At 73.7% G+C, this 41,304-nt stretch carries 48 protein-coding genes and 1 tRNA gene; 22 read left to right on the forward strand and 27 right to left on the reverse strand.

The window, feature by feature from the left end:
- Nucleotides 1-54: 54 nt before the first annotated feature.
- The gene (locus AC6EXY_RS28030) at nt 55-960 is read right to left on the reverse strand and encodes a carbohydrate ABC transporter permease (RefSeq protein ID WP_101833383.1); all 906 of its coding nucleotides are present in this window, start codon (nt 958-960) and stop codon (nt 55-57) included.
- 386 nt (nt 961-1,346) lie between these two features.
- Here AC6EXY_RS28030 and AC6EXY_RS28035 point away from each other — a divergent pair, with 386 nt between their 5' ends.
- The 4 genes from AC6EXY_RS28035 (at nt 1,347) to AC6EXY_RS28050 (ending at nt 5,559) form a co-directional block, all read left to right on the forward strand.
- Nucleotides 1,347-2,561 (forward strand): DUF349 domain-containing protein, encoded by a 1,215-nt coding sequence (locus AC6EXY_RS28035; RefSeq protein WP_243407843.1) that lies wholly within the window; start codon nt 1,347-1,349, stop codon nt 2,559-2,561.
- 225 nt (nt 2,562-2,786) lie between these two features.
- A complete protein-coding gene (locus tag AC6EXY_RS28040; RefSeq protein ID WP_101833412.1) occupies nt 2,787-3,578 on the forward strand; it encodes a helix-turn-helix domain-containing protein in 792 nt (263 codons plus the stop codon).
- Nucleotides 3,579-3,932: 354 nt separating this feature from the next.
- Nucleotides 3,933-4,484, forward strand: a complete 552-nt coding sequence (locus tag AC6EXY_RS28045; protein WP_101833382.1) for a hypothetical protein — start codon at nt 3,933-3,935, stop codon at nt 4,482-4,484.
- A gap of 118 nt (nt 4,485-4,602) precedes the next feature.
- The gene (locus tag AC6EXY_RS28050) at nt 4,603-5,559 is read left to right on the forward strand and encodes an aldo/keto reductase (RefSeq protein ID WP_101833411.1); all 957 of its coding nucleotides are present in this window, start codon (nt 4,603-4,605) and stop codon (nt 5,557-5,559) included.
- A 67-nt stretch (nt 5,560-5,626) separates the two neighbouring features.
- On the opposite strand, the gene AC6EXY_RS28055 is transcribed toward AC6EXY_RS28050, so the two are convergent.
- Complete coding sequence (locus AC6EXY_RS28055; protein ID WP_499818487.1) at nt 5,627-6,124, reverse strand: DUF1269 domain-containing protein; 498 nt, start codon at nt 6,122-6,124, stop codon at nt 5,627-5,629.
- Nucleotides 6,125-6,302: 178 nt separating this feature from the next.
- On the opposite strand from AC6EXY_RS28055, the gene AC6EXY_RS28060 reads away from it, so the two are divergent.
- Nucleotides 6,303-6,827 carry an O-acetyl-ADP-ribose deacetylase gene (locus AC6EXY_RS28060; protein WP_499818486.1) on the forward strand — a complete coding sequence of 175 codons (525 nt, stop codon included), beginning with the start codon at nt 6,303-6,305 and terminating at the stop codon, nt 6,825-6,827.
- On the opposite strand, the gene AC6EXY_RS28065 is transcribed toward AC6EXY_RS28060, so the two are convergent.
- Nucleotides 6,793-7,656, reverse strand: coding sequence for an SAM-dependent methyltransferase (locus tag AC6EXY_RS28065; RefSeq protein WP_101833410.1), 864 nt, complete (start codon nt 7,654-7,656; stop codon nt 6,793-6,795). The two genes, AC6EXY_RS28060 and AC6EXY_RS28065, sit on opposite strands and share 35 nt — an antisense overlap.
- 294 nt (nt 7,657-7,950) lie before the next feature.
- Between AC6EXY_RS28065 and mshA the strand changes: the two genes are divergently transcribed.
- Together mshA and AC6EXY_RS28075 are read left to right on the forward strand one after the other, a co-directional pair.
- The gene (gene mshA, locus AC6EXY_RS28070) at nt 7,951-9,258 is read left to right on the forward strand and encodes a D-inositol-3-phosphate glycosyltransferase (RefSeq protein ID WP_101833379.1); all 1,308 of its coding nucleotides are present in this window, start codon (nt 7,951-7,953) and stop codon (nt 9,256-9,258) included.
- A gap of 152 nt (nt 9,259-9,410) precedes the next feature.
- Nucleotides 9,411-9,905 (forward strand): type III secretion system chaperone family protein, encoded by a 495-nt coding sequence (locus AC6EXY_RS28075; RefSeq protein WP_499818485.1) that lies wholly within the window; start codon nt 9,411-9,413, stop codon nt 9,903-9,905.
- 4 nt (nt 9,906-9,909) lie between these two features.
- Here AC6EXY_RS28075 and AC6EXY_RS28080 read toward each other — a convergent pair whose 3' ends face one another.
- Together AC6EXY_RS28080 and AC6EXY_RS28085 are read right to left on the reverse strand one after the other, a co-directional pair.
- Nucleotides 9,910-10,476 carry a nitrobindin family protein gene (locus AC6EXY_RS28080; protein WP_499818484.1) on the reverse strand — a complete coding sequence of 189 codons (567 nt, stop codon included), beginning with the start codon at nt 10,474-10,476 and terminating at the stop codon, nt 9,910-9,912.
- Nucleotides 10,473-10,598 carry a hypothetical protein gene (locus AC6EXY_RS28085; protein WP_279354687.1) on the reverse strand — a complete coding sequence of 42 codons (126 nt, stop codon included), beginning with the start codon at nt 10,596-10,598 and terminating at the stop codon, nt 10,473-10,475. Before AC6EXY_RS28085 ends, AC6EXY_RS28080 begins: the two co-directional genes overlap by 4 nt.
- 40 nt (nt 10,599-10,638) lie before the next feature.
- Between AC6EXY_RS28085 and AC6EXY_RS28090 the strand changes: the two genes are divergently transcribed.
- Nucleotides 10,639-11,001 carry a DsrE family protein gene (locus AC6EXY_RS28090; RefSeq protein WP_101833377.1) on the forward strand — a complete coding sequence of 121 codons (363 nt, stop codon included), beginning with the start codon at nt 10,639-10,641 and terminating at the stop codon, nt 10,999-11,001.
- 138 nt (nt 11,002-11,139) lie between these two features.
- Complete coding sequence (locus AC6EXY_RS28095) at nt 11,140-11,391, forward strand: hypothetical protein (RefSeq protein ID WP_101833376.1); 252 nt, start codon at nt 11,140-11,142, stop codon at nt 11,389-11,391.
- Nucleotides 11,392-11,516: 125 nt separating this feature from the next.
- Here AC6EXY_RS28095 and AC6EXY_RS28100 read toward each other — a convergent pair whose 3' ends face one another.
- The 9 genes from AC6EXY_RS28100 to AC6EXY_RS28140 all read right to left on the reverse strand — a co-directional run bounded on the left by AC6EXY_RS28100 (nt 11,517) and on the right by AC6EXY_RS28140 (nt 16,765).
- Complete coding sequence (locus tag AC6EXY_RS28100) at nt 11,517-11,816, reverse strand: DUF1416 domain-containing protein (RefSeq protein WP_101833375.1); 300 nt, start codon at nt 11,814-11,816, stop codon at nt 11,517-11,519.
- A 3-nt stretch (nt 11,817-11,819) separates the two neighbouring features.
- Nucleotides 11,820-12,653: a sulfurtransferase gene (locus AC6EXY_RS28105; protein ID WP_101833374.1), complete on the reverse strand. Its 834-nt coding sequence runs from the start codon at nt 12,651-12,653 to the stop codon at nt 11,820-11,822.
- Nucleotides 12,650-13,069 carry a DUF4395 domain-containing protein gene (locus AC6EXY_RS28110; protein ID WP_101833373.1) on the reverse strand — a complete coding sequence of 140 codons (420 nt, stop codon included), beginning with the start codon at nt 13,067-13,069 and terminating at the stop codon, nt 12,650-12,652. Before AC6EXY_RS28110 ends, AC6EXY_RS28105 begins: the two co-directional genes overlap by 4 nt.
- Nucleotides 13,070-13,157: 88 nt before the next feature.
- Nucleotides 13,158-13,235 carry a putative leader peptide gene (locus AC6EXY_RS28115; protein WP_499818489.1) on the reverse strand — a complete coding sequence of 26 codons (78 nt, stop codon included), beginning with the start codon at nt 13,233-13,235 and terminating at the stop codon, nt 13,158-13,160.
- A gap of 65 nt (nt 13,236-13,300) precedes the next feature.
- Nucleotides 13,301-13,861 (reverse strand): thioredoxin family protein, encoded by a 561-nt coding sequence (locus tag AC6EXY_RS28120; protein WP_243407840.1) that lies wholly within the window; start codon nt 13,859-13,861, stop codon nt 13,301-13,303.
- 129 nt (nt 13,862-13,990) lie between these two features.
- The gene (locus AC6EXY_RS28125; RefSeq protein WP_101833372.1) at nt 13,991-14,749 is read right to left on the reverse strand and encodes an LmeA family phospholipid-binding protein; all 759 of its coding nucleotides are present in this window, start codon (nt 14,747-14,749) and stop codon (nt 13,991-13,993) included.
- Nucleotides 14,746-15,741, reverse strand: a complete 996-nt coding sequence (locus tag AC6EXY_RS28130; protein ID WP_101833371.1) for a hypothetical protein — start codon at nt 15,739-15,741, stop codon at nt 14,746-14,748. Before AC6EXY_RS28130 ends, AC6EXY_RS28125 begins: the two co-directional genes overlap by 4 nt.
- Before the next feature lie 59 nt (nt 15,742-15,800).
- Nucleotides 15,801-16,079, reverse strand: a complete 279-nt coding sequence (locus tag AC6EXY_RS28135) for a ubiquitin family protein (RefSeq protein ID WP_101833370.1) — start codon at nt 16,077-16,079, stop codon at nt 15,801-15,803.
- A complete protein-coding gene (locus AC6EXY_RS28140; RefSeq protein ID WP_499818488.1) occupies nt 16,076-16,765 on the reverse strand; it encodes an alpha/beta hydrolase in 690 nt (229 codons plus the stop codon). The genes AC6EXY_RS28135 and AC6EXY_RS28140 overlap by 4 nt, the downstream gene beginning before the upstream one ends.
- A 339-nt stretch (nt 16,766-17,104) precedes the next feature.
- Between AC6EXY_RS28140 and AC6EXY_RS28145 the strand changes: the two genes are divergently transcribed.
- Together AC6EXY_RS28145 and mshD are read left to right on the forward strand one after the other, a co-directional pair.
- A complete protein-coding gene (locus tag AC6EXY_RS28145) occupies nt 17,105-17,857 on the forward strand; it encodes a response regulator transcription factor (RefSeq protein ID WP_101833369.1) in 753 nt (250 codons plus the stop codon).
- A 72-nt stretch (nt 17,858-17,929) separates the two neighbouring features.
- On the forward strand, nt 17,930-18,931 hold the full coding sequence (gene mshD, locus AC6EXY_RS28150) for a mycothiol synthase (protein WP_499818483.1): 1,002 nt from the start codon (nt 17,930-17,932) through the stop codon (nt 18,929-18,931).
- Between the two features lie 118 nt (nt 18,932-19,049).
- Here the strand turns inward: mshD and AC6EXY_RS28155 are convergent, their stop codons facing one another.
- On the reverse strand, nt 19,050-19,409 hold the full coding sequence (locus tag AC6EXY_RS28155; protein WP_101833367.1) for an STAS domain-containing protein: 360 nt from the start codon (nt 19,407-19,409) through the stop codon (nt 19,050-19,052).
- A gap of 299 nt (nt 19,410-19,708) precedes the next feature.
- On the opposite strand from AC6EXY_RS28155, the gene AC6EXY_RS28160 reads away from it, so the two are divergent.
- Nucleotides 19,709-20,215 (forward strand): hypothetical protein, encoded by a 507-nt coding sequence (locus tag AC6EXY_RS28160; RefSeq protein WP_101833366.1) that lies wholly within the window; start codon nt 19,709-19,711, stop codon nt 20,213-20,215.
- Nucleotides 20,216-20,236: 21 nt separating this feature from the next.
- On the opposite strand, the gene AC6EXY_RS28165 is transcribed toward AC6EXY_RS28160, so the two are convergent.
- Nucleotides 20,237-20,884 carry a TMEM165/GDT1 family protein gene (locus AC6EXY_RS28165; RefSeq protein ID WP_207770444.1) on the reverse strand — a complete coding sequence of 216 codons (648 nt, stop codon included), beginning with the start codon at nt 20,882-20,884 and terminating at the stop codon, nt 20,237-20,239.
- Nucleotides 20,885-21,300: 416 nt separating this feature from the next.
- On the opposite strand from AC6EXY_RS28165, the gene selA reads away from it, so the two are divergent.
- Nucleotides 21,301-23,067: an L-seryl-tRNA(Sec) selenium transferase gene (gene selA, locus AC6EXY_RS28170; protein WP_499818482.1), complete on the forward strand. Its 1,767-nt coding sequence runs from the start codon at nt 21,301-21,303 to the stop codon at nt 23,065-23,067.
- Nucleotides 23,064-23,558 carry a hypothetical protein gene (locus AC6EXY_RS28175; protein WP_101833365.1) on the forward strand — a complete coding sequence of 165 codons (495 nt, stop codon included), beginning with the start codon at nt 23,064-23,066 and terminating at the stop codon, nt 23,556-23,558. Before selA ends, AC6EXY_RS28175 begins: the two co-directional genes overlap by 4 nt.
- Before the next feature lie 18 nt (nt 23,559-23,576).
- Here the strand turns inward: AC6EXY_RS28175 and AC6EXY_RS28180 are convergent, their stop codons facing one another.
- The gene (locus AC6EXY_RS28180; protein WP_101833364.1) at nt 23,577-24,272 is read right to left on the reverse strand and encodes an HD domain-containing protein; all 696 of its coding nucleotides are present in this window, start codon (nt 24,270-24,272) and stop codon (nt 23,577-23,579) included.
- Between the two features lie 121 nt (nt 24,273-24,393).
- On the opposite strand from AC6EXY_RS28180, the gene AC6EXY_RS28185 reads away from it, so the two are divergent.
- Entirely contained in the window at nt 24,394-24,681 is a 288-nt protein-coding gene (locus tag AC6EXY_RS28185; RefSeq protein WP_133150793.1) for a hypothetical protein, read from the forward strand.
- A gap of 217 nt (nt 24,682-24,898) precedes the next feature.
- Nucleotides 24,899-26,548, forward strand: a complete 1,650-nt coding sequence (locus AC6EXY_RS28190) for an NAD(P)/FAD-dependent oxidoreductase (protein WP_101833362.1) — start codon at nt 24,899-24,901, stop codon at nt 26,546-26,548.
- A 156-nt stretch (nt 26,549-26,704) separates the two neighbouring features.
- On the opposite strand, the gene AC6EXY_RS28195 is transcribed toward AC6EXY_RS28190, so the two are convergent.
- On the reverse strand, nt 26,705-27,661 hold the full coding sequence (locus tag AC6EXY_RS28195) for a pirin family protein (RefSeq protein ID WP_499818481.1): 957 nt from the start codon (nt 27,659-27,661) through the stop codon (nt 26,705-26,707).
- A gap of 73 nt (nt 27,662-27,734) precedes the next feature.
- A complete protein-coding gene (locus AC6EXY_RS28200) occupies nt 27,735-28,097 on the reverse strand; it encodes a cupin domain-containing protein (protein ID WP_101833360.1) in 363 nt (120 codons plus the stop codon).
- A gap of 193 nt (nt 28,098-28,290) precedes the next feature.
- Between AC6EXY_RS28200 and AC6EXY_RS28205 the strand changes: the two genes are divergently transcribed.
- Complete coding sequence (locus tag AC6EXY_RS28205) at nt 28,291-28,866, forward strand: VOC family protein (protein ID WP_243407837.1); 576 nt, start codon at nt 28,291-28,293, stop codon at nt 28,864-28,866.
- Nucleotides 28,867-29,059: 193 nt separating this feature from the next.
- Here AC6EXY_RS28205 and AC6EXY_RS28210 read toward each other — a convergent pair whose 3' ends face one another.
- Nucleotides 29,060-29,521 (reverse strand): hypothetical protein, encoded by a 462-nt coding sequence (locus AC6EXY_RS28210; protein WP_101833358.1) that lies wholly within the window; start codon nt 29,519-29,521, stop codon nt 29,060-29,062.
- A gap of 428 nt (nt 29,522-29,949) precedes the next feature.
- On the opposite strand from AC6EXY_RS28210, the gene AC6EXY_RS28215 reads away from it, so the two are divergent.
- Genes AC6EXY_RS28215 through AC6EXY_RS28225 form a run of 3 tightly spaced genes read left to right on the forward strand, consistent with a single transcriptional unit; the run spans nt 29,950 to nt 32,911 of the window.
- The gene (locus AC6EXY_RS28215; RefSeq protein WP_499818480.1) at nt 29,950-31,023 is read left to right on the forward strand and encodes a 3-dehydroquinate synthase family protein; all 1,074 of its coding nucleotides are present in this window, start codon (nt 29,950-29,952) and stop codon (nt 31,021-31,023) included.
- The gene (locus tag AC6EXY_RS28220; RefSeq protein ID WP_165818543.1) at nt 31,020-31,853 is read left to right on the forward strand and encodes a shikimate dehydrogenase family protein; all 834 of its coding nucleotides are present in this window, start codon (nt 31,020-31,022) and stop codon (nt 31,851-31,853) included. The genes AC6EXY_RS28215 and AC6EXY_RS28220 overlap by 4 nt, the downstream gene beginning before the upstream one ends.
- A gap of 23 nt (nt 31,854-31,876) precedes the next feature.
- Nucleotides 31,877-32,911, forward strand: a complete 1,035-nt coding sequence (locus AC6EXY_RS28225) for an ROK family protein (RefSeq protein WP_499818479.1) — start codon at nt 31,877-31,879, stop codon at nt 32,909-32,911.
- Between the two features lie 136 nt (nt 32,912-33,047).
- On the opposite strand, the gene AC6EXY_RS28230 is transcribed toward AC6EXY_RS28225, so the two are convergent.
- The 3 genes from AC6EXY_RS28230 to AC6EXY_RS28240 are packed head-to-tail and all read right to left on the reverse strand — an operon-like array spanning nt 33,048 to nt 36,346.
- Entirely contained in the window at nt 33,048-33,956 is a 909-nt protein-coding gene (locus AC6EXY_RS28230; RefSeq protein ID WP_341477253.1) for an HAD-IA family hydrolase, read from the reverse strand.
- Between the two features lie 51 nt (nt 33,957-34,007).
- A complete protein-coding gene (locus AC6EXY_RS28235) occupies nt 34,008-35,165 on the reverse strand; it encodes a Gfo/Idh/MocA family protein (RefSeq protein WP_243407835.1) in 1,158 nt (385 codons plus the stop codon).
- Between the two features lie 14 nt (nt 35,166-35,179).
- Entirely contained in the window at nt 35,180-36,346 is a 1,167-nt protein-coding gene (locus AC6EXY_RS28240; RefSeq protein WP_101833356.1) for a DegT/DnrJ/EryC1/StrS family aminotransferase, read from the reverse strand.
- A gap of 330 nt (nt 36,347-36,676) precedes the next feature.
- On the opposite strand from AC6EXY_RS28240, the gene AC6EXY_RS28245 reads away from it, so the two are divergent.
- The gene (locus AC6EXY_RS28245; RefSeq protein ID WP_101833355.1) at nt 36,677-37,120 is read left to right on the forward strand and encodes a type II 3-dehydroquinate dehydratase; all 444 of its coding nucleotides are present in this window, start codon (nt 36,677-36,679) and stop codon (nt 37,118-37,120) included.
- 558 nt (nt 37,121-37,678) lie between these two features.
- Here the strand turns inward: AC6EXY_RS28245 and AC6EXY_RS28250 are convergent.
- The 3 genes from AC6EXY_RS28250 to AC6EXY_RS28260 form a co-directional block, all read right to left on the reverse strand.
- Entirely contained in the window at nt 37,679-38,884 is a 1,206-nt protein-coding gene (locus AC6EXY_RS28250; RefSeq protein ID WP_243407834.1) for a malic enzyme-like protein, read from the reverse strand.
- Nucleotides 38,885-39,333: 449 nt separating this feature from the next.
- A tRNA-Arg gene (locus AC6EXY_RS28255) sits at nt 39,334-39,406 on the reverse strand.
- Between the two features lie 199 nt (nt 39,407-39,605).
- On the reverse strand, nt 39,606-39,830 hold the full coding sequence (locus tag AC6EXY_RS28260) for a DUF3039 domain-containing protein (protein ID WP_101833401.1): 225 nt from the start codon (nt 39,828-39,830) through the stop codon (nt 39,606-39,608).
- Between the two features lie 199 nt (nt 39,831-40,029).
- Between AC6EXY_RS28260 and AC6EXY_RS28265 the strand changes: the two genes are divergently transcribed.
- Complete coding sequence (locus AC6EXY_RS28265; RefSeq protein WP_101833354.1) at nt 40,030-40,719, forward strand: metal-dependent transcriptional regulator; 690 nt, start codon at nt 40,030-40,032, stop codon at nt 40,717-40,719.
- A gap of 99 nt (nt 40,720-40,818) precedes the next feature.
- On the opposite strand, the gene AC6EXY_RS28270 is transcribed toward AC6EXY_RS28265, so the two are convergent.
- Nucleotides 40,819-41,304, reverse strand: a 486-nt coding sequence (locus AC6EXY_RS28270; protein WP_499842435.1) for a C40 family peptidase, incomplete at its 5' end; no start/stop codon positions are given.

Raw genomic sequence — 41,304 nt, forward strand, 5'->3', positions numbered from 1 at the left:
CCCCGCCCCGGGGAGCCCGGGCGGCGTCCGGCCGGGCGGCGTCGGTGCCGGCGCTCACGCGGCGGCCGCCCGGATCCGGCGCAGCCGCCGGCCCAGCACCGCACCGCCCGCGCCCAGCGCCACCGTCGCCGCGAGGAGCAGCAGGGCGATCATCGACGCGTACCCGATGCGGAACGATCCGGTGAAGCCCACCTGGTACATGTAGTAGATGATCGTGGTGCTCGAGTTCAGCGGGCCACCCTTCGTCAGGACGGCGACGGTCTCGAACGTCTGCACCGTGAGGATCGTCACGAACACCCCGAGGAAGACGCTGGTCGGCGCGAGCAGCGGCAGGGTGATGTGCCGCAGCCGGGCCAGGCCTCGAATGCCGTCGACGTCCGCCGCCTCGTACACCGAGCGCGGGATCGCCGTCAGGCCAGCCAGGTAGACGATGAACACCAGGCTGGTCAGCCGCCAGCCGCCGACGAGCGCGACCACCGGCAGCGCGGTCGAGGTGTCGCCGAGCCAGTCGACCGGCGCGATCCCGACCAGGCCGACGACCGTGTTCGCCAGGCCGTCCGGGCTGCTGTCGAAGATGTAGGCGAACACCACCGCCATCGCCACGATGTTCGCGCTCACCGGCAGGAACAGCGCGAGGCGCACCAGGCTCCGGCCGCGGGTCACCCGCTCGGCGGCCAGCGCCAGCGCGAGTCCCAGCACGACCGCGGGAATCACCGTGAGCAGGCAGTAGACCAGGGTGTGCACGACCGCGTCGCCCAGATCCGGGTCATCGAAAGCGGCGCGCGCGTTCGCGGTGCCGACCCAGTGGAAACGCGGACCGGTCAGCGCCTTGTCCGTCCCCGCGACGAAGACCGACACCAGCGCGGGCCCGATGACGAAGACGACGATCCCTACGAACGCCGGTAACAACAACGCGGCGGCCCGCCATCCCACCCGGCCGCCACCCGTCCCACTCGTCACGGTTACGCATCTTGGCCCCACCCCTGCCGGAGTGCATAGACCGGGTCGGGGCAGGAACACGAACAACAGGTGTCCGGACGTGGCCCACGCGGACAGCACGGCCCGCCGAGCTGCTTCTTCACCGGGTCGCAACTACCGGCCCGGTCCCGGGCGGTCGACATCGGCGAGGTCGCCACCTGGACGTCCGCGTCTGGGCACCGGCACCGCCGCGTCGGTACCGGACGGGCGCGCCCCGCGCCGGAGAGGTCGGTACGGATATCGGTTCGGATGCCGGCGCGGACGATGTCGGCACCGGTTCGTGCTGTCCGGTTACGTGGCGCCCATCCCGCCGGAGGCCGACGCCTGCAAGAATGACAGGAAAACATCAGTCGATCCCCGGGAACACGATGAGTGACCGCAGCGAATCCGGCGACGCCCCGGCCTGGGGGCGGGTCGCGGAAGACGGGACGGTCTACGTTCGCACCGCGGACGGAGAACGTGCCGTCGGTTCGTGGCGTGCCGGCAGCCCGAACGAGGGTCTGGCCCACTTCCAGCGCCGATACGACGATCTGTGTGCGGAGGTCGAGCTGCTGGAGCGGCGGCTGACGCTCAGCGCGGTCGATCCGGCCGGGATCTCCGGCAGTGCCCGCCGGCTGCTGGACACCCTGGACACCGCCGCCGTCGTGGGCGACGTCGACGCGGTGCGCGGCCGGCTCGACGCGGTCATCGCGGCCACCCAGGAGCGGCGGACCGCCCTCGCCGCCGAGCGGGCCGAGCGCAGTGCCCGGATCGCGGCCGCCAAGGAGGAGCTGGTCGCCGAGGCCGAGCGGCTGGGCCGCAGCTCCGAGTGGAAGAGCGCCGGCGAGCGGTTCCGGGCGATCGCCGAGGAGTTCCGCGCCGCCGGCTCGCTGGACAAGCGGACCGACTCGGCCCTGTGGCGACGGGTCACCGCCGCCCGCGAGGAGTTCACCCGTCGGCGCACCGCCCACTTCGCGGCGCTCGACACGCAGCGGGCCCGTTCCCGGGAGCGCAAGGAGGCGATCATCGCCGAGGCGCGCACGCTGATCGACTCGACCGACTGGGCCGGCACCACCACCCGCTACCGCGCCCTGCTCGCCGACTGGAAGGCCGCCGGCCGCGCCGCCAAGGACGTCGACGACGCGCTGTGGACCGAGTTCCGCGAGGTCCAGGACGTCTTCTTCAGCCGGCGCAACGAGGCGAACGCCGAGCGCGACGCCGAGCTGCGGGAGAACCAGGTCCGCAAGGAAGCCCTGCTGGCCGAGGCGACCGCGCTCGACCCGGCGGACACCGACCGGTCACTGCGGCGGCTGCGGGAGCTGCAGGACCGGTGGGACGACATCGGCCGGGTGCCCCGCGAGTCCGCCGCCTCCCTGGAGCGGCAGATGGCCGCGATAGGCGACAAGCTGCGCGACGCCGCGGACGAGCGCTGGGCACAGCGGTCCGTCTCCAGCTCGCCGTTCGTGATCAGGCTGCGGGAGTCGGTCGCGAAGCTCGAGGAGAAGCTCGCGCGGGCGCAGGCCGCCGGCCGCACCAAGGAGATCGCCGAGACCGAGGCGGCGCTGGCCACCCAGCGCGCCTGGCTCGCCCAGGCCGAGAACTGACCCCACCGACCAGGCGGCTCGATCCGTCACACGGCCGACCAATGGGCTAACTCGCCCGCTTGCCAGAGCTAGCAGTTCGACGTAGGGTTCCGTCTGTTGATACCGCGTTGTTCCGACGATCTGTCCGGAGCGGCCGGTCCGCGGCGACCGCCGCGCACGTTCCCGGTGCGGAGCCCGGCGGCGGCCCGGCGTGGCGGCTGCCCGGCGAAGGAGGCATCCGACCTGGTGGCGGCCCTGAACGTGCGTGATGTCGGCGATTTCATCCGGGACCAGCGGCGCACCGCCCAGATATCCCTTCGTCAACTCGCCAAACAGGCCGGGGTGAGCAACCCTTACCTCAGCCAGATCGAGCGTGGTCTGCGCCGACCGTCCGCGGAGATCCTGCAGCAGATCGCGAAGGCGCTGCGCATCTCCGCGGAGGTGCTCTATGTCCAGGCCGGAATCCTCGAGGAACGGCACGGCGGCGAGAACGTGATGGCCGCGGTGCTCGGGGACGAGTCCCTTTCCGAGCGGCAGAAGCAGGTGGTGCTCGACATCTACGAGGCGTTCTGCAAGGAGAACGCCGTCGCCGGTCGTACCGGGCCGGACGACGTCGAACTCGCCGCGGACGTCCCGGCCGACGAGGAGGCCACCGTGCCCGTCGCGCCGGCCGTGGACGAGAAGGCGTCCGCTACCGCACCGGCCCGCCGTCGCGGCACGGTGCGAGGCACCTCCACCACCGCCGACACGCGCCGCACGGGCACCGGCCGTTCGGCGGCCGCCGCGGGCCGCGCGCCGGGCAAGCCGGCCGCCAGTGCTTCCCCGGAGACCGCGCCGACCGGCACCGCCCCGCCGAAGCGCCGTACGAAGCGGACAACGGCCACCGACACCGCCGCCTCGACCGGCACCTCGTCGGCGGGTGAGCCCACCCGCTCCCGCCGCGGCGGCGGCAGCGACGTCGTCGCCGACTCCGGTTCCACGGCCGGCAACGCGAACGGGGTCGCCGGCACCGAACAACCCGCCACCGGAACAACCTGAGCCCACCATTTCCCACGCGGCCCCGACCCCGCCGCTGGCCGCCACCGCCGCCGCCGACCCGCGCCGGCCAGCCGTCCGAGCGTCGGCGACGACGCGGCGGCGCCACCCGGCTCGTCCCCGTGAGGCCCTGCCGGTACACGGACATCGGCTGCCAGCCGGCGCCCGCCGCGCGTCGCCGGTCCGCTTGGAGCGGCGCCGGCAGCGCGCTCCCGCCAGGCCGGAGCGCGGCCACCTCGCACCCGTCCCGACGACGATCCCTGACCCGAAAGCCACGGCTGGGCCATCTGACGGCCAACGCCCGAAACCCCGGGACCGCTACACGACGACACCTGAACCTGGACCAGAGGAGACAAGATGGCCACCACGCGCACGACGACCCGCAGCACCACCCGGCCGGCGACCCGGTCGACCGCCCGCCCCGCCGCCCGTGCGACCACCCAGGCCCGCGCCGGTCAGACCGAGGTGAAGGCCGAGGTCAGGGTGCCCCTGGCCGAAGTCCGCAAGCCGCTGTACGCCTCGGTGGGGGCCGCGGACGCGGCCGTCGAGAGGCTGCTCGCGCTGCCGACGACGACGGGCAGCGAGGTGCGCCGGCTCTCCGACCGGGTCGGGGCCCTCCCCGTGCAGGCCGCGCGGGTTCCCACCCAGGTGAGCTCGGCCGTGCGCGCGCTGCCGTCCACGGTCACCTCCCAGATCTCCGACCTGTCGGGCCGGGCGAACGAGCTCTACAACTCCTTCGCGAACCGCGGCGAGCGCCGGGTCGCCAGCATCCGCCGCAGCCCCTCCACCGAGCAGGCCGTGACGCGCACGCGGACCGCGGTCAGCCAGACCCGCGCCGCGCGCACCTCGACCCGCCGGGCCGCCGAGGCGGTCGGCCGCGCCGTCGTCGACGCCACACCGGAGCGCTGACGCCAGGCCAACATGGCATCACCGAAACATCTACGGTCGATAACCCATGTGCTGAAGTCGGCTGTGGTCCGTGGACCTGGTGTCCGCGGACCACGGTCCGATGTGCTGTATTGACAGCATGCGCTATCGCCCGCTGGGTTCGTCCGGACTGTTGGTGTCGGTTGTCGGCCTGGGATGCAACAACTTCGGTTCGCGCGTCGATCTCACCGGCACCCGTGCCGTCGTCGACGCCGCCCTCGATGCCGGCATCACCTTCTTCGACACCGCGGACACCTATGGCAACAAGGGCGGCTCGGAGACGCTGCTCGGCCATGTCCTGCGCGGCCGTCGCGACGACATCGTGCTCGCCACCAAGTTCGGCAACGACATGGGCGGCATGTACGGCCAGGACTTCCGCGCCCGCGCGTCGCGCCGCTACATCCGCAAGGCCGTCGAGGGCTCGCTGAGCCGACTGCAGACCGACTACATCGACCTTTACCAGCTGCACAACCTCGACGCCTTCACCCCGATCGAGGAGACCCTCGAGGCACTCGACGAGCTGGTGAAGGAGGGCAAGATCCGCTACATCGGCTCCTGCAACCTCGACGCCTGGCAGGTCTCCGACGCCGAGTGGACCGCCCGCGCCTCGGGCGCGACCCGGTTCATCTCCGCGCAGAACCACTACAGCCTGCTCGAACGTGGGGTCGAGGCGGAGCTCGTCCCGGCCGCGGTCAAGTACGGCATCGGGGTCATCCCCTACTTCCCGCTGGAGAACGGCCTGCTCACCGGCAAGTACGTGCGGGACGAGGCGCCGCCCGCCGGCACCCGGCTCGCCGGGCGCCAGGACGAGCTCACCGACGACGTCTTCGACCGGCTCGACGTGCTGGAGTCGTTCGCCCGGGAGCGGGACCGCTCGCTGCTCGACGTGGCGATCGGCGGCCTCACCGCGCAGCCCGGCGTCGTCTCCGTCATCGCCGGCGCGACCAGCGCGGCCCAGGTGCGCGCGAATGCGACGGCCGGCCAGTGGCAGCCGCGCCCGGACGACCTCGCCGTCCTCGACAAGATCGCCCCGACCCGCCGCCCCGACGCGCCCTGACCGGCCGGGCCCCGGGCTCGGTCCCAGGACCGGGCCCACGCTCGCCCCGGCGGGCGGGCGGCGGCGGTCAGATCGGGGCCGGGTCGCGTCCCAGGACGGTGGCCAGGCGGCGTTCCTGGTCAGGCGGCAGCGTGGTCATGATCACCATGGGGTGATGGGGGCGCAGCGCGGCGGTGACCTCCTCGGTCGAGTGCCGCACCAGCGCCAGCACCGCCGCACGGCCCGGCTGCAGGTGGCCGGCGATCCGCCGGACGACGTCGTCGTCGACGCCGGGCCCGGTCAGCCGGCTGGCCAGGGCTCCGGCGCCGGCCCCGAGACCGAGGCCGACCACCGGCGCGAAGAAGACCGCGCCCACCACCCCGCCGCACACGGCCCCGCCGAGGGCCGCCGTTCGGGCCGGGCTCGCGGCGTGCCGGATCCGTACCCGACCATCGGCGTCCCGCCAGACCAGCACGCCGTCGGCGACACCGAGGTGCCGCGCCCGGCGCAGGCGGCGGCCGAGCGCCCAGGCCGCCCTGGCCTGTTCCACACTGTCGAACCCGAGCACCACCAGCTGCCCCGCCATCGCCACCGTCCCTTCCGGCCGCCCGGATCCACCCGGCCGACCCCGGACCCTCGGCGCCGCGGGCGCCGTTCCTCCCCACCGATTCTCGTCCGTCGACGCCGCCACCCGCGAACCCGCCACCCCCAGACGGGAGACTCGGCCACGACCGGGGACGCGGCCATGCGGAAGACTCTGCGGCATGGTGCAGGTGACCCTGAAGCGGGGCGACATCACCCGGGTCGAGGTCGACGCGATCGTCAACGCCGCGAACAGCGGGCTGCGCGGTGGTGGTGGCGTCGACGGTGCGATCCACGCCGCGGGCGGCCGCGAGATCCTCGACGCGTGCGTCCAGCTGCGCAGGACGGTCCTGCCTGGCGGGCTCCCGACGGGTCAGGCGGTCGCGACGACGGCCGGGCGGCTGCCCGCGCGCCACGTCATCCACGTCGTCGGCCCGGTGTACGACCCGGTCGAGGACCGCTCGGCGCTGCTGCGCTCCGCCTACACCGAGGCGCTGCGCGTCGCCGACGACCTCGGCGCGGCCAGCGTCGCGTTTCCGGCCGTGAGTGCGGGCGCCTACGGCTGGCCGCTCGACGACGCCGCCCGGCTGGCGGTGACGAGCGTGCTCGGGGCGACGACGGCGGTGCGCGAGGTCCGTTTCGTCCTGTTCGACGAGCGGACCCACCGGGCGTTCAGCGCGGCGCTGGCGGCGGCCAGTCCAGGGTGAGCTCGCCGAGCCGCCAGCGCCGCGCGTCACCCCGCACGGGCCAGCCGGCCGCCCGCAGCTCACCGGCGGCGGCGATCCAGCGCTGCCGCGGCGAGAACACCGCCCGCGGCGCCGCCCGCGCCCACGCGTCGTCCAGCGCGCCGAGCAGGCGGTGAATGCCCTGACCGGGCACGTTGCGGGCGATGAGCGACTTCGGCAGCCGCTCGGCGAGCTCGGAGGGGGCCCGCAGGCTCGCCAGATGCGCCGCCAGGGTGAGGGTGGGGACCGTCGGCACCCGCCCGGCGGCGGCCGCCCAGCCGGGTGGCGCCTGCCCTGCCGGCAGGCCGAACCAGCAGGCCCGCCGCCCGATCTCGTCGCAGGTGCCCTCGACGAGCAGGCCGCCGGGCGCGAGCCGGCCCGTCATCGTCGCCCACGCCCCGGCCACGGCCGGCTCCGGATACTGCCGCAGCACGTTCAGCGCCCGGATCACCACCGGGCTGCCGAGCTCCGGGGGCAGCCCGAATCCGCCGCGGGCGAACGTCAGCCCGGGTGGCCGGGCGGCGGGCAGCGCGGCGGCGACGCGGTCGGGGTCGAGCTCCAGGCCGACAACCCGCACCCGCGGACAAACCGCGCGTAACCGGGTGTACAGCTCGACTGTAGTGACCGCCGACGCGCCGAAGCCGAGGTCGACGACCAGCGGATCGGCGCAGCCCCGCAGCAGCGGCCCGGCGGTGTCGAGCAGCCACCGGTCGATCCGCCGCAGCCGGTTCGGCGCGGTGGTGCCCCGGGTGGGCAGACCGAGGGCCCGGGCCCGGCCGGCCGCGAGCCGCCCGGCACCAGACGTCGACACCGGACCAGCCTCGCAGACCGGCCACACCCGTCCGGGGGCCGGGGTGACGTTGGATTCGTTACAGAACTGTGACCGCCCGGCTGGCATGGATGCCCCGCGACGGCGTGTTGACCAGCATGGGGACAGGCATTTCCCCCGGTCCGGCGGCGGATCCGGCTGGTGGGCTCCCGCCGGGCGGGCCGGACTGATCGGTTGACCCCACAACCGGGCGGGTAGAACGGTGGTTCTCGTGTCGGTCCACAGCAGGGATGGTCATGCCGGGCGGACGCCCCAGGCGGAATGCGGAGGTGCCGGGTGCGTCTGATCGGCAGCGGGGCCGAGGCGGGCCGCACCGGGCCCGAGCGCGGGCGGCGGCCGCGGCGCGTCGCGATGCTGTCGATGCACACGTCGCCGCTGGAGCAGCCCGGCACGGGTGACGCCGGCGGGCTCAACGTCTACGTGGTGGAGCTGTCCCGGCAGCTGGCCGCGCTCGGCGTCGAGGTCGAGGTGTTCACCCGGGCGGTGAGCAGCCGGGCGCCGACGTCGGCCGAACTCGTCCCCGGCGTCACCGTGCGCCACGTCGACGCCGGGCCGTTCGAGGAGGTCCACCGCGAGGACCTGCCGGCCTGGCTGTGCGCGTTCACCGCCGACGTGCTGCGGGCCGAGGCCGGGCAGGAGCCCGGCTGGTTCGACCTCATCCACTCGCACTACTGGCTGTCGGGCCAGGTCGCCCTCGCCGTGGCCCGGCGCTGGGGCGTCCCGTTCGTGCACACCTCGCACACCCTGGCGAAGGTCAAGAACGACGCGCTCGCCGCCGGGGACCGGCCCGAACCACCCGGCCGGGTCCGGGGCGAGCAGGAGGTGATCGCCGGTGCCACCCGGCTGATCGCCTCCACCGAGGACGAACGCGAACACCTCGGCGGCCTCTACGGCGCTGCCGCGGACCGGGTGGACGTCGTCGCCCCCGGCGTCGACCTTGACGTCTTCCGCCCCGGCGACGCGGCGCGCTCGCGGGCACTGCTCGGGCTCGACCCGGACGGGGACCTGCTGCTGTTCGTCGGGCGCATCCAGCCCCTGAAGGCCCCCGATCTGCTGCTGCACGCCGCCGCCGAGCTGCTTCGCCGTGATCCGGGCCGGCGGGACCGGCTGACCGTGGCCGTCGTCGGCGGCCCGAGCGGCTCGGGGCTGGAGCAGCCGGACGTCCTGGTCAAGCTCGCGGCCGACCTCGGGATCTCCGACCTGGTCCGTTTCCAGCCGCCGGCGCCGCAGCGCGACCTCGCCCACTGGTACCGGGCGGCCACCGCCGTCGTCGTGCCCAGCCACAGCGAGAGCTTCGGGCTGGTCGCGCTGGAGGCGCAGGCCTGCGGCACGCCGGTGGTCGCCGCGGCCGTCGGCGGCCTGCGCACCGCCGTCGCCGACGGCGTCTCCGGTCTGCTGGTGCCCGGCCGCGATCCGGCGCGCTACGCCGACGCGCTGGACCAGCTGCTGCGCCAGCCGCACTGGCGGGCCCGGCTCGCCGCCGGCGCCCTCGGCCGGGCCTCGGGCTTCGGCTGGTCCACCACCGCCCGCGGCGTCCTGCGCAGCTACCGGCACGCGCTGAGCCCCGCGGCCGTCGCCGTCTGAGCCGCCGCCGGCGCGCTGGCCGTCACGGACCCGCCGCCGGCGTGCCTGGAGGGCCGCTGGCGGGGACCGCTGCCGCCAGGGCGGTCGACCGGATGCGAGGATCTGCACCGGATCCGGCATCGTCGCCGCGGCGACAGGGGAGGTTTGCGGTCATGACGGCACCCATCGACACGACGGAGCGCCAGCGGCTCGACGCGCTGATCGCCGCCGCCCTGGCCGACCTCGACCTCGCCTTCGAGCACGTCGACACCGGCTCGTTCCTGGTCACCCTGGAGGGCGAGCACAAGCTGCGCACGATGACCTGGCTCGTCGTGCAGGACCACTCGCTGTTCGTCGAGGCGTTCTTCATGCGCGCCCCGGCCGAGAACGCCGCGGGCACCTACGGCTTCCTGCTCGGCCGCAACGCGCGCACCTACGGCGTGCACTTCTCCATCGACCGGGTCGGCGACATCTTCCTGACCGGGCAGCTCCCGCTCGCCGCCATCACCGCCGAGGAAATCGACCGGATCCTCGGCTGCGTCGGCACCTACGCCGACGACAACTTCGACCCGGCGATCGCCCTCGGGTTCGCCTCCGCGATCGAGCGGGAGAAGGCCTGGCGGGCCAAGCTCGCCGCGGATGGCGGCAGCGCGGCCAGTCCCGCCTAACGCGTTAGTCAGTGACCCGCTTCAGCCGCGCCGACAGGTGCGACTGCAGCGGCTTGCCCTCCGCCTCCATGTCGATCGCGTAGGCGAGGTCGCCGCCCTCGACCAGCCCGTACAGGCGGACCGAGCGGGTGACGTCCCGGGCGGTGGCGGTGCGGATCAGCACGTTGTGGTCGAGGTCGATCCGGGTACCGGTGACCGTGCCGACATAGATCTCGGCGATGCCGAACGGGTGCGCCAGCATCACCTCGACCGCCGTCGCGCCGTTCTCCCCCGGCTGTACCCGCCAGAAGCCCGTCTCGGTGGCCAGCGGGCTGCCGGGCTCGCGGCCGTCGCGCGGCTCGTCCGTCCACCAGGTGTGCGAGACGTATCCCAGCGCGGGCCGGCCGTCCGCGGCGAACGTGATCTCCTGGCCGTAGTGGAAGCCGTCCATGCCCTCGTAGCCGCCGACGCCCTCGCCGCGCCAGGTCCCGACCAGGAAGGCGAGCGGCAGCAGGCTGGCGTGCAGGTCCACCGCGCCGCGCGCGTCGGCGGAGCGCGGCCGCTCGGCGGCGGTCCGGTCCCGGGCGCTCACCGCAGTCCCTCGTACAGCTTGTGGACGACGTAGCCGGAGATCCAGGCGATCAGCACGCTCATCGCCACCAGGAGCCCGGTGAAGAAGTAGTGCAGCACGCTGCGCAGCCTAACGGCCGCCACGACGTCGACCACGCCCGGGCGGGTGAGGCAGACTGGAGGGATGCCCCGTCGCCTCGTCGTCAAGGTCACCGCCGGGCTCGACGCCCCGGAGCGTTGCTCGCAGGCCTTCACGGTGGCGGCGGTCGCCGTCGCGGCCGGTGCCGACGTGTCGCTCTGGCTCACCGGCGAGTCCGCGTGGTTCGCCCTGCCCGGCCGGGCCGCCGAGTTCAGCCTGCCGCAGGCCGCGCCGCTGCCGGACCTGCTCGCCGGCATCCTCGCCGGCGGCCGGGTGACGGTGTGCACCCAGTGTGCGGCCCGGCGCTCCTTCGGCCCGGACGACGTGCTCGACGGGATCACGATCGCCGGCGCGGCCGCCTTCGCCGACGAGGTGCTCGCGGACGGCGTCCAGGCCCTCGTCTACTGAGCCGCCGGGCCGTCTGGCGTCGGCTGCCCCCGGCGCCGTCAGGCCATTGCACAAGCCACTGCACGCGCAATAACGGACCACGGGCGGGTCACGCCGAAAGGGCCGTACGCCGCCGTCGCATGCGCTTTCCTGAATCGCATGACGGCTGAATCCGACATACTCTTCGCGGTGGTCCTGTTCGCGGCGGCCGGGCAGCGCACCGTCCGCCGCATCATCGCCCCGTTCCCGGATCGGGAGTCGGCGCTCGCCTTCGCCCGGGAGAACGGGCTGCGATGCTTCGCCGTCGGCCCGATGCACTTCGCGGTGCCGACGACCGTTCCGCCCGACACCGGGTTGTCTCCCACCTCGCCCGGCGCCGGCTGGGAACGGGAGCACCGGGTCTGCCGCTGATCCCGAAGCGGACAGAAATGGCCCTGACATGGGCAGGAATGCCCCTGACATGGGCAGGAATGCCCTGAACGACGAAAGGGGACAGCGGACGATCGCCCGCTGCCCCCTTCCCTGGTCGGCTGAGCTCAGGCCGCGACCTCGACCTGGGTGTCCACCGGCTCGCCCTGCCGGGCGAAGACCTTCTGCTCACCGCCGCCGCCGGGCACCAGGACCCGCACGGTCCACGTCCCCGGCCGCGCGAAGAACCGGAACTGGCCGGTCGCGGACAGCGGGACCTCGGCGGTGAAGTCGCCGCCCTCGTCGAGCAGCCGGGCGTAGCCGCTCGACACCGGCTCCCCGCCGCGCACCACGATGCCCTGGATCACGGTTTCCTTGGCCACGTCAATTCCCTCCACGGACGGTCCGCCGCTGGTCGCGCCGCACATGCGTCACGCCCCCCTCTCGATCGGCACGCCCACCAGCGAGCCGTACTCGGTCCACGATCCGTCGTAGTTCTTCACGTTCGGCTGGTCGAGCAGCTCGTGCAGCGCGAACCAGGTGTGCGCCGAGCGCTCCCCGATGCGGCAGTAGGCGATGATGTCCCGGGACAGGTCGACGCCGGCCTCGTCGTAGAGCGCGCGCAGCTGGTCGTTGCTCCGGAAGGTGCCGTCCTCGTTCGCCGTCTTCGCCCACGGGATGTTCTTCGCGGTGGGAATGTGACCGGGGCGCTGGGACTGCTCCTGCGGCAGGTGCGCCGGCGCGAGCAGGCGGCCGGAGAACTCGTCGGGCGAGCGGACATCGACGAGCGCCTTGTCCCCGATCGCGGCGACGACCTCCTCGCGGAAGGCGCGGATGTCGGTGCGCGGCTCGCTCGCGGCGTAGGTCGTCTCCGCGCGGGTGGGCACCTCGGCGGTCAGTTCGCGGCCGTCGAGCTCCCACTTCTTGCGACCACCGTCGAGCAGCCGGACGTCCGCGTGCCCGTACAGGCTGAAGTACCAGTAGGCGTAGGCGGCGAACCAGTTGTTGTTGCCGCCGTAGAGGACGACGGTGTCGTCGTTCGCGATGCCCTTGCCGGACAGCAGCTTCTCGAACTGCTCCTTGTTGACGAAGTCCCGGATCACCGGGTCCTGCAGCTCGGACTTCCAGTCGAGCCGCACGGCGCCCGGAATGTGACCCCGGTCGTAGGCGGAGACGTCCTCGTCGACCTCGACCAGGACGACCTTCGGGTCACCGCTGTTCGCCTCGACCCACGAGGCGTCGACCAATGCCTTCTCGCGGCTCATGCCCGCACTCCCTTCACGGTGATGGAACGGAAAAACAGGTACATCTGGCAGCCGAGGCAGAACTCGAACACGGCGTTCAGGAATGCCGCGACAAAGGCGGCGGCCGCGGCCGCGTAGCCGAGCACCGCGACGCCCGCGAGGAACCCGACGACCCCCACGATCCCGAAGATCGTGCCCACGAACTGGGCGAACCGGGGCGGAGCCGGGTCCTCGGTGCTCGCCGGGGGCCCGAGCCGGGGCCTGATCAACGCGCGGAAGACGACGGCGTACGGCGCGTACCGCACGCCCGCCGCGGCACCGATGGCGAAGACGACCGTCTGGGCGAGCAGCAGCCACCCGCTGCCCGTGACGAGCACGACGGCGAGCACCACGGTGGTGACGGCAGCGGTGAACCGCATGCCCCGGGGATCTGTCACCGGACTTCTCCTGACTGCGCCTGACTACCCGATCGGATACGGAGCGAAGCAGGGCGCACCGATCAACTCGGACGGCGCGGACCCGCGGTCAGGAAAAGCGACACAGGCAGCTGCTCACGCGGCACAGGTCGACCGCGCGGCGCTGCACAAGCTGCGTCCGGAACATAGTTCGTGTCACGGTAGCAGCGAACGTCACGTCTGTGTTAACCCGCGGGCGATGGTTCCGAAGAATCACTGTCTGCCCGATTGGTCCCCGCCCGGTGGGACGATCTCCGCGAGAGTGGCGAACACCGCGTCGCGCGACGGCGGGGCACCGCTCGCCCGCCGCACCTCCAGGCCATGCCCGTCCAGGACGAGCACCGTCGGGGTGCGCCGAACGCCGAGCCGGCGCACGAGCCCCAGGTGTGCCTCCGCGTCCACCTCGACGTGGCGCACGCCCGGCACCGTCTCGGCGACACCGGCGAGAACCCGCCGCGTCGTCCGGCACGGCGCGCAGAACGCCGTCGAGAACTGCAGCAGCGTCGCGCGCTCCCCCAGCTCGGCACCGAGCGCCGCGAGCTCCCCACCCAGTCCGTCCGCCGCCACCTCGCCCGGCGCGGGCCCGACACCACTGCCCACCGAACCCTCCAGCCCACCCTCCAGCCCGACCGCGCGTGGGAGCCGCGCACCCGACACGACGGGCGGCGAGACCCGCGACCGGCGCGGGCGCAACCGGCCGTCCCGGCGGCGGCTGGCGACGCCGATCACGAGCGCCACGACGACCGCCGCCAGCAGGACCCAGACTCCCGTCACGCTACGTACAGCACCCCGGCTCCGCTCCCTCTTCCCACCTCACGCGCCGCCGAGGTCACATCCGGCCGCACACGTCATCCGCGCGGACGTCCCGGTCAGGGGGACGTCCCGGTCAGGGGGACGTCGGGGTCAGGGGGACGTCGGGGTACCGGTGCCGATGGTCGCGTTCGGGTCGAGCACCACGTTCTGGCCGGAGGCCGCGAAGACGATCCGGTCCGCGGCCACCGTCGCCGAGGTCAGGCGCATGTTGAACGGCAGGCCCGCGATCGGCACGCGGACCGTCAGCAGCTCTCCGACGCTCTGGCGCAGGGCCGGCGGCAGCACCGCGCCCACCGAGGCGGCCAGCTCCCGCGGGGTGAAGGTCACCGCGGCCGGCGCCACCCCGATGTCCGCCGTGCCGGACACCGGGTAGCTCGTCCCCAGCACCGCGACGCTCCCGGCCACCCGGATCGCCTCACCCTGCGCGCCGATCGTGAGCGCGGAGCCCTGGCCGTGCAGGTAGGTGTTGATGTCGGCGAAGGTCAGTTCGACCCGGGCCGTCAGGTGGTCCACGGGCACCTGACGCACCTGGCCGCGCACCACGTCACCGAGCGGGACGCGGACCCCGGCGAGGTCGGCGTGCACCCGGTCGACGCGGACCCCCTGCTGGACCTGCCCACGCACGTCGACCCGGACGTCGCGGTAGTCGCCGGCGACGACCTGGGTCAGGAACGGGAAGCCGCCGAGGGACACGTCAGGCCGTGACGACAGGGCGTCGGAGCGCTGCGCCTGGATGGCGATCTGGCCGGCGACGACGCGCGCCGCGATCCGGTCCACGGCCACGAGCAGCCCGAGCAGGACAACCACGACGACGGCCGTGATGCGCAGTCCTCGATGGGATCCGCTCATCCGGGCAGGTGCCGTCCGACCAGGTAGACGAGGGGAGCCGCGCAGGCGAGGGGCAGGACGGCGGCAAGCAGCGCCGCCGATGCCGGCGGCGGCGCGGGCTCGTCGCGGGCCCGCACGAGCGTGCGGTCGACCAGTGCCGCGACGAGCGCACCGGCGGCCGCGGCGGCGAGCCCGGCGGTCGCCGACAGGCTGGCGGCGCCGGGACCGCCGAGGCCCGCACCCGCCGCGGCGGCGGCGAGCACCCCGAGCACCCCGGCGGGCGCCCAGGCGAGCCCCGCCCAGCCGAGCAGCCGGGCAACGGCGACCGCGGTGCCCGCGCCGAGCAGGCCGGCGGTCGCCATCAGGTCCGCCGGGTTCGGGGCACCGGACTCGGCCCGCAGCGCGAGGTAGCCGGTGGCCAGCGCGCCCAGGCTGATCCCGCCGAGCGCCGTGACGAGCTCGGCGCTCACCCGCGTCGCGGGGGCGCCCGGGGGCGCTCCCGCGGCCGGCGTACCGGCGGTGGGCGTCGGGGAAACCGCAGGGCCGGGGGAGGCGGCGGGGGTTGCCGAGGCCGCGGGGGTTGCCGAGGCCGCGGGGACGGCGACCGGTCGGACGCGCAGCGTCACCGCTCGGCGCAGCGTGAGCTGATAGAGGACGACCGCCGCGACGGCCGAGCCGACGACGCCGGCGGCCGAGCCGTAGGTGTGCCGGTGGGTGACGAGCACGGCCACGTCGGCCAGCACCGACCAGGCCGCGACCAGTCCGATCGTGCCCGGCGAGCAGCGCAGCACCCGGCCCCAGGCCCAGGCGAAGGCGACCTGCTCGGCGGCGAGGACCACCGCGAGCGCCCAGGTGGCGAGGATCGCGGCGGCGATCGCGAGCCCCGCCGCGACCACGGCGGCCACCGGCGCGAGCCAGGCCGCGTCCCCGGACTCATCGTCCCCGGGCAGGCCGTCCCGGGATGGGAGGGTGCTGCCGGGTGATCCCGGATCGCCTGCGCTCACGCCCGCCATGCTGTCATGCCCTCGTCGCGCGCCCGGCGCCGCACCGGTGGCGGGCGCGCGAACACGGATCAGCCGCCGGCGAACGGCGGCAGGGCCTCGACGACGGCACCGTCGGGCAGCACGACGCCGGCCGGGTCCCGCCGACCCACCGGGCAGTCGTCCACCAGGTAGGAGCAGCGCCGCAGCACCGCCGGCAGGGATCCACCGTGCCGGGCGGCGACGATCACGAACAGCTCCGCGAGGGTGCGGGCCGGGACTGTCTCCTCGGCCACGCCGGCGGCGGCCCGCGCGGCGGCCCAGTACCGCACGGTGACCCGCGGCGGCGCCGGTTCGGACTCGGCCGTCATCCGACCCTCGCCTCCGGGTCGGGGGGCACTGCCCTCGCGAGTGGCACCGCCGTCTCGGGAGCCACCGCCGGTCCGGACGGCCGGGTCTGTGCCGTCAGGCTGACGATCTCGGCGCCGATGCGGTCCAGCAGACCGGGGTTCAGGCCGGCCTCGGCGTGGCCGAACTCGGGCTCGATCCACAGCCGTGCCTGCTCTCCCGCCGCCGCGGCGAGCGCCCGCGGATGATCGAGCGTGAAATACCGGTCGCGGCATCCATGAACGATCAGCAATGGCGTTGGAGCAATCGATCCGATGAGGTCCAGCGGAGACGCCGGAATTGGCACGAAAGCGCCCGAATCGATGCGTACACGTAACACTCCGCGTGCCACCATCCGGCCAGTCGCGTGTTCCGCGAACCAGTGGATCCGACGCATGGGCCTGGTATCCCGCACGAACCAACGGCTCGTCGCGCTCACGCTGACCACCGCGTCCGGAGGATGACGAAGGCGGTGACCGTGACAGAGCGTACCAGACTTGACCATCGCGGCCTGCCGGATCACCGCGGCCCCACCCATCGACCAACCAATGGTGGCAACGCGCTGATAGCCGAGCCGGCGGGCGGCCCCGACCGCCGCGTCGACGTCGAACACCTCACGATCACCGAACGTGCAGAACCCCGTGGATCGGCCATGCCCGCGCAGGTCCATGACCTGCACGCCGGCATATTTCCTTAACCCGGCCGATACACGGCGTAACGCGGGCCGCGTCATCGATCCCGAGAAGCCGTGTGCCACCACAACGGCCAGATCCCGTGACTCTCCGTATAGATCGTTGATCTTAGGATCGTGACTCGTGGCCAGGATCTCAGAATCCGCGGTAGGTAGTAGCCCGTAGACGGTAGGAGCCGAGTAGGACACTCCGCTATCCTCCCCACATACCGGCCTTCGTTTCATGCCCATGACGGTCGTGAGACGCCCAGTGCCGGGGTTGGAGTTACTCACCGGGTCGACGCTGCCCCACCACAACACCTGCCTGGAGGAGTCGTCTTGAGCGTCGTCCTTTTGCTCACCAACGCCCCCGGTCCCTCCGCCGAGTCGTTTCCGTCCCTTGGTCTGCTCACCCACACGGTACGAGTCGCGCCGCTCGAGGCGAGCGCGCTGCTGGACGCCCCGCCCGTGGACGTGATCACGGTGGACGGCCGCCGGGAGCTCGTCATCGCCCGTGGCCTGTGCCGGCTGCTGCGTACCACCGGGCTCACGACCCCGCTGCTGGCGCTGGTCACCGAGGGCGGCCTGGCCGCGGTGTCCGCGGACTGGGGCGTCGACGACGTCGTCCTCGACTCCGCGGGTCCCGCCGAGGTCGAGGCCCGGTTGCGACTGGCCATCGGTCGGGTCGCCGCCGCCGGCGGCACCGCCGAGGCCGGTGTCATCCGGTCCGGCGACCTGTCGGTGGACGAGACCACCTACTCGGCGAAGCTGCGCGGCCGCCCCCTCGAACTCACCTTCAAGGAGTTCGAGCTGCTCAAGTACCTGGCCCAGCACCCCGGCCGGGTCTTCACCCGGGCGCAGCTGCTCCAGGAGGTGTGGGGCTACGACTACTACGGTGGCACCCGGACGGTCGACGTCCACGTCCGCCGGCTGCGCGCGAAACTCGGCCCCGAACACGAGGCCATGATCGGCACGGTCCGGCACGTCGGCTACAAGTTCGTCGCGCCGCCGATCACCCCGCTCGCGGACGGTCCCGGCGGATCGGGCGGCCGGGTCAACCGCGAGGACACGCGGACTCCCGAGCGGGTCTAGGACCGGCCCGGGCCACGGCCAGGGCGGGTCGATGGCGCGACAGCGGGGCTCCCCGCCCCCTACGGTCGTACCATGACCTCCCTGACCTGGCAGTCGACGCTCAGCGGTGCCGACGTCGACGGCGTCGAGAGTCTGCTCGTGGCCGCGGAACGGGCCGACGGCTGCGGCCCGGTGTCCGAGGACGTCCGTCTTGCCCTGCGTCCGGGGCTGCCTGTGGGCGCCGGCCGTCACCTGCTGGCCATGCGGACGGTCACCGGCGGATCGTCGGCGCTGTCCGGTGCCGACGATCCGCGGGAGATCGTCGGCTACGCGCATCTCGGCGGGGGCATGGGCAACCATCAGGCCGAGGTCGTCGTGCATCCCGCGCACCGACGCCACGGCATCGGGAGGGCCCTGGCCGGCGCGCTGACCGAGGCGGTCGGCTCGCCGCCCGCACGGCTCGACGTCTGGGCGCACGGCGACCTCCCGGGTGCGGCGGTGCTCGCCGATCAGCTCGGTTTCGCCCGCGCGCGGGTGCTGTTCCAGCTGCGCCGTCCCCTCGACGCCGGGCCGCCGCTGCCGGCGCCCGAGCTGCCGCCCGGCATCGACGTACGCCCCTTCGTCCCCGGCCGGGACGACGAGGGCTGGCTGGCGGTCAACGCCGCGGCCTTCGCCGACCATCCCGAGCAGGGCCGGTGGACTCGTGCCGATCTGGCCCTGCGCCAGGCCGAGCCCTGGTTCGACCCGGCGGGATTCTTCGTCGCCGAGCGTGACGGTCGCCTCGTCGGCTTCCACTGGACCAAGGTGCACGAGGTGGACACGACGCCGCCGCCCGGCGCCGCGGGCGGTCCCATCGGGGAGGTCTACGTGATCGGCGTGCTGCCCGGGGCGGGCGGGGCCGGGCTCGGCCGGGCGTTGACCCTCGTCGGCCTGCGCCATCTGCGCGCCCACGGACTCGCCTCGGTACTGCTCTACGTCGACGAGGACAACGACCGGGCGGTGCGGATGTACACCGGCCTCGGCTTCACCGAGTACTCCCGGGACGTCTCCTACCACTGGACCGGCCAGCCGAGCGGGCGCGGGCCGCGCGACTGAGCCCGCCCGGACCGACCAGCCCGCCCGGACCGACCAGCCCGGCCGCCCCGCCCGGGCGGGAGACTTCGCCGGCCCGTCACCGCGGGCGCGCCGTCCCCGGCGGGGCGGGATCGTCAGGTCATGCTCCGCGCCGGCTCGCCACGCCGGACGCCGTCGCCGGGCCGCCCTGGTCGACGTCGATGACAGAGGTCAGGTTGGTGACGGTGAGCAGCCGGTAACCGTCCTCGTTGAGGTTGCGCAGCGCCAGCCGGCCGCCGGCCGATCGCTGGCGCTGGTGGGCGAACAGGATCACCGCCAGCCCCTGGGAGTCGAGGAAGCTGACCTCCGCCAGGTCCACGACGATGTCCCGAACGCCGGCGACCCGGGCGTCGAGCAGTGCCTCCCGCAGGGGATCCAGCGACGAGTAGTCGATGTCACCCACCGGGTGCACGACGATGGCGTCTCGACCGGTCACCTCGACCCGAACACTTGGCTCCATGGCTCCATGGCTCCGCTGACGACCGGACGGCCTGGGCGCCGCGAGAAGCCGGCCGGGCTGCCTCCCACCACGCGTCGTGCCCCTGGCAAGCGCGACGTTGCGGGCCTACCCCGACCACGCCCCTCCCACACCCGCCGAATTCCCACTGGGAAGCGGCCTTTCTCACACCGGACCGACACCCGACTCCCCCTGGCCGCTCGCTCGCCACGACCCTCCCGGGCCGATCGCCGGCCTTACCCCCCGACTTCTCCCCGTCTGGCGGGATGGGATCACACGTCGTCCGATGAGAACGTCTGTTCATGAACATCAACCCGCCCTGGTCCCGCGGTGACGTCGTTCCCCCGGACGCCGTCCCTCCCGCCGACCTCGCCACCCACCTCTACACCGCCGAGGGCGCGGCCGTCTCCGTCGGCCCGCCCCCCGGCATGACGGCGCGGCGACCGCTCGTCCTGCTCGGCGCCCAGGCGCCCGGCGCCACCCCGGCCGTCCTGCGGCTGCGGCCGGAGGAGGCGCGCCGGCTCGCGCAGACGCTGACCGAGGCCGCGGACGCCCAGCCCGCCCACGCCGAGCGGGCGAACCCCGCCGCCGCGGAGCCGACCAGCGCCGGAGCCGACCGGCCGCCCGAGCGCCACGAGCGGTACGTGGTCGCGGTACCGGAGGGGTGCGCGGCGGCGGAACTGCGGCGCACCCTCGCGCCGCTGCCCGCCGCGTCCCGTCTCGTCGACTTCTCCTCGGACACGGACGTCGTGCTCGTCTTCGCCACTGACGACCCTCGTTGGCCGTCCCGGTCCGGTCCCGCCCGGTGATCGGCTCGGCGGCGGCGCCGCCTACCCGCGCACCACCTCGATCCCCGAGATGACGGCGAGCACGAGGAACGCCGCCGCGGCGATCCGGGTGATCATGGAGATCGGTATCAGCCGCAGCAGCCCGCGCCCGCCGGCGATGGCAAGCCCGGCCACGGTCCACAGCGCCAGCACCGCGCCGAGCCAGACGGCGACAGGCGCGTCGAACCGGGCGGCCAGGTTCGCCGTCGAGATCTGGGTGAGGTCGCCGAGCTCGGCGAGGAAGACGACACCGAAGGAGGTGGCGGCCACCCGCCAGAACGGGGTGGCGGTGGCGGTGGCGCGGCCGGGCGCGGGAGCCTCGGCCCCCTCCGGAGAGGCCGGCGTCGCGGCGGCGCCGGCCTGCGTCCCGGCTGGTTCCCCGTCCTGGTGACCCTCGCGGAGCACGAGGACGGCCCCGGCCAGGAACAGCAGCGCCGTGATCGCGTCCACGAGCCGGTTCGGCAGCAGGGAGAAGGCACTGCCCGCCGCCACCGCCACGGTCACGTGGATGACGAACGCCGCCGCCACTCCCACCCAGACGTACAGGGGCCGGAACCGGCTTCCCAGCACGAGGCTCGCGACCATCGTCTTGTCGGGTAGTTCGGCGAGGAAGATGACGCCGAAGGTGACTAATGCCGCGGTGATACTCACGCCGGAACCTCTCGATCGGGCCAGGTCGTGAGCGGGGAGACGCCTTCGACCCGGCATGGCTGCCGTGTCGAAGGTCTCGCCCACCCGACCATCGCGGCCGGGCCCGGCCGCCGGGCGCCGACGGCCCGGCCCGCGACGGGCCGATCCAGCGGACGCCAGTATGTCGACGCACCGGGCCGCTCGAGGCAGCCCGGCGCACACGCCGCCGACCCGGTGCGGATCGGCGTGGCCGCGCGCCGACGCTGCATCGCTCGGCGGGGCTACTCCCCTTCGGGGTGAGAGGCTACCCGACCGGCGGATGGCACGCATCACGCCGGAAGCCGCCACCTGGACATTTCAGAGGAACACACGAAGACACATCCGCGGGACGGCAACCCGCATGGACATCACGGATTGCGTCACTAGATTTACGTGAAGTGATTGACGATCTGGCCCCTCCCCGCTCCGACGCCGCCGAGGATCCGGTACCGGCGCCGGTGGCGCTCGCCCGCACCGTGACCGGGCTGCGCCCGGTGATCAATGCCACCGGGGTACTGCTGCACGGCGCGCTCGGCCGGGCACCCCTGTCGGCGGCAGCCCGGGCGGCCGTCGATCTGGCCGCCGGCACGACCGATCTGGAGCTCGATCTCCACACCGGCCGCCGGGACCGCCGGGGGCGGACGGCCCACGCGGCCATGGCCGCCGCGGTGCCGGCGGCGGCCGCGGTACACGTGGTGAACAACAACGCCGCGGCCCTCGCCCTGTCCGCCGCGGCCCTCGCCGGCCAGCGGGAGATCGTCGTCAGCCGGGGCGAACTGCTGGAGACCACCGACGGATTCCGGCTGCCGGATCTCCTGGTCGCCGCGGGAGCCCGGCTGCGCGAGGTCGGCACCACCAACCACACGACCCTCGGCGACTACGCCGACGCGATCGGGCCCGAGACGGGCTTCGTGCTCCGCGTGCACCCGGCCGGCTACCAGGTCGTCGGCTTCACCGACCGGCCCGGCGTCGGCGATCTCGCCGCGCTGTGCGCCGACTTCGCGGTGCCGCTCGTCGGCGACTGCGGCTCCGGCCTGCTCCGTCCCGAGCCGTTGCTGGCCGCGGAGCCGGACGTGACGACCTGGCTGGACGCGGGCGTCGGCGTGGTCACGGCCAGCGGCGACAAACTCCTCGGCGGTCCGCAGTGCGGCCTGCTGTTCGGGCGCGCGGACCTGATCGACCGGATGCGGCGGCATCCCATGTCCCGGGCGCTGCGAGCCGGCAAGCTCACCCTCGCCGCGCTCGAGGCGACGCTGCGCCAGGGCGACTCGCCGACGGGCCGCGCCCTGCGGGCCCATCCGGAGCGGCTGACCGCGCGCGCCGAGACGCTCGCGGCCTGGCTGCGCCGCGCCGGAATCGCCGCGTCCGCCGTGGCCGGACGGGCGTTCGTGGACGACGGGGCCGCTGCCGCCGCCGTCCCCGCCGGCGCCGAGACCGGGTATCGGCGCTGGCCCGTCACCATCGGCGCCGAACTGCCCAGCGCGGCCGTAGCACTGGACGCCGCCGTGGCGGCACCGCTGCGCCACGGTGAGCCCGCCGTGCTCGGCCGCGTCGAGCACGGCTGCTGCCTGCTCGACCTGCGCACCGTCCCGCCGGAGCTCGATCCGGTGCTCGCCGCCGCCGTCCTCGCCGCGGCCACCGCCGCCGGCGCGACCGGCCACACCGACCCGCCGACCGCGCCGCGCGGCACCACGACGACGCGGGTGCTGGCGCCCCACCCGTCGGCGGCGCACCGAGCCGTGTCCACCCCGCCCTCCGGGCCGTCGCACGCGCCCGAGCCGCCCGGGACGACGCCTCGCCCCAGCACCACCCGCCCGGATGCCCCACCGACACACATGGAACAACCACCGGGTCGACCTGGCCCGGCGTCGCACCCGTCGGCACGGCATCTACCCCCGCAGCACCCGCCCGGCGCGGCCCCGAGCAGCCGCCCGGCGCGCACCTGCGCGCCGGAAGGGGGTGTCCTCGCCGCGGTCGCGACGTTGGACGGGCCCCCGGCCTCGACCGCTCGCGCCGCCCTCACCGCGACCGACGACACCACCTCCTGTCCGCTCCTCGGTCCGCTCCCGCCCGCGTCCACCGCCCCGCTCGAGACGGCGGAGATGGACACCGTCGAGTCCGCGACCATTCCGCCGCCGTCCACATCGGGGCGGCACACCCCGTGAGCGGTTCCCGGCTTCGGGATCATCCCGTCGTCTCCGACGCGGCGCGCCGGCTGTCCGCCGCGGCCGCCGGCTCGATGCTGCTCTGCTACGGGCTCGTTCATCTGCTGGTCTGGCCGGGGGCGCCGACCGGCACGCCGGGTGAGCGCTACGGCTGGGACGGCGCCTCCCGGCTGTTGGACTGGCTGCCCGCCGCCGCGGTCCGGACCACCGGCGGGCTCCTGCTCGCCGTCGCCGTGCTCGGTCACGCGTGCGGCGCGGCCGGCGTCGCCGGGGTTCCCGTCCTGCGCCGCTACCGGCTCGCCACGACCGGGGCGGGCGCCGCCGGCTCGCTCGGCCTCTACGCGGTGACGTGGCCGGGGCTGCAACCGTCGCCGACGGATTTCAGCGCCGGGCCGGTCATCAGCGGCCTGCTGCTGACCTGTGTGCTGGCGACGGCCTGCGCGCGGCGGTACCCGCCCCCCGCTGCCGGCGACCATCCGGGCCGGCGGTGACGCCGGCGCTCGGTGGCGTCAGCCGAGCGCGTCGAGCTCGCGGAGCAGGTTGAGCCGGGCCGTGGGCTCCCAGGCACGGCGTGCCCAGGCCGTCGCGTAGACGGGACCGCTCAGCAGGGCGCGCACGACCGCGCCGCGCCCCGCCCGCCACACCTGGTCGTCGAGGCCCCCGTACTCGCGGCGGACACGGCGGACGTACTGGTCGTAGGCGGCCGGGTGCCGGGACAGGATCCGCAGGTCCGCGTCGTTGACGAGCGCCTCGTCCGGCTGGTGCGAGCGGTGCGCGGCGGTGGCCAGCACCAGGCGTGCCACCGTCTCCCCCACCTGCCCGGGACAGCCCAGGCGTTCGAGGACCGCTACCGCGAGCTGGGCGGAGCGCTGCTCGTTGTCGATCCGCCGCGGCACGAGGACGGCGTCGTGGAAGTAGCCGGCGAGCACGCAGGCATGGACGGTCGCACCCTCGGGCGAGGACCGGGCCGCGGGCGCAGGCCGCTCGGCGGCGAGCAGCACCCGCAGGGCGGCCGTCATCTCGGCCACGTGCCGCAGCGTGTGGTAGTGCCGCCCAGGCTCCTGGTAGCGCCGGGCGAGGTCCACGAAGGCCGCCACCCGCTCGCCGGGATCCGCCCGGGCGCCCGCGGTGACCAGAGCGTCGTCGAAGACCCGGGCCAGCGGGGAGCGCGGGCCGCCCGCGCCCGCCGCGCCGACGGCGCTCACGTTCGTCCCTTTCCCGCCACTCGCCCCTCCCCACTCGCGTGATGGCCGCCGCGGACCGCGCGCCACCCACTCGGCCACCCCCAACCTTGCCACGATCGAACACGTGTGCGACTGTTGGGCGGTGGAAGTGCAGATCCTGATCGACGGGCAGCCCTATCCGCTGCCGGCGGGGACCGATCCGGAGGAGCTGCGCCGACGGGTCGCCCAGGCGGTCTTCCGCTGCGAGGTCGAGCAGCTCCATCTGGCCGACGGCCGAACCATGCTGGTCAACTGGCGATCCGTCCGCCTGGTCGAGATCCGACAGGCCGGCGGTGCGTCCGCGCCCACCCGGGACAGGCAGCCCGCGGCGCCGGCGACGATCCCCCCGCCACCCCCGGCGAGCGGGCCGAACAAAGACGATCTCTCATGACAAGAACCCAATTCGCCATGTCTTCGATATAGCGGAGTATATCGGTCCTTTTCGGGCACCCGCTGACCGGGTGGCATTGATGCGGCGTTTATGGTTCGCACACCCCGTCGAGATGGTTAAGTGTTATTTGTCTACCGGTTGCGATAATTGCGATCTTTGTGGGACGCGGGGGACGCGGCCGGCCCACTCCGTGGAGAAGCCATCAGGGGGTCTCGTCATGAGCGGATACGACTATTCGGTTGCGATCCTGGGGAGCGGCATCGCCGGCTCGACGCTGGCCAACATCCTCGCCCGGCACGGGCACAGCGTGGTGCTCGTGGACAGCGGCAGTCATCCCAGGTTCGCGCTCGGCGAGTCTACGATTGGAGAAACGACCTACCTGCTGAAACTCCTGGCGGAGCGGTTCGACGTCCCCGAGCTGGCCCACGTGAGCAGCTTCGAGGGAGTGCGCTCGCACGTCACCTCCGCCTGCGGCGTCAAGCGCAACTTCGGCTTCGTGTACCACCGTGAAGGCCACGTCCAGAACCCCGAGGAAGTCACCCAGTGCAACGTCTCCGAGTTCCCCAACGGGCCGGAGATGCACATGCACCGCCAGGACATCGACTCCTACCTGTTCTATACGGCGGTCCGGTACGGAGCGGAGCCGCGCCAGCGGACGTGGGTGGAGAAGGTCGAGTTCAGCGCCGACGCGGCGACGCTGACGACGCGGTCCGGCGACAGGCTGCGGGTCCGGTACGTCGTCGACGCGTCCGGGCGCAACTCCGTGCTCGCCTCCACCTTCGGACTCCGCGAGGATCCCTGCCGGTTCCGGACGAGCTCCCGCACGCTGTTCACACACATGGTCGGCGTGACCCCGTTCGACGAGGTCACCACCCCGAGCGGGCAGCCGTCCGAGTGGCACCAGGGCACCCTGCACCACATCTTCGACGGCGGCTGGCTGTGGGTGATCCCGTTCGACAACCACCAGCGCGCCACCAACCCGCTGTGCAGCGTCGGGCTCAACCTCGACACCCGGCGCTTCCCCAAGGAGCCGGGCCGCTCCGCCGACCAGGAGTGGGCCGACTTCCTCAGCCGTTTCCCCAGCGTGGCGCGGCAGTTCGCGGGCGCCCGGCCGGCCTGGGACTGGGTGTCCACCGGGCGCACCCAGTACTCCAGCAGCCGCACGGTCGGTGATCGCTGGGCGATGATGAGCCACGCGGCCGGTGCGATAGACGCGCTGTTCTCCCGCGGCATGGCCAACACGATGCAGGTGATCTACGCCTTCGCCCCGACCCTGCTGGCCGCGCTCGACGACGACGACTTCTCCGCCGAGCGGTTCAATCACATCGACGCCCTCAACCAGACCATCCTCGACGTCAACGACAAGCTCGTGCACGGCTCGTACGTCTCGTTCCGCGACTTCGACCTGTGGCGGGCGTGGTCGAAGGTCTGGTTCATGGGCTGGAACATGGGCATCGCCCGAATCCTCGGCACGTACTTCGGCTACCTGGAGAAGGGCGACCGCGAGCTGTTCGACCGGCTGCTCGACGCGCCGCACCCGGGCACCTTCTGCCCCGACCTGCCGGAGTTCCAGCCGCTGTTCGCCGCGCTGAGCGGGGTGATGGTGGACGTGGAGGAGGGTCGGCTCGCCGCGGCGGACGCCGTCGGGCGCCTGGCCGGGCTCCTCGGCGGCGCGGACTTCCTGCCGACCCCGCTGCGCCTCGGGGACGTGCTCCGCCGCTGGCACGACGGCTCCTTCGAGTCGCAGCGCCGGATGTACGAGTGGGGCCGCAGCAGCTCGCCGGAGCCGATGCGGCGCTGGTACGAGTACGACCTCGACGAGCTGCTCAGTCGCGCCGGCGGGGTCGGCGAGCCGGTCAGCTTCTGATCGCGGGGCGCGGACCGGGGCCGCGTGGGGCCGGGGCGCCACTGCTGGGCGGGCCGTATCCTGACACCGGTACCGAATTCTGAGGGGTCGTGCGCTGGAAGCAGGCGGACCTGCTCGGGATGAAGTACTCCGACGTCGAGACGATCGCCGAGCAGGTCAACCGGCTCTGACCCACATCGGCACAGGTGCGGGGACGCGGGCCGCCGGGGTCGCGACGGCGCCGAACCGCTCGGCACCCGCCGTCCAGTCGGCACGGGCGGCCTCGATCTCGCCGCGGGTACGGGCGACGAGGTTCCACCACATGACCACCTGCTCGGGAAACGGCTCGCCGCCGAGCAGCATCGCCCGCACGCCACGCCCACCGGCGCCGCCCGTGCCGCCCGTGCCGCTGGCGGGAACGCCGGCCACGGCCGGCCCGGTGCCGATCGGCAGCTCCTCCCGGCCGGGGCGCAGGTAGCCCAGCTGGCCGGCGACCAGGACGTTCGCGCCGATCCGCACCGCCCCGTCGAGGGCGATCACGGCGTACTCGAAGTCGCGCCGCAGCGGCAGCACGCCGCCCCCGCCGTGCAGGGCGAGCTCGGCTCCGACCAGAGGCGTGTCGGTGCGAGCCGGGGAGGCCGCGCCGCCCAGCTCGCCGAGCAGCACCGTCACCTCGACCGAGCCGAAGCCGGCGACGGGCAGGTGCGGGTGGTGGGCGAAGTCGGCGGGGCCGTGCCGGGTGCGGTCCGGTTGGGCGACCCACAGCTGCACGCCGTGCAGCTGGCCGTCGCCGTCCTCGGACGCCTCGGCGTGGGCGACGCCGTTGCCGGCGGTCATCAGGTTGAGTTCCCCGGGCCGCAGCGGCTGGTTGCTGCCCAGGCTGTCTCGGTGCACCAGCCCACCGGACAGCAGCCAGGTCACGGTGGCGAGCCCGATGTGCGGGTGAGGCCCGATCTCGACCGGGCGCCGCGGGCCGACCGCCAGCGGGCCCATCTGGTCGACGAAGCACCAGGCACCGACGGTCCGCCGCCCCTGGCGGGGCAGGGTGCGGCGCACCGGGATGCCGCCCACGTCGGCCGCCCGCCCGTCAACGACCTCCAGGTCGACACCGACGGCCGGGACGGGTCCGCTCATCCATCCACAATACGTTGTACACGCAACAACGTGATATGGATGCCAGAACGGTGCCGCGCCGCCCGGGCGGCTCTCACGCGTCCCGGTGGACGGTGTCGGGGGTGAAGCCCGGCAGGCAGACGGAGACGTAGTCGGCGCCGTCGGGTCCCGGCGTGCTGTAGCGCACCCACTCCCCGGCAGCCGTGCGCACCGCCTGACCCGCTCCGACCTCGAGGGTTCCGCCTTCGTGCTCCACCAGGACCGCCCCGCGCAGGACGATCGTGTACTCGTCGAACTCGGGGCGCTGGCCGGGCTCGGCCCACCCGCCCGGGCTCGACATGTGCGCGATGCTCAGTCCGCGGGTGCCGGTGTTCACCGCCCCCACATACTCACGAATGACTTTGGGCAGGTTCCCGGCGGCCTCGACGATGGTCGGCTTCTCGATGAAAGTCGGCATGGGAGGCATCATCGTCGACCGCGGGGGCGCCGCGGCGGAACTACCGTCTCCGGGCGGAACAACCAGCCGCGTGGAACAAACTCCGTAGCGTGGAACGGCCGCCGCCGTGCACGCCCCGCCGGCAGTCGGCGCCGGGGGACGACGATACGATCGGCAAACTCCCCCGATGCCGGTGGGACGTGGAGGGGGCGTCGTGTCAACGGAATCGGTCTTTCTCACTCGTGCGCCCGAGCGGGCGGGCGGTATCTCCGCCACCGGCCGGGCACCCGTCGGGCAATTCCCGCTCGCGCCGCGACCGGGCACGGGATTCGCCGCGGTTGATTCGATCCTGGCCAACCTGACCTTTCACCACTTCGGCATCGTCGTCGCCGACCTCGACCTGGCCCGCGGGCTTTACACGGTCGCCCTCGGCATCGACTCCTGGCAGGTGGTGGCGCTGTCCGGCCCGGCATTGCGCCGTAACCGGACCATCGCCCTCGACGGCGCCCGGGTGGCTGTCGGCCGTCTCGGCGCGGGCCACGTCCAGCTGGTCGAGCCGGGGCACCAGCCGTCACTGGCGCGCGAGATGCTCGATCTTCGCGGCGAGGGTCTGTTCGCCATCGGCTACCTGGTCGACGATCTGGCGGCCGCGTTGCGCGGCGCGGGCCGCGGTGGTGCCCTGGTCGAGCAGATCCAGCCGGATCCGGGCAGCCCCACCCAGGCCTACCTGGACGGCGGCTCGGGCCTGCTAGTCGACCTGTTGCAGCGCGGCGCACCCTGGCCTGCCTGACCTTCCCCTGCCACCTGGGCCGACGCCCCGAGTGGTCGGCTGGCTTGTGTCCGGGACGGTTCAAATGTCATCATGAATAGGAGGCCGCCCGGCACCCCCCGAGCTGGGCGGCCTCACCTGTGCGCGGAAGTGCCCGCGTCCGTCGTCTCGCGCGGTCGGCCCGGCGAGGGGCGACGTGCCCGGTCAGGTGGTCTCAGGTGGTCAGCACCACGACGGTCAGCACGACGCCGATGAGGGTGGTCGCGATCGCGACGAAGGTCGCCACCCGGCCGCGTCCGCTGCCCCGCCGCCAGGCCAGGGCGCCGCAACCGATCGCGATCAGGCCGGAAAGCGGGAAGAACAACCCGACGGCGGCGAACGTGAACGCGAGAATCCACAGCGCCCGTGCTCCCGGCAGTTCGTCGGCGGTCACTTCCGGGCTATCGGCCATCGCCTGGCCGGGGTCATCGTCCGGATACGGAGCATGTGGCGCCGCCCCGGTGCCCGGCGCGGCGGCCCCGACCGGCTCCGCGCCTTCCGTGGCGCTTCCCGGACGCCGGGGGTCGGAACCGGCCGGCGCGCCGCCGCCCGCCTTCGCCGACCCGACCGATGCCCTGGCGGATGCCCCGGCCGGCGCCGGCCCGGAATCGGCACTGGCGGCGGTCGGTCTGGTCATGACGGACTCCTCAGTGGACGAACTACCGCTCGTCCTGATCGTTCCCGACGCAGCGTCGGCCCGCGGACCGACCCGTTCTCGTCGAGCCTGACGCAGATCCGCGGCGGCGTCCCGAACACCACGCCAAAAGCGGACATATGGAACATCACAGTTCCCCGAAAGCGCCCCCCGTATGGCCTGCGTCACAGCGGCGACGACGTATAGGACGTGCGCGGACCTTCGTCGCGGGGCGTGCGCGGCCGCCACCAGGGTCACCAGATCGGATCAGGCGCCCCTGGTGAGGGCAGGCGGCACCGCTCCCGGCAGACTGGACGCGGCCGGGCAACCCGGGCGTCACCGCGCGGGCGGGTGCCCGCCCGCGCGATTGCCCGGCGGGTCGGCCGTCCGCATGGCGCCTGTCACGACCACAACCGAAAGGATGGCTGTCGATGCCGACAGTGGGGCAGCCACTCAGCTCGATCGAACGCCTCGGCCCGGACCATCACCGCGTCCTGGTCGACCTCGGCGCACGCTCCTACCCGGTCGAGATCGGCCCGGGGGTACGCCGGGTCCTGCCCGAGATCGTCGCCCGGACCGGGGCCCGGCGCGCGGTCATCGTCTCCGCCCGTCCCCTGGACACCGTGCCGGATCCGCGAGTGCCAGCGCTGCGACTGCCCGCCCGCGACGGCGAGGCGGACAAGACGCTCGCGAACGTCGAGGCGCTGTGCGGGCAGTTCACCGACTTCGGGCTGACCCGGTCCGACGTGGTCATCTCCTGCGGCGGCGGCACGACGACCGACGTCGTCGGGCTCGCGGCCGCGCTCTACCACCGCGGCGTCGCCGTCATCCATCTGCCGACGTCCCTGCTCGCCCAGGTGGACGCGAGCGTCGGCGGGAAGACCGCGGTGAACCTGTCCGCCGGCAAGAACCTCGTCGGGGCCTACTGGCAGCCGAGCGCCGTCCTGTGCGACACCGACCTGCTGGCCACTCTGCCCCGCCGGGAGTGGATCAACGGCTACGGCGAGATCGCCCGAGCGCACTTCATCGGCGCTCCCGACCTGCTGGGACGCCCGGTCGCCGAGCAGATCGCGGCCAGCGTCGCGCTCAAGGCCGCCGTCGTCGCCCGCGACGAGCGCGACGCGAGCCTGCGCCACATCCTCAACTACGGGCACACCCTCGGCCACGCGCTGGAACGGGTCACCGACTACGCGCTGCGCCACGGCGAGGCGGTGGCCGTCGGTACCGTGTTCGCCGGTCAGCTCGCGGGCGCCCTCGGCCGGATCGGGCCCGACCGGGTCGCCGAGCACCTCGACGTCGTGCGGGGCTACGGCCTGCCCACAGCCCTGCCAGCCGGCGCCGGGGCGGCCGACCTCGTCGCCGTGATGCGGCTGGACAAGAAGTCGACGAACACCGGGCTGACGTTCGTGCTCGACGGCGCGAACGGTCCCGAGCTGGTCCCCGATGTCGACGAGCGGGTCGTGCTCTCGACGCTCGCCGCGATGCCCCGCCAGGACGCGGCGTGACCGCGCCCCCCACCACGCCCACCGCGCTACCGATCAGCGGCACCACCAGGCTGTACGCGGTGATCGGCGACCCGGTCACCCAGGTCCAGGCGCCCGCGCTGCTCAACCCGCTGTTCGCTCGGCTCGCGATGGACGCCGTCCTGATCCCCGTGCAGGCCCACCCACGGCGGTTCGCCACCGTGCTGGAAGGTCTGGAAGCGATCGGGAACCTCGACGGCGTGCTCGTCACGATCCCGCACAAGATCGCCGCCTGCACCCTGGCCAGTGAGCGCAGCACCGCCGCCGCGATCAGCGGCAGCGCCAACGTGCTGCGCCGCGCTCCCGGCGGCTGGCGCGCGGACAACTTCGACGGCGCCGGCTTCGTCCGCGGCCTCACCGCCGCCGGGCACCCGCCGCGCGGCGCGCGGGTCGCGCTCCTGGGCGCGGGCGGCGCCGGCAGCGCGATCGCGGTCGCGCTGCTCGAGGCCGGCTGCGGCCCGCTGGCCATCCACGACCCGGACCAGGACAAGTGCGCGGACCTCGTCGCCCGGCTGGACGCGCACTGGCCGGGACGCACCGTCGCCGCCGCCGCACCGGTGCTGGGCGACGCGGATCTGGCGGTCAACGCGACACCGCTCGGCCTGCGCCCCGACGACCCGCTGCCCTTCCCGCCCGACGCGCTGCCCGCCGGCTGCGTGGTCGCGGACATCATCATGAAGCCCGCGCGCACCCGGCTGCTGGCCGCCGCCGCCACCCTCGGGCTACCCACCCATCCCGGCATCCACATGCTCGCCGAGCAGCTCGACCTGTACCGCTCGTTCTTCGGTCTCATCCCCGCGCAGCGCGCCTGACCGGCGGCGAGAGGAGTCCCACCGTGTCATCCACCGCCCTGCCGCCCGCTGTCGGCGCCGGTGTCGCCGGGGTGCTCGGCATCGACATCGGCGGCACCAAGGTCGCCCTGCGGATCGAACCCGCCGCGCCCGCGCCCGCACCCGCACCGGTCGAGGCGACCCTGCGTTGGCAGCCGGCCGCACCGGCGGCGCGCGACGTCGAGGACCTCGCCGAGCACGTCGCCGCCCTGCTGGTCCGCTGGGCCGGTCCGGTGGAGGCCGTCGGCGTCGCGATGCCGGGGACCGTCGACGCGGCGGGCTTGGTGACCACCTGGCCGGGCCGGCCGAGCTGGACCGGGCTTCGGTTCGCCGACACGCTGCGCGGGCTGGTGCCGGGCGCCACGATCGCTCATGCCGACGACGGCGACGTCGCCGCGCTCGCGGAGGCCTCGGCCGCCGGCTGCCCGGACGTCGTCTACATCGGCGTCGGCACCGGGGTGGGCGGCGGGATCGTGCTGGCCGGTCGGCCCTGCCCAGGGCCCGGCCGCGGCTCGGCCGAGGTGGGACACATGGTGATCGCCATGGACGGCCCGCCGTGCGGCTGCGGGCGGCGCGGCTGCGTGCAGGCCATCGCCAGCGGCCCCGCCACCCTGCGCCGCGCCGCCCGCCACCGGGCCGCCACCGCTGTCACCGCCGCCACCGCTGTCACCGCTGCCGACGTCGAGCGCGGCGGCGAGGGCGGCGTGCGGGGCGTGGACTTCGTCGAGCTGCGCGCGGGCTGGGTGGACGGCGCCGACTGGGCGGTGCGGGCGGTGCGGGAGAGCGCGGCGGCGGTGGCGGTCGCCGTGGTCAGCCTCACCGAGCTGCTGCACCCGGCGCTGGCCGTGGTGGGCGGCGGGTTCGCCGACGGGCTGCCCGGGTTCACCGACGCCGTGGCCGAGCATGCCCGTGGGCTCGCGCGGCCCGGCCATCCGCCGGCGCCGGTGCGCGCGGCGGTCCTCGGCGGCCTGTCGTCCCTCGCGGGCGCGACCCTGCTCGCCCGCCAGGCCCTCCGGCCCGCCCACGTCCCAGCCGGCTGACCCGTCGCCCCACCCGGCCAGTCTCCCCCGGTGGTCGAACTCCCTGGCCGGGGCGCGGGCGTCGCCGGCCAGGGGCTGGGCTGCCAGGGACGCAGCTGCCGACAGGTGCGTCAGTCCGAGGCGTCGCTCCGGGGTGTCAGTCGCCGGAGAGGACCCCACCGGCGACCGGCGCCCCGGCGGCGACCGGCGGCGCCAGACCGGCCGGTGGCACGGCGGCCGTCGCGACCGCGGTGGGCGGCACGGGGGAACCATCCGAGCGTGCGGCCGGAACATCCGGCGCGGGCCGCGTGGAGCCGTCCGCCGATCCGGGGCCGAACCCCGCCGGCGACTCACCGAGCAGCGCGAGCAGGTCCGCCGGCCGGTGCAGAATCGCGTCCGGCTCGGCGGCGATCAGCTCGACACCGTCGGTCTCTCCCCACAGCGCGGCGACGGCCATGACCCCGGCACCGCGGGCGCTGTCGAGGTCCGCGACCGCGTCCCCGATCATCATCGCCTCGCCGGGTTCCGCGCCGAGCAGGTCAAGCGCCCGCAGCACGATGTCGGGTGCGGGCTTGGGCCGGGGGATCTCATCGGAGCCGAGCACATGGTCGAACAGCCCCAGCACACCGAGCTCGCCGAGCAGATGGCGGGCCCTCGGGCCGGCCTTGCCGGTGGCGACCGCCAGCCCGTAGCCGCGCTCCCGCAGCGTGCGCAGCATGTCCGCGACGCCGTCGAAGAGGACGACCTCGCGGGCGAGCCGGTAGCTCTCCCGGACGAACGGCTCCTCCATCTCCAGCGGCAGATTCATGATTCGCATGATGTCGGGGAAGTAGCGCCCCAGGTGACGCTCGTACTCCTCGAACGGCGGCTCGCCCGGGCCGACGACCTCGGCGTAGGCGATCGTGAAGGCCTGGCGCATGACGCCGAAGCTGTCCACGAGGACGCCGTCGAGATCGAAGATCACCGTCCGCCGGCGGATCCCACCGGCCGCGACCAGCCGGGCCTGCACGGTCTCGGGCGGGCCGAAGCCACCGTCCGCGCGGTTGCCGTCAGGTTCCGTACCCACATGCCCCTCCGGGCTCAACGCGTAGGACCTCGGTGACTTGTCGGCGGGGCGTCATCGGCCCGCGGGGACGAGGGCGGATGCCGCCCGGTGCGAACGGGCGGAGTCGTAGAGCCGTTCGATCGCGGCGATGGTCGGGCGGACCTCGGCGATCGCGCGTCCCCGGAAGGCCGGGTCGGCGAGCATCGCCGGCAGCTCGTCGAGCTGGCGCCGGTACTCGGTCCCGATGGGTTCCTCGGGCAGGTCGACCGCGGTGGTCTGACCGGTACGGGTGACGGTCAGGGCCGAGCGGTCCTGCCGGTTCGGCCCGAAACCGAACGTGCAGGTCAGCGAGGCGGTTCCGGCTGTGCCCTCGACGCGGATCGCGGTGATGTCGCGGGCCTCGTGCGAGGCCCAGCTCGCCCGCAGCGCGACCGAGGTGCCCTGTTCGGTCACCAGGAAGCCACGCACGGTGTCCTCGACGTCGCCTCCCGCGCGGGCGGTCCGGACACCTGCCGGTCCCTGCTCCGCCGCCTGGTCCTCCTCGTCACCGTGGCGCCAGGAGGCGGCCCACGCGCCGTCGCTGACGAAGTCGTCCGACGTCGTGCCGACGACCTGGTGGAAGTGGACGCTGCCGAGCAGCGGAGTGAGCGTGTCGAGAAGATGCCAGCCGAGGTCGACCAGCGCGCCGCCGCCGGACTGCTCGCGGCGGGTGAACCAGCCGCCCGCGTCCGGGATGCCGCGGGCGCGGACCCAGGCGAGGTCGACGTGGCGGATCGCGCCGAGACCCGCCGCGACCTCGTAGAGCCGACTGACGTCGGCCCGGTAGCGGGCCGCGCTGCCGGCCAGCAGGGTGACGTCGCCCGCTCGCTCCGCGACGGCCAGCCGGTCGGCTTCCGCCGAGCTGAGGCACACCGGCTTCTCCAGGAACACCGGGACGCCGGCGCTCAGCAGCCGCTCGGCGATGTCGGCGTGCCGGTGGTTGGGCACCGCCACGACAGCGAGGTCGGGCCGGACCGCGCCGAGCTCGGCCACGTCGGCGACGACCGCCAGGTCTGGATCCTCCCCGGCGACGGCAGCGCGCGCGGTGGGGTCGGGATCCACCGCCGCGATCACCGTGAAGCGCCGATGCTCCCGCAGCCGGGGCAGCCAGATCGACCGCCCGGCCCAGCCGAGGCCGACGACGGCGACCCGGATCGGTGTCGACCCGGCCACTGGCCCCCCCGTGGTCACGGGCCCGCCGTCGGTCACTGGGCCGCCATGGTGTCGGCCACGACGGCCGCGACCTCGTGCATCTGCTCCTCGGTGCCCAGCAGGGTGCGGTGGTGCAGCCAGATGCCGTCGGCGCTGAGCGCCTCGGTGTTCGGGCAGCGCCGCGCGATGTCGTCGACCGTCTCGTCCGGGGCGCCGGTCTCCCAGAAGCCGTTGGAGCGGTAGATCGCGCGGAACGCGGCGAAGGCGGGCAGCCCACGCTCGACAAGCGCGTCGACGAGGGCGTTGCGGCGCTCCTCACCGAGGCCGGGGACCCGGAACATCGCCATGTAGTGCGGCTTGCGGTCACAACGCTCGTCGCGGCCCTGGGGAACGACACCCGGGATGGCCGCGAGCGCGTCGGCGAGCACCGGCCAGCGCTGCTCGCGGGTGTCGATCTGGCCGGCGAGCCGGCCGAGCTGGGCCCGCAGGACCGAGGCGGAGAACTCGTTGAGCCGGAAGTTCGAGCCGGAGGTCTGGTGGAAGTACCGGCGGTCGGTGCGGGGGCGCCCGCAGCTGTGCCGCAGGAAGGCGAGTTCGTGCAGCTCCGCGTCCGGGAACGTGACGGCGCCGCCCTCACCGGCCGTCATGAGCTTGCCGTTCTGGAAGCTGAACGCGGCCACGGAGCCGAGCTCGCCGACCTTGCGGCCCTGCCACTGGGCACCGTGGGCGTGCGCGGCGTCCTGGATGATCGGGATGCCGGTGTCGGCCGACAGCTTGGCCAGCGCATCCATGTCCGCGATCTGGCCGGCCATGTGCACCGGCATGATCGCCTTGGTGCGGGGCGTCACGGCGGCGGCGGCCGCGGCGGGATCGATGCAGTAGGTGTCCAGGTCGACGTCGACCGGTACCGCCACGGCGCCGAGACGCTGCGCGGCCTGGGAGGACGAGATGAACGTGAACCCCGGGACGATGACCTCCGTGCCCGGCCCGACACCGAGTACCTGCAGAGCAAGCTCCAGGGCGTGGGTCCCGTTCGTGACGGCCAGGGCGTAGTCGGCGCCGTGATAGGCGGCGAATTCACGCTCGAAGCTGTCGACCTCACTTCCGCCCATGCGCCACCACTGGCCCTGCTCCAGGGCCCGGATCAGACCGTCGCGCTCCTCGTCGGAGTACTGCGGCCAAGCCGGCAGCTCCGGTGCGCGTCGCGCTCCACCGCTCATGGTCCCCACCCTTTTCTTACGTGACGATAGGTTCGCGCGAGGATCCCGGTCGTCGACGGTTCATTACCCTGGGTTGCCCGAAGAATCCGCACGAGTGCATGCGCGACGGACGGTACCGCAACGCCCTGAGACAGCCTGCCGTCACCCGGACCCGATCACGCAATGAACAACAACATGACAATGATTGCACCATGAGCATCCTGCCGAGACCCACCCACGCTGGGATTTTACCGCCCATCGCCCGGCAGCGACCCCCAGCGTAACTGCGATATTGTGCCCGACAGGGCGCCGGCCGACCGGGCCCCTTGGCTACAGCGATGATGAGGTCCGGTGAGCACGCTCCTTCTTCTGAACGGCCCGAACCTGGGCATACTGGGCCGCCGCCAGCCAGAGGTCTACGGCACGGCCACCCTCGCGGACATCGAATCCGCCGTCGCCACCCGGATCGCCGACCGCGGCTGGAAACTGGTTTCGGTCCAGCGCGAGTCCGAGGGCGAACTCATCCATGCGATACAGGATAACTATGATTCGGTCGGCGCGATAGTCAACCCGGGCGCGCTCATGATGTACGGCTGGAGCCTGCGGGACGCCCTGGCGAACTATCCGAATCCGTGGATCGAAGTCCATCTGTCGAATGTCTGGGCACGCGAGACATTCCGGCACGAGTCGATTCTCTCGGCACTCGCACGGGGGGTGGTCGTGGGCCTGGGAGCGCTTGGCTACGAGCTCGCCGCCCAGGCGCTGCTTGAGCTCGTGCCAGCTGGGACCGACTGAACGCCGGGTCTGAACGGCCCGGTCCCCGCCGAGCGCGCCGGCGGGGACCGCACCCTCCGCCCACGGACTTCCACGGCTGGGGAGCGCCCGCGCCGCGGGGAGCGCGTGTCCGCAGAACGTCCCGGCGGTGAGCCCCGCCACCCCGCCGCCGGCCGAGGTGAGCCGGATCTCCGGCCGGCACCGGAATGCCGGGCGCGAGGGCGCGACAATACGGGGCACCTCGTTACCGGAATTTCAGCCGTCGCCTACCGCCACGCCACCTGTCGGCCACATGGCCCAGGCCTGGGAAAGACCGTGCCGCGCCGCGGGGCCGTGGATTACTGACACGGGCCCGAATACCGAAGGTGCATGAGGCCCGTCCCGTCGGCGGACCGCCGCGTGGACCGGGGTGCAACGGCGCGCGATCGGCGGCGGCGTGGGAGCGGCGGGAAACCGAAACGGCAGGCGGCCTTTCCGGCACCAACTCTGTCGGCGGTCCGACACATGCGCGACTGTCCTGCCGGGCATCGCCGGCCGCCGCGACAGACCCGGTGACGCGACAGACCCGGTGAACGGAGGTCAGTCCTCCGCGAGCGCCCGGGTCGCCGCCTCGGCGACGGCCGGCGTCAGGCGCGGGTGGTCGAGCGGCGGCAGCAGCCCGCCGGGCGGGGTGAGATCCACCAGCGCCCGCACGGCGGCCAGCCGGGCCGCCATCGTGACCGCCCGGTGGGCGCGGACAGCGGCGCGTAGCAGGCCCGGCAGCGCGTGCAGCGGCCGGGGTCCGGAGGTCGCCGAGGCCAGCGGCGGCGGGGTCTCCGGCCGGATGCGCAGCACGGGCGCTCCCCGCGGCGGGGAGGCCAGGCCGATCAGGTCGACGACCAGGTCAAGCTCGTTGGCGAGCTGGTGAAGCGGCTGGATCCCGTAGCTGAGCGGGTCGTAGAGGGTCAGGTCACGGATGCCGGCGGCGAGCAGCAGGCCAGCGAGGTCGCCGCCGCGGGCGGGATCGACGACGACCACCCGGGCCCGCCCGGGCGGCAGGCCACGGGCGAGCAGATGGCTGAGCGCGGCGGCGGTCGCCGCCACGGCGAGGCCGTCGTTCAGTGTGTCGAGCAACGGCGTGGCGCCGGCGGCCGCCGGCGCGGCGCGCACCGCGTCGATGTGGCTGACATGCGTGTGGACCAGCACCGTCGCCGCGAAGCCGGGGGCGATCATCCCGATCGCGAGCCCCAGATCGGCGGCGTCCCGCGCGGCGATCGGCATCGGGATGACGTCGAGCCCTGTCGCCCGGTGCAGGTGCACCGCCTGCGACTCGACCGCCGGCAGGGCCGCCTCGGCGGTGAGCGGCTCGAAGTCGAGCACGGCACTGGCATCGGTGAGCAGGGCCACCCGGCGCGGCCGCCCGGTGAACAGGTCGGTGTGCGTGGGGTGGCTGGCCAGGTGGCGGATGACCCGGCGGTCGGCGTCCGCGTCGAGCAGCGCGAGGTCGTGGCCGGTGATGACGGACGCGCACAGGGACTGGGTGAGCTTGCCGGTGGACGCGACGACGAACACCGGGTCCTCCGTCTGCAGCAGGTCCGCGCCCAGCCGGCTGCGCAGGGCGTGGATGAGCCAGGTCAGTGTCGCTGCGCTGTCCGCGTCGAGGGTGATCCGCCTGCCGGCCGGGTCCGGTTCGTCGGCGTAGCAGGTGATGGCCCCGGGAGCCGCCGCGACCACCGCGTCGATGACCTGCCGCGCCGTGCCCGGCACGCGAACCGTGACGCTGTATGCGGGATTGGCCTGGGTCACGAGGCACTCTCCATGATCGTCAATCCGGGCGGGCGAACGCCCGCGGCGCCGAACCGTCCGCCGCCGCGTCGCCGGTGTCGAGGCCGGCATCGGGCGGGGCGGTTGCGCCATGTGTACGACGATCGTCGACTATCCCGCCGCCTGCCCGAGATCCTCACCGCGTCACCGTCGAATCTCATCGCACGTCCCGCCGCGTCCCGGCATCACCAGCCGGGCGGAACACCAGCCGCGGAGGCCGGGTCCTCGCCGGACCGCTCCGCTCGTCGCACCGGGCCTGTCATCCCGACCCCGCGCTCCGCGACGCCCGGTCCCACGTCAGGACGACCCGGAGCGACCGGCGGATCGCCGGATTTTTCCCACGTTACGCCACACCGCGCGCTCGCAGGTCACGCACCGGCACACGCCGGACCGCGGTCCACCGCGGCGAACGCGTACGCCACGGGAGAAAGTGCCCCAGGTAGGAATCGGACCTACGGCCTACCGCTTAGGAGGCGGTCGCTCTATCCACTGAGCTACTGGGGCATGGGACGAGGTGGAAACGACCACGTCGTGACGTGCTGAGGTGGCTCGGGCGCACCGGGCCCGGTGCCTCTCGACGATCGAGAGTACCCGGGACGCCACTGCGGCTGATCGTACGGCCATGGGGGCGCGGGCGGCAGCCTCCCGGAGAATCACTCCCCCGGGAGCCGCCGAGGCGGCGTCCGGCAGCGCGGACCGCCGGTCAGCCGAACTGCTGGGCTATCTCGACAAGTTCCTTGCATTTCGGGCAGATCGGGAACCGCGAGGGGTCCCGGACGGGTTCGAACTTGTAGCCGCACAGCGCGGTGACCCGGCCGCCCTCGATCGACGCGCGGACGATCTCCTCGCGGCGGGCGTAGTGGGAGTGGTCGTCACCCTCGTTGGTGCGGGTGTCCGACGTCTCAGGTGCGATCTGAGTCGTGCTCATGCTGGCGATTCTAGTGCCGTGCCCGGCGTGCCCGGCGCGGGCGAGCCGGGCGCGGTCCGACTTGCGGCGGCCCGTGACGGGCGCCGCTCGGGGTGTCGCCACGGACGCCCACGGTGGTCCGACGGACACAGCCGCCACGGGACACATGGCACTTGCATTTCACGGGCGCGGCGTACTCTGGAGTGGACGAAGGAGACCGGTGACTGGACTGATCGACAGTACCGAGATGTACCTCCGCACCCTGTATGAACTGAGGGAAGAGGGCATCCCCCCGCTACGCGCGCGCCTCGTGGAACGGCTGCACGTGAGCGCGCCTGCCGCCAGCGAGTCGACGGCTCGCCTGGCCAACGAGGGCCTCGTGTCCCTCGCCGATGACCGTACCGTCCAGTTCACCGAGAAAGGCCTGATGCGCGCCACCGCCGTCATGCGCAAGCATCGGCTGGCGGAGCTGCTCCTCACGAAGGTCATCGGGCTGGACTGGGCCTTGGTACACAACGAGGCGTGCCGCTGGGAGCACGTGATCTCCGACGAGGTCGAGGCGCGGCTGACGGTCCTGCTGGGCGATCCGAAGCGCTGCCCGTTCGGCAACGAGATCCCGCCCGCGCAGCACCCGGAGCAGACACGCCCGGCCACCGCGCCGGTCAGCCTGCTCGCCTCCGCCGACCGCGCCCCGGCCAACGGCGGCCAGCCGGTGACGGTGAGCTGGATCTCCGAACGGCTGCAGACCGACGAGTCGGCCATGCGTCGCCTGCAGGACGCCGCCATCGTGCCGGGCGCCCAGGTGATGCCGGGTTCCCGCGGCGATCTGATCCGGATCATGACCCCCAACGGCCAGACCGACGCGGAGATCAGCCGCAGCACGGCGGCGCTCGTCTACGTCGACCGCTGATCCCTCCGTCCGCCCTGGGCTCGCGCCGGCGGCCTTCAGCTACCGGCCAGCGGCTCGGCCGCCCCAGGGCCGGCGGACCCGGCCAGCTCCGGGGCGGACTCACGCACCCGGTCGCACTCCACCCTGGAAGCTCGACCACCAGACGTCCTCGACCCGTACCACCTCGCCGGTCCGCGGCGCGTTGATCATCTTTCCGCTTCCCACGTAGATGCCGACGTGGTCGATGTCGGCGTGGAAGAAGACCAGGTCACCGGCGACCAGCTCGGCACGGCTCACCCGCCGCCCCTCGTTCCACTGCGAGCCCGTGTAGTGGCTGAGGGCGACACCTGCCTTCCGCCACACCCACTGGGTCAGGCCGGAGCAGTCGAAGGTGCCCGGTCCCTCCGCCCCCCACACGTACGGCTTCCCGAGCTGGGCGTATGCCTCCCGCACGGCCGTCCCGGCGCCGCCACTGCCCAGCGGCGGTTCCGCTGGCGCGGCCGTGACCGGCGTGGCGGCGAAGCCCTTGCCGGCCGCCGCCGCGGCACCCGCCTGCTGTCCGTAGCGGGCGCTCTCGGCGGCGGCCTGCCGCGCCGCCGCGGCGGC

The sequence above is a fragment of the Frankia sp. RB5 genome (assembly GCF_059816245.1).

Bases quoted from the DNA above. Each gene is read 5' to 3' on its own strand.
- AC6EXY_RS28035 (WP_243407843.1), top strand. From the start codon at position 1,347: ATGAGTGACCGCAGCGAATCCGGCGACGCCCCGGCCTGGGGGCGGGTC.
- AC6EXY_RS28045 (WP_101833382.1), top strand. From the start codon at position 3,933: ATGGCCACCACGCGCACGACGACCCGCAGCACCACCCGGCCGGCGACC.
- AC6EXY_RS28050 (WP_101833411.1), top strand. From the start codon at position 4,603: ATGCGCTATCGCCCGCTGGGTTCGTCCGGACTGTTGGTGTCGGTTGTC.
- AC6EXY_RS28055 (WP_499818487.1), bottom strand. From the start codon at position 6,124: ATGGCGGGGCAGCTGGTGGTGCTCGGGTTCGACAGTGTGGAACAGGCC.
- AC6EXY_RS28060 (WP_499818486.1), top strand. From the start codon at position 6,303: ATGGTGCAGGTGACCCTGAAGCGGGGCGACATCACCCGGGTCGAGGTC.
- AC6EXY_RS28075 (WP_499818485.1), top strand. From the start codon at position 9,411: ATGACGGCACCCATCGACACGACGGAGCGCCAGCGGCTCGACGCGCTG.
- AC6EXY_RS28090 (WP_101833377.1), top strand. From the start codon at position 10,639: ATGCCCCGTCGCCTCGTCGTCAAGGTCACCGCCGGGCTCGACGCCCCG.
- AC6EXY_RS28095 (WP_101833376.1), top strand. From the start codon at position 11,140: ATGACGGCTGAATCCGACATACTCTTCGCGGTGGTCCTGTTCGCGGCG.
- AC6EXY_RS28100 (WP_101833375.1), bottom strand. From the start codon at position 11,816: ATGTGCGGCGCGACCAGCGGCGGACCGTCCGTGGAGGGAATTGACGTG.
- AC6EXY_RS28105 (WP_101833374.1), bottom strand. From the start codon at position 12,653: ATGAGCCGCGAGAAGGCATTGGTCGACGCCTCGTGGGTCGAGGCGAAC.
- AC6EXY_RS28115 (WP_499818489.1), bottom strand. From the start codon at position 13,235: ATGTTCCGGACGCAGCTTGTGCAGCGCCGCGCGGTCGACCTGTGCCGC.
- AC6EXY_RS28125 (WP_101833372.1), bottom strand. From the start codon at position 14,749: ATGAGCGGATCCCATCGAGGACTGCGCATCACGGCCGTCGTCGTGGTT.
- AC6EXY_RS28130 (WP_101833371.1), bottom strand. From the start codon at position 15,741: ATGGCGGGCGTGAGCGCAGGCGATCCGGGATCACCCGGCAGCACCCTC.
- AC6EXY_RS28135 (WP_101833370.1), bottom strand. From the start codon at position 16,079: ATGACGGCCGAGTCCGAACCGGCGCCGCCGCGGGTCACCGTGCGGTAC.
- AC6EXY_RS28140 (WP_499818488.1), bottom strand. From the start codon at position 16,765: ATGGACCTGCGCGGGCATGGCCGATCCACGGGGTTCTGCACGTTCGGT.
- mshD (WP_499818483.1), top strand. From the start codon at position 17,930: ATGACCTCCCTGACCTGGCAGTCGACGCTCAGCGGTGCCGACGTCGAC.
- AC6EXY_RS28155 (WP_101833367.1), bottom strand. From the start codon at position 19,409: ATGGAGCCAAGTGTTCGGGTCGAGGTGACCGGTCGAGACGCCATCGTC.
- AC6EXY_RS28160 (WP_101833366.1), top strand. From the start codon at position 19,709: ATGAACATCAACCCGCCCTGGTCCCGCGGTGACGTCGTTCCCCCGGAC.
- AC6EXY_RS28190 (WP_101833362.1), top strand. From the start codon at position 24,899: ATGAGCGGATACGACTATTCGGTTGCGATCCTGGGGAGCGGCATCGCC.
- AC6EXY_RS28195 (WP_499818481.1), bottom strand. From the start codon at position 27,661: ATGAGCGGACCCGTCCCGGCCGTCGGTGTCGACCTGGAGGTCGTTGAC.
- AC6EXY_RS28200 (WP_101833360.1), bottom strand. From the start codon at position 28,097: ATGCCGACTTTCATCGAGAAGCCGACCATCGTCGAGGCCGCCGGGAAC.
- AC6EXY_RS28210 (WP_101833358.1), bottom strand. From the start codon at position 29,521: ATGACCAGACCGACCGCCGCCAGTGCCGATTCCGGGCCGGCGCCGGCC.
- AC6EXY_RS28215 (WP_499818480.1), top strand. From the start codon at position 29,950: ATGCCGACAGTGGGGCAGCCACTCAGCTCGATCGAACGCCTCGGCCCG.
- AC6EXY_RS28240 (WP_101833356.1), bottom strand. From the start codon at position 36,346: ATGAGCGGTGGAGCGCGACGCGCACCGGAGCTGCCGGCTTGGCCGCAG.
- AC6EXY_RS28260 (WP_101833401.1), bottom strand. From the start codon at position 39,830: ATGAGCACGACTCAGATCGCACCTGAGACGTCGGACACCCGCACCAAC.